This window comes from Pseudonocardia thermophila (genome assembly GCF_900142365.1).
Classification (GTDB): Bacteria; Actinomycetota; Actinomycetes; order Mycobacteriales; family Pseudonocardiaceae; genus Pseudonocardia; species Pseudonocardia thermophila.
In genome coordinates this window covers 1-56,066 of record NZ_FRAP01000012.1, presented here as the reverse complement: position 1 = coordinate 56,066, position 56,066 = coordinate 1, and the positions used below count along the sequence as shown (strand labels likewise).

Genomic DNA, 56,066 nt, shown 5'->3' with positions numbered 1-56,066 from the left:
TAGTAGTAGTCCGGCGGGGGCGGGGCGGCCGCGTGCCGGCCGGGGCCGATCCGCCGCGTCGGCCCGGTGGTGGGCGTGGCGGCCAGCATGGCCGTGCGCTCGTCCTCGCTCATCACCGCGGGCGCGAGCGGCGGCAGCCCGTTGCGCACCCGCACCAGGTCGGCGCGCATCTCCGCGGCCGTCTGGTAGCGGTTGGCCGGGTTCTTCGACAGCGCCTTGAGCACGATCGCGTCCAGCTCCGGCGGGACGCTCGGGTTGACCTCCGACGGGCGGCGCGGGTCCTCCCGCACGTGCTGGTAGGCGACCGCGACCGGGGTGTCGCCGGTGAACGGCGGCTCGCCGGTGAGCAGCTCGAACAGCACGCAGCCCGCCGCGTAGACGTCGCTGCGGGCGTCCACCGCCTCACCGCGGGCCTGCTCGGGCGACAGGTACTGCGCGGTGCCGATCACCGCCGCGGTCTGCGTGACGTTCTGGCCCTCGCCGAGCGCCCTGGCGATGCCGAAGTCCATCACCTTCACCGCACCCGCCCGGTTGATCATGATGTTCGCGGGCTTCACGTCGCGGTGGATGATCTGGTGGCGGTGTGAGAAGTCCAGCGCCGCGCACACGTCCGCCATGACCTCGATGACGCGCTGCTGGCTCATCGGGCCGGTGGTCTTGATGATCTCGCGGAGGGTCTGCCCGTCCACGTACTCCATGACGATGTAGGGCAGGGGCCCGAACTCGCTCTGGGTCTCCCCGGTGTCGTAGACCGACACGATCGCGGGGTGGTTGAGCGAGGCCGCGTTCTGCGCCTCCCGGCGGAACCGCGTCTGGAACTGCGGATCCCTGGCCAGGTCGGCGCGCAGCACCTTGACCGCGACGTCTCGGCCGAGCCTGGTGTCGACTCCGCGGTGCACCTCGGACATGCCGCCATAGCCGAGCGTCTCGCCCAGCTCGTAGCGCTCGGACAACAGTCGAGGCGTGGTCATCGGTGCCGGTTCCTCGGGAGTTGGTTCGGTTCGGACATCATGCCCGTTCGCAGCGCCGGATGCTCTGCCGCCACGGCGTCCTCCGCGCCGGACCGTCGATCGGAGTGGCTCACCGGCCACCGCCAGGGTGCTCGGGGCCGGGCAGCACGGCCAGCGCCGCCCGTCGGCTCGTGAGGTCGTCCTGGCGTGCCGGGTCAGCCGTCCCGCCGCCGGTCAGGCCGAGGAACGGAAGCTCACCGCCGCTCTGCATCCGCCGGACGACGAACGCCCCCACGATGAGGGCCGCCAGCGTCAGCAGGACGAACAGCACGACCACGAGCTTGCGGGCCAGGCCCCGCTTGGGGCGCAGCTCGAGCTCGGGCCGGGCCGGGCCGCCCGGCCGCCGATCGTGCTGGTACGGAGAGCTGAGCGGGCGCGGCGTGCGCCGATCGTCCACCGGCCGGTCGGGACGGCGCCGCGCGGCCGGCGGGACCGGGCTGCGCGGCGGCGTCTGCGGGCGCACCGGGCTCCGGCCGGGGCCCCGCGGCTTCGCCGGGGGCGGGGTCCGGGGCGCGGACCTCGCCATCGGGCCGTCGAGGCTGATCACCCCGGTCCCCCGGTTGGGGGTGAACACGGTGCCCGGCGGCGCCCCCGGGGCGGGCAGCTCCTCCCCGCGGCGCACCGCGGCCACCGCTGCGGCGAACTCCCCGCCGGTGGCGTAGCGCCGGGACGGGTCCTTCACCAGCGCCGCCTCGATCAGATCGCGAGCGGGCTTGGGCACGGTCGGTGGCAGCGGCGGCGGCTCGTTGCGCACCTGCATCATCGCGACCGCCACCGCGCTGTCGGCCCGGAACGGCCGGTGCCCGGCCAGGCACTCGTAGCCGACGATGCCCAGCGAGTAGACGTCGCCCGCCGGCCCGGCCTCCGAACCGCTCGCCTGCTCGGGCGCGATGTAGTGGGCGGTGCCCATCACCATGCCCGAGCGCGTGACCGGCACTGCGTCAGCGGCCTTCGCGATGCCGAAGTCGGTGAGCTTGATGGTGCCGTCCGTGCGCACCAGGATGTTGCCCGGCTTCACGTCGCGGTGGACGAACCCCCGCTCGTGGGCCGCGTTGAGCGCCCAGGCCGCCTCCTCGACGATGCGCAGCGTCTCGTCGGCGGGGATCGGGCCGCGCGCGATCAGGCTGGACAGCGGCTCACCGCGCACGAGCTCCATCACCAGGTAGGCGGTGGGCTTGCCGTTCGGGCCCTCGTCCTCGCCGTAGTCGTGCACGGCGGCGATGCCGGGATGGTCCAGCGACGCGACGGTGCGGGCCTCGATGCGGAAGCGGTGCAGGAACTCCGGGTCGTCGGACAGCTCCGGCCGCAGCACCTTCACCGCCACGCTCCGGCCCAGCCGGGAGTCGGAGGCCTCCCACACCTCGCCCATGCCACCGACCGCGATGCGGCGTTCGAGCAGGTAGCGCCCGGCGATCTTCTGGCCGGCGGCGAGCGGGGTCATCCGGCACCCGCCTTCTCCAAGGCCTTCTTGATGACCGCGCGGCCGATCGGGGCGGCGACCTTGCCACCGGTGGCGGCGAGGTCGTTCCCGTCGCCGCCGTTCTCCACCACGACCGCGACAGCGACCTGCGGGTTCTCCGCAGGCGCGAACGCCACGTACCAGACGTGCGGAGCCTGGGTCTTCGAACCCAGCTCGGCGGTGCCGGTCTTGGCCGCGATCTTCACGCCGGCGATCTTGCCCGACCCCGAGTACGAGTCCTCGTTGTTGACCATCATCTGGGTCAGCGTGGCGGCCACGGAGGGGCTGATCGCCTGGCCGAGCATGTCCGGTTCGGCCGTCTCGACCGGAGTCAGGTCCAGCGCCGTGATCTGCTTGATCAGGTACGGCTTCATGAGCCGCCCGCCGTTGGCGATCGCGGCGACGATCATCGCGTTCTGCAGCGGGGTCAGCGCGACGTTGAGCTGGCCGATCGAGGACTGCTGCAGCTGAGTGACGTCGGCGATCTGGCCCAGCGTCGAGTCGGCCACCGTCATCGGCAGCTGGATCTTCTGGGTGCCGATGCCGAACGCCTCGGCCTGCTTCTTGATGGCGTCGATCCCCAGCTCGGCGGCCAGCTGCGCGAACGCGGTGTTGCACGAGCGGGCCAGCGCGTCCCGCATCGTGGCCGTGGCACCGGTGCCGCACGGGTTGCCGTTGTAGTTCTCCATCGTCGTGCGGCCGTTGGCCAGTCGGATCGTCGACGCCGCGGTCAGCTGGCTGTCCGGGGTGTAGCGGCCGCTGGAGAGGGCGGCCGCGACGTCGATCAGCTTGAACGTCGAACCCGGCGGGTAGCGCTCGGAGATCGCGCGGTTGTTCAGCACCGGGGGCCGGGCCGAGGTCAGCTCGGCCCAGGCGGCGCTCTCCTTCGACGCGTCGTGCGTGGCCAGCTGACTGGGGTCGTACGAAGGCGTCGACACCATCGCCAGGATCGCCCCGGTCGACGGCTCCAGCGCCACCACGGCACCTCGGTAGCCCTTGCTCGCCAGCTGGTCGTAGGCGACCTGCTGGACATCCGGGTCGACGGTGAGCGCGATGCTCGCCCCCTGCGGATCCCGGCCGGTGACGAGATCGGACAGCCGGCGCGCGAACAGCCGGTCGTCGCTGCCGTTGAGGATCTCCTCCGCGGCCGCCTCCAGCCCGCTCGACCCGTGGTTGGGCGAGTAGTAGCCGGTGATCGCCGCGTACACCGGGCCCTTGGGGTACTGCCGCTGGTAGCGCAACCGGTCGTTGGTCTCGGTGCTGCTCGCGACGATCTGGTCGCCCGCGCTGATCTGGCCGCGCTGGCGCGAGTACTCCGCCAGCAGCACCCGCTTGTTGCGCGGATCGGTGCGGTACTCCCCGGCCTTCACGACCTGGACGTAGGTCAGGTTGCCGAGCAGGAGGACGATCATCGCCATCACGGCCATGGCGATGCGGCGGACCGGCGTGTTCACGTCGGCCGCTCCACCAGCTCGGTGCCCGCCTCCGCGATCGGGACGTGCGGGGTCGGCGGCTTGCGCGGCAGCGGCGCCCGCGCGGCGTTCGAGATCCGCAGCAGCAGAGCCACCAGCGCGTAGTTCGCCACCAGCGACGAACCGCCGTACGACAGGAACGGCAGGGTGAGACCGGTCAGCGGGATCAGCTTCGAGACCCCGCCGATGACGATGAACACCTGCAGCGCGATCGTGAACGACAAGCCGGTGGCCAGCAGCTTGCCGAAGCTGTCGCGCACGGCCAGCGCGCTGCGCAGCCCCCGGGTGATCAGCACCAGGTAGAGCACCAGGATCGCGGCCAACCCGATCAGGCCCAGCTCCTCACCCAGCGACGAGAGCATGAAGTCGCTCTCGGCGTAGGGGACCAGGTCCGGCCGGCCCGCGCCCAGCCCGGTACCGCCGAGCCCGCCGGTGCCCAGCCCGAACAGCGCCTGGCTGATCTGGTAGCCGCCGCGGTCGTAGCAGGCCACGAACGTCTTGTCGTCGAGCGGGCACGGCTGCAGCGGGTCGATCCAGGTCAGCACCCGCAGCCGCACGTGCGCGAACAGCTGGTAGGCGATCAGGCAGCCGCCGACGAAGAACGACAGACCGATCACCATCCACGACACGCGCTCGGTCGCCGTGTACAGCAGCACGAGCATGATGCCGAAGAACAGCAGCGACGTACCCAGGTCGCGCTCGAGCACCAGCACACCGACCGACAGGCCCCACGCGACCAGCAGCGGGGCCAGGTCACGGGCCCGCGGGAACTCCATCCCCAGGAACGAGCGCCCGGCCGTGGAGAACAGCTCGCGCTTCTGCACCAGGAACGCCGCGAAGAAGACGATCAGGAGGATCTTCGCGAACTCGCCCGGCTGCATGCCCACCGGGCCGATGCGGATCCACAGCTTCGCGCCGTTCACCTCGGAGATCGACGACGGCAGCAGGCCGGGCAGCGCGAGCAGCACCAGACCCGCGAACCCGGCCGTGTAGGCGTACCGCGACAGCACCCGGTGGTCGCGCACCCGCCACAGCACGACGATGAACAGCACCAGCCCGATCGCCGTCCACACCACCTGCCGGGTGGCCAGATCGGAGCCGCTGTCCGGGTCGGACGACAGCCGCGCCAGGTCGATCCGGTGGATCATCACCAGACCCAGGCCGTTCAGCAGCGCCACCGTCGGCAGGATCAACGGATCCGCGTACGGGGCGAACTTGCGCACCGCGAAGTGCGCGACCGCGAACAAGCCGAGATAGGCCAGGCCGAGGTACAGCAAGGAGCGCGTCAGCTCCTGTTCCTGGTTCGCCTCCACCAGCACCAGCGCGCCCGTCACCAGCGCCGCGGCGAAGGCGAGCAGGGCCAGCTCGATGCCTCGCCCCGTCGGCAGCGGGGCGGGGGCGGGGCCAGCCGCTGCGTCGGGCCGCCCCGCCATCAGCCGACTCGCCGGCAGGTCAACCCCGGAACGGCCTGCGGCGTCGAGAGCGGGGTGGGCATCTCCGGCGGCGGCTCGACGGCCACCCCCGGCTGGCCGGGCTGCGGCGGACCGGGCACGGCCGTCGGCTCGGGCTCGACCGCCGCCTCGCTCGGGGCCACCTCGACCGGGCACGGATCCAGCCGGTCCTCACGGAGCCGGTCGATCAGCGCGCGGGCGCTCTGCAGGCCTTCGGTGGCCGGGATGCCCTCACGGACCCGGCTGCGCAGGGTCTCGGGCAGGTCCTCCAGCGGGAAACCGGGGCGTTCCGCGACCTCGTGCAACGCGAAGCCCAGCACCGAGCCGCGGACACCCTGGTAGATCACGACTTCGTCGCCGTCCGCGCCCACGTAGTACTGGTTGCGGATCCACGCCCTGGCCAGCAAGGTGCCGCCGACCAGGACCGCCAGCACCACGAGCGCCACGACGGCGATGCGCAGCTTGCTCCGCTTCGGCCGGGCCGGCGCCTCGATCGCGGGCACGATCCGCTGGGGCGCCGTGCGGGTCAGTGTGGTGACCGAGGCGCGCGCCGCCGCGGAGTCCGGCGGCGGGCCGTCGTCCGAGCCGTCGCCGACCGAGCCGCCCACGATCGGAGCGTCCTCGCCGAAGTCGATGTCGACGACGTCCGCGACGATGCAGGTGATGTTGTCGGGGCCGCCGCCGCGCAGCGCCAGCTCGATCATGCGGTCGGCGCACTCGCGCGGATCGGGGTAGGCCAGCAGCGTCTCGCGCAGCGTCGCGTCGCTCACCACGCCGGACAGCCCGTCCGAGCACAGCAGGTACCGGTCGCCCGGGCGGGCCTCGCGCACCGTCAGCCACGGGTCGATGTCCTGCCCGGTGATGGCGCGCAGCAGCAGCGACCGCTGCGGATGGGTGTGCGCCTCCTCCTCGGTGATGCGGCCCTCGTCGATCAGCGACTGGACGAACGTGTCGTCCTTCGTGATCTGGGTCAGCACCCCGTCGCGCAGCTGGTAGGCGCGCGAGTCGCCGATGTGGACCATGCCGAGCTTCGAGCCCGCGAACAAGATGGCCGTGAGCGTGGTGCCCATGCCCTCCAGATCGGGCTGCTCGGCCACGTGCTGCGTGATGAGCGCGTTGCCCTCGATCGCGGCCTCGCGCAGCTCGGCGAGCAGGTCGTCGCCGGGATCGTCGTCGTCGAGGGGGGCGAGCGCGGAGATCACCAACCGGGACGCCACCTCGCCGGCCGCGTGCCCGCCCATGCCGTCAGCGAGTGCGAGCAGACGGGGCCCGGCGTACACGGCGTCCTGGTTGCTCTGGCGGACGAGCCCGCGGTCGCTGCGGGCCGAATAGCGCAGGACCAGGGTCATCGTGTGACTCCGCGCGTTCGGTCAGGGGCTGGCGGAGGGAGACTCACGATCGGAGCTCGATCACCGTCTTGCCGATGCGGATAGGGACTCCCAGGGGAACACGGGTGGGCCCGGTGACCTTAGCCCGGTCGAGGTACGTGCCGTTGGTCGACCCGAGATCCTCCACGTACCAGTCGTCGCCCTGCAGCGAGATGCGGGCATGCCGGGTCGACGCGTAGTCGTCGTCGAGGACGAGGGTCGAGTCGTCGGCGCGGCCGATCAGGATCGGCCGCGAGTCCAACGTGATGCGCGTCCCCGCCAGTGCACCCTGGGTCACCAGCAGCTGCCGGGGCCTGCGCCCCCGTCCGGCACGGGCCGGGCGACGTCCCCCGGGGACCATCGCCCGCAAGCCGGACGCCGCGTACAGGTCGGAGCGCACCACCCGCAGAGCAGCCAGCACGAACAGCCAGAGCAGGGCCAGGAAACCCGCCCTGGTCAGCTGCAGCACCAGCTCCGGCACGCGCGGCGCTCTCCTTCTCCTGTTCGGCGCCCCGCTTCCGCTCGTCGCCGACACGTCGCGCCCGGCGCCCCCGCGCGGGGAGCGCCGGAACGGCGGGCGGCGTCAGCGCGTGCGGAAGACGAGGCTCGAGTGTCCGACCCTGATCACATCACCGTCGCTGAGCTGCCACGTCTGCACCGGGTTGCCGTTGACCGTGGTGCCGTTCGTGGAGCCCAGGTCCGACAGCGTCGCGGAGTGGCCGTCCCAGGTGATCTCCAGGTGCCGGCGCGACACTCCGGTGTCGGGCAGGCGGAACGAGGAGTCCTGCCCGCGCCCGATGATGTGCGTGCCCTGGGTCAACTCGTAGGTGCGACCCGAGCCGTCGTCCAGCGACAGCGTCGCCGTCACGGTCTGCTGCTGGTAGCCACCGTAGCCGGGCTGCTGACCGTAGCCCTGGTCGTAGCCGGGCTGGCCGCCGTAGCCGGGCTGCTGGCCGTAGCCGCCCTGGTCGTAGCCCTGCGGGCCGTAACCCTGCTGGCCGTAGCCCTGGTCGTAGCCGGGCTGGCCGCCGTAGCCGGGCTGCTGCCCGTAGCCGCCCTGGTCGTAGCCGGGCTGGCCGCCGTAACCCTGCTGGCCGCCGTAGCCGGGCTGCTGCCCGTAGCCGCCCTGGTCGTAGCCGGGCTGGCCGCCGTAACCCTGCTGGCCGCCGTAGCCGGGCTGCTGGCCGTAGCCGCCCTGGTCGTAGCCGGGCTGGCCGCCGTAGCCGGGCTGCTGCCCGTAGCCGCTCTGGTCATAGGCCGGCTGGCCGTAGCCGCCCGGCTGTCCGTATCCGCCCTGCTGGCCGTAGCCCGGCTGGTCGTATCCACCGCCCTGGCGCTGGTCGTAGGCGGGCGGTGCGTAGGTCTGCTGGCCCTGTGCGCCGGGGGCTCCACGGTCGTACCCGTACTGCCCGTTCTCCTCGGGGTGGCCCGGTTGCTGACTCATCGGTGCTTCTCCTGCGTCGCGTGCTTGGACCAGACCCCGACGGGAGGCGTCGGGATCCACGACCGAGCGGGTGCGGAACTGTCCCGTGTGCAGCGCATCGGAGCGCTCCAGAAAGACTACGACCTCACCGTAGGTGTCCCATCCCTGGTCGGCGAGTTGTTCGGTGACGTACGACGAGAGCGAGTCGACGATCTGCGCCCGGTCACCAGCCATGCGATCGAAATCCGACGGGCTGAGCAGCACCGTGTAGCGGTTGGGGGCGAGTTGCCGCCCCCCTGCGAGCTCTTCGATGTTGTCCTCAGCCTCCCTGAGCAACGCTTGAGCGACTTCCTGAGGAACGACGCTCCCACCGAAGACCCGCGCGAAGGCATCGCCCACCATCCCCTGAAGACGGCGTTCGAACCTTCCGACACGGCCCAACCGATCTTCCTCCGATCTCAACGGCGTGTTGCTGACGACACCGATCGTATCTGTGCTAGCCCGACCCGTGGAGGCGCCATGGGGTGAGGGGGTAACCCGGTGGCGGACCCCCTGTGGGGGCGTGCTAGGTTTCTCTTCGTCGCCAGGGCGAGTGGCGGAATGGCAGACGCGCACGGTTCAGGTCCGTGTGTCCGTGAGGACGTGAGGGTTCAACTCCCTCCTCGCCCACACAGTGTTGCATCGTCTCCTGCGACGAAGGCGCAGGAGACGGCTCGCGGCCTCTTGAGTCGACGATCTCTCCTCTCCCCCCCGGTGCTCGCAGCCCCGCGTCGTTCTCCGAGGGCGGCTGCGCGCCTCCCCCCGCACCTCGCCGACGGCCGCGAGCTGGGTTGGATCGCCGCGCCTTCGGCGCGAGCCGGGTGGTCGGCTTCCGGTGGTCTCGTCAGGCGACTGCTGATCGCGGTGCAGGAGTGCGGAGGCCGGGCTCGGGCGTCTCGCGTTCCCCCGGCGAGTCCTGCGCCTGAGCCGGCGAGTCGCCTGCTTCGGCCGCTGAGGTCCGCGAGCGGGCTGCGGGCGTCGCGATCCGTGCGCCGGGCGGTCGTGACCGGTGCCTCGTCATCCACCTCTTCGTGCGGTGAGGGGTCGAGCTGCGTGACCGTCGGCGGCGTGCCGGCGGGAGCGATCCACCGGATCGGGTGGTCCTCGACGGCGCGCCTCTGCTCATCACTCCTCTTTACTTGTGTGTGCGGAGGCCGGCGGGCCACGTCGAGAACGAACCTGTGGTGATCAACAAGCCCTGCTGATCACCACAACTTCGTTCTCGACGCAGTGCACCTCAGGCGCGGAGGGCGGGGCGCGCGGGGTGGTCGGAGAGGGCGACGACGTCCGCCGTCTCGTCCGGGTGCCGTTCCGCCTCGTAGCGCGCGTGCGCAGCGAGGGTCCAGTGCTCGTCCGGCGGAAGCCGTCGTTCGAGCGCGGTTGCGCCCATGTGCAGGTGCACGCTGACGTCGGCGGGCAGGCCGCGGCCGAGCAGCAGCGCGCCGGCGAGCAGCACGACGCCCGAGGCGGGCAGCGCCTCGTAGTCCGCGCGGTAGGAGCGGTCGGTCGCCGGGTTCCACAGGCGGGGCAGCACCCGGCCCGAACCCTCCGGCGCGGCGGGCCTCAGCAGCTCGCGGCACAGCGCGCCCACGTCGAGCCAGCCGTCGAGGAACGAGTCCGGATCCGTGCGGCCGCGCTCCAGCCGCACCGACGCCGGACGCAGGAAGTCCTGCGCCGACACCACCAGCGCCGCCCGGCCGGCCACCCGCAGGCGCTCGGCCACCCGGGCGGCCAGCTCCTCGGGACCGGTCGGTGGCGGCCCGTCCAGCAGCACCCGGGTCCGGCCAGGGTGGGCCAGCACCCGCTCCACCACCGCGTCGGCCAGCCCGTCCGGCGTCGTCGGCTGGACCCTCGGCACTACTGGCGGTACCCCTCCACGACGTTCGCCGGCCGCACCTGCGCGTCGTCCGGGTCCAGGCCGGCCCGGCGGCGGGCGTCCCGCTGCCGCAGCAGGTCCCAGCACTGGTCCAGCTGCACGCTCAGGTCCCGCAGCCGCTGCTGCTCATCCTCCGACAGCTCCTGGCCGACGTGCGCCCGTTCCAGGCGGTGCTCCTCGGCCACCAGCTCGCCGATCCTGCGGTGGATCTCCTGCTCGTCCATGTCTGCTCCCTTGCCCGCCACTCCGATCTACCCAACACTGACGAAATGGCGACGTCGATGCGGAGGGCGCTGCGGGTGCTCGAGGTGGTCGGCACCGCAGGTGACGGCGTCACCGCCAAGGCCATCGCCCGCCGGCTGGGATGTCCCCTGCCTACGGTTTACCGCGCGTTGGCCGTCCTCGTCGAGGAGGGCTACCTGGTCCGGCTCGACGACGTCCGCGGGTACGGCATCGGCTACCGCATCGCCGAGCTGCAGCGCAGCCTCGTCGACGCGCTCCGCCCCCCGGCCGCTGTCGTCGCCGCGATGCACGACCTGCACGTCCAGGCGGCCGCCGCGGCCTACCTGGCCGTGTTCCGCGACCGCGACGTCGTCGTCGCCCACGCCGACGCCTGCGCCGAGCACCCCCTCCCACCCGACGTCCGCGTCGGCGAACCCGTCGCCCCGCACGCGGCCGCCGCCGGCAAGGTGCTGCTCGCGTCCGTCCGGCCGGCCCGGGTGGGGGAGCTGCTCGGTCCGGCCGGCATGGTCCGGCTCGCCCCGCACACCGCGCCCGACCGGCGCGCGCTCGATCGCGATCTCATGCGGGTCCGGCTCGAGGGCGTCGCCGTGGAGGTCGAGGAGCTCGCCCCCGGCGTCGCCGGGGTCGCCGCACCCCTGCACGGGCCCGACGGCGAGGTGACCGGCGCGCTCGGCGTCTCGGTCAGCCGCACCGAGTTCGGCGCCCGCCGCTGGGAACTGGAACGGCACGTGCGGGCCGCGGCCGACCGCGCCGGTGAACGCCCCGCCGCGCACACCGCCGACCGCCGTTAGCCGTTCGACAGCGCGGCCAGCTCGTCGAGGCGGCGCAGCACACCGTCCGCCGGTTCGTCGGGCAGCTCGAACAGCACCCGATCCACGCCCGCCGCCGCGTACGACTCCAGCGCCTCCGGTGTCGCCGCCGCCCCGTACACGGTGACCGTCACCGGTCCGCGTCCCGCCTCGGCGGCCTTGCCGCGCATCTCGCTGATCCGCTCGCGCAGCGCGTCCAGCTCGGTGCGCCGCACCCGCAGCGGGATCCAGCCGTCCCCGAACTCCACGACGCGATCGACCACGCCCGGCCCGCCGCCCCCGATCAGGATCGGCGGCCGGCGCAGCGGCTTCGGCCACGACCAGATCCGGTCGAACTTCACGAACTCGCCGTCGAAGCTCGCCTCCTCCTGGGCCCAGATGGCCTGCATCGCCAGCACGTGCTCCCGCATCCGGCGGGCCCGGGTCCGCGGATCGACGCCGTGGTTGGCCATCTCCTCCCGGTTCCAGCCCATCCCGACACCCAGCTCGAACCGGCCCCCGCTGATCCGGTCGAGGCTCGCCACCTGCTTGGCCAAGACGATCGGGTCGTGCTGGCACACCAGCGACACGGCCGTGCCCAGCGCGATCCGTTCGGTCACCGCCGCCATCGCCGCGAGCGCGACGAACGGGTCGAAGGTGTGCGCGTACCTCTTCGGCAGCTCGGCCCCGCCCGGCCACGGGGTCTCCCGCGCGGCCGGGATGTGGGTGTGCTCGGTGAGGAAGAGCGAACCGAACCCGCGTTCCTCGGTGGCCCTGGCCAACTCGACGGCGGAGATCCCGTAGTCGGTGAGGAAGGTGACGACGCCGTGTTCCACGGTCGCCACCCTGTCATGTCCGCGGACCGGGACGAAGGCGGCGTCCGCGCAGTACGGTGCCGGCATGGCGCAGCGCAGCGAACCTCCGTTCCGGGCGGACCACGTCGGCAGCCTCCTGCGTCCGCCCGCCCTCATCGAGGCACGGGCCCGTGCCGCGGCCGGTGAGCTGGACGCCGACGGGCTGCGGGCGGCCGAGGACGCCGCGATCGTCGAGGCCATCGCGATGCAGGAGTCGGTGGGTCTGCAGTCGGCCACCGACGGCGAGTTCCGCCGCACGTCGTGGCACATGGACTTCATCTACCGGCTCGGCGGCGTGGTGCGCACCGACGAGCAGATCACCGTCCCGATGCGCAACCGGCGCGGTTCCGGCGCGTTCACGGCGTCCGGGATCGCGGTCACCTCGCCCGTGCGGCTGGAGGAGCCGATCTTCACCGACCACTTCGACTTCCTCGCTGCCCACGTCACCACGGCGACGCCGAAGATGACGATCCCGTCGCCGAGCATGGTGCACTTCCGCGGCGGCACCTCGATGCTCGACCGGAGCGTCTACCCGGATCCCGAGCAGTTCTTCGCCGATCTCTCCGCCGCCTACGCCGCCGAGATCGCCGCCCTGTACGACCACGGCTGCCGCTACCTGCAGCTCGACGACACGTCGCTCGCCTACCTCAACGACCCCGCGCACCGGGCCCAGGTCGCCGCCCGCGGCGACGATCCGGACCACCTGCACGAGCGCTACGTCGCCGGCATCAACGCCGCGCTGGCGAACCGGCCGGAGGGTCTGCGGGTCACCACCCACATGTGCCGCGGCAACTTCCGCTCGTCGTGGGCGGCCGAAGGCAGCTACGACTTCGTGGCCGAGGCCGTCTTCGGCGGGCTCGACGTCGACGGCTTCTTCTGCGAGTTCGACGACGAACGCTCCGGCGGCTTCGCGCCGCTGCGGTTCGTGCCACCCGGCAAGCTGGTCGTGCTCGGTCTGGTCACGACGAAGTCCGGGCAGCTGGAGGACCCCGACGAGCTCAAGCGCCGCATCGACGAGGCCTCCCGGTACCTGCCGCTCGACCAGCTGTGCCTCTCCCCGCAGTGCGGGTTCTCCTCCACGGTGGAGGGCAACGAGCTCACCCTCGACGAGCAGCGCGCCAAGCTGGAGCTGATCGTGCAGGTGGCGCAGGACGTCTGGGGGTAGTTCCCCGAATCGACCCCGCGGGGACGGGGCGGCGGGCTAGCGTGCGCGACCGGGGACGACCGGCCGGAGGGCACGCATGGAGCGCTCGACGACGCGCCGCACGCACGACGCTGACCTGGCGCGCTACCTCGCGGTCCACGGGCCCCTCGACGTCGGCACCGCGGCGGAGATCCTCGGCCAGGCCGCAGCGACGCTCGACGCCGCCCACGCCGCGCGCGTCGTCCACGGCCGGCTGAGCCCGGGAGCCATCCTGCTGAACCTCGCGGAGGGCACGGTCGGGGTGCGCGAACCGGGTGGCTCGCCGGAGCCGGATCCGGTGTTCGTCGCGCCCGAGGTGCGCCGCGGGGCCGATCCCACGGCCGCTGCCGACGTCTACGCGATCGGTGCCCTGCTGCACGTCTGCCTCACCGGGCAGCCGCCCCGGGCGGACGAGGTGCCCGCGGTCGCGGACAAGGCGCTCCGGGCCGACCCCGCGCAGCGGCCGCCGTCCTGCGAAGCTGTACTGGCCCGGCTGCGGCGCCCGATCCCCGCTGCAGAGGAGGAACCACTGCGCCGGTTCCCGCGGGTCGCGGCCGGTGCACTGCTGGTCGTGGTGGTGCTGGTCGCGGGCATGGTGGCGCTGCCGGACCGGCGAGCGGACGAGGCCGAGGCCGCGGCGCAGGCCGATCTCGTCGCCACGATCGGACTGCCCGGCTGCCGCACCGCCCCCGGCGTCGAGCTGGGCGGGCCCGACGGGCTGGTGGCCGCCGTCGACTGCGCCCCGGACGGGCCCGGCGTGACCACGATCGGCTACCGCCGCTACGCCGACGCGGGTGCGCTGGGGGCGGCGTACCGGTCGCGGGTGGCGGTGCTCGCCCCGGTCGCGGACACCCCGTGCGGCGCGGACCCGCCGCCGCAGCGGGCGCAGACGCCGTGGGAGGTGCACGGCACGTACCTGGGCAGCGTGCTGTGCGACCGCCGGTCCGGGCCGCCCACCACGATCTGGACGATCGACGGGCTGCGCTTGCTCGGCACCGCCACCGGGCCGGACGCGGCCGAGCTGGAGCGGTGGCGGGTGGGGCACCTGATGGAGCGGCCGTGGATCTCCGCGATCGTGGGCGCCGCGAACGCCGCCGCCGATCCACCGTTCCCCGATCGAGCCGAGGCCGCGCTGCTCGCCGACGTCCCCGACGCCTCGCGGATCGACTGCAGCCGGCTCGACCGGCAGTTCGTCGTCGCCAACGTGGGGGATCCCGACGGGATCGCCGCGATCGCGTGCGGCCCCGCCCCGGGCGCCCGCGCGATCTTCTGGTTCCGCTTCGCCGATCCCCGCCGGTTCGCGGCTTACCGCGGTGCCGGCCCCGGTGACGCGGCGGACTGCCGGTCCGAACCCGCCGGGTTCTCCGGCTCGGCCCGCTACACCCGCCCGGACGGGACGGCGGGCGTGCTGGGCTGCGTGCAGGAGGACGACCGGGCCGCGCTCGTGTGGACAGAGGAGGGCCGGTGCACCGTCGGCCTGGCCTTCGGCGGCGCCCCCGCTGCCCTGCTCGACTGGTGGCGCAGCGCGGCGGGCCCGTGAACCGTAGGCTCGCCGGATGCCGACCGACGGGCCACGGGGCTGGGGCGCCCCGCTGCACGCCCGAGTACTCGACGACGCCCGCGTGGGGCCGGGCACGACGGTGCTCGACCTCGGCTGCGGGACCGGGGAGTTCGCCGCCGCGGCCGTCGCCAGGGGAGCGGTGCTGACCGGGATCGACCGGGACCCCGCCGCGGTCGCCACCGCCGCTGCCACCGTGCCGTCAGCGACGTTCGCCGTCGGGGACGTGCACGATCCCCCGCCCGGCCGGTTCGACGTCGTCGCCGCCGTGCAGGTGCTCATACACGCGGCGAACCCGCTGGTGGTGCTGCGGGCCGCGGCCGCGCGCGGAGTTCTCGTCAGTGTGACGACATGGGGGACGGAGGCCGAGTGCGACGTCCGCGCGTTCGGTGAGGCACTCGCCCCGTGGCTGCAGCCGAGACGACCCCCGGCCGGGCCGCCGCCGGTCACCGATCCCGACCGGTTGCTGCAGCTCGCGCGCCTCGCGGGGCTCGGCGAGCCGGTGCTGGCGGAGGTGGTGTGCCCGTTCCACTACCAGGATGCGGACGCCCTCGTCGCGCCGCTGTTCGAGACCGGCATCGGGCGGCACGCGATCAACCGGGCCGGGCCGGGGGCTGTGCGGGAAGCGGTGCTGCAGCGCTGCGCGGAGTTCGCGCAGCCGGACGGGAGCTACGTGCTGCACAACCGGTTCCGGGTGCTGACGGGCAGGGGATGTCGACCCGGGTAGCAGGGCAGCCGGACGCCAGGAGAGCCACAGCGTCGATGCGCCCGGCTCCTCGTCGCCGGATCGCGGCTCGCACGCCCCGGAGTCGACGACGGCCGCTCGCGCGGTGCTCGCGGCCCCAGTGCTGTAGGGCAGTTCGGGTATGGGGCCGGGCGCTGCAGAGGTGGATCGCTCCTACCGGAGCGTCGTTCCCGCCGCGAAACGGCGGGAACGCGGTCGTTCTGCAACGCCCGGCCCGGGTCCCTCCCGGCCGGACTAGCTGGTGCGCGTGGCCGGGTGCGAGTAGCGCGCCTTCAGCAGGTCCTTGCAGTACGCGCCGTTCGTCTCGATCCCGACCCGCTGCAGCCGCGCCCGCCGCAGGTGCAGCGGGACGGCCTCGGGCGGGATGGCGTTGCCCTCGGCGTCGATGAGCAGCGGCGCATCGTCGCCGTGGGGCAGCCCGAGCGCAGCCCGGCGCTTGCGCATCCGGTCCAGCTCGGGCGACGGGTCGAGCTGCCCGAGGGTGGTGGCGGCCAGGTCCTCCGGCCCGGCGCCGGCGTCGACCAGCGGCTGGGCGACGCGGTCCTGGCCGGCCAGCGCCGCCTTGCGGAAGAACTGCTTGCGCAGCTCGTCCAGCTCCGCGACGGCCTGGCCGGAGAACGCCTCGACGAACCCGGCCTGCGCCGCGACCCCGCCGTTGATCTCGGCGGCGGCGTGGTGGTCGGCCAGCTTCACGTCCGCCCGGGTCACCCCGGGGACCGCCGACACCGCGTCGTAGGCGTCGGCGACCATCAGCCACGAGAAGTTCGGTGCGCAGAAGAAGGTGGGCAGCCGCAGCACGACGCTCGCCACCCCGTCGGGCGAGACGGTGCACGTCTCGACGAAGTCGAGCTCGGTGATGGGCTCGTCCAGCTCCGGGTCGAGCACCGTCGCCAAGGCGGCCCACACGGCGGGCCGGAGGTTCATGCTCGCGGGCCCGCCGTGTTGTCCACCAGCTCCTGGCCGGGCGCTGCGGGCTCGTCCGCCGTGGTCGGCAGTTGCAGCTCCGGCGGCACGGGGATGTCGTAGAGCTTCGCGGCGTTGAGGCCGAGGATCTTCTTCTTGGTGGCCGTGGTGAGCTTCGAGTAGTCGGAGAACTGGTCCTCGTCGGGCATCTGCCAGTCGACGAAGCCCTCGATCTGCCACTTCGGCGTCCAGATGTTGTAGTCGCCGCCGAAGAGCATCTTGTCCTCGCCGACCCAGAACATCAGCTCGCCCATGACCTTCGCGAAGAACTTCGGCCGGGCGTGCATCAGGCCGCCGATGACGACTGACAGGCCGGCGTAGACGTTGGGCTCCTGCACCGCCATGAAGCAGAAGTCCTCGATGCGCGGCAGGCCGACGTGCTCGACGATGAAGTTCAGGTCCGGGAAGTCGGTGGCGGCGTGGTCGACGTCGGCGACGTCGAACGCGTCCTTGTCCAGCGGCCAGATCGTCGGGCCCTTGTGGACGTGGATGTTCTTGATACCGAGGTCCTGCGCGGCCTGGAGGAACCGGTATGCCTCGGGATCGGACAGCTTGTAGCCGCGGGAGTCGCCGTTCCACTCCGCCGTGTAGAGCTTCACGCCCTTGAGGTGGTACTTCGCGACGTCGGCCTCGAGCTGCTTGAGGCCCTCGTCGCCGTCGCGCGGATCGAACCGGCCGTTGACGATGAGCCGGTCACCGAACCGCTCCAGCAGCTGCGCGTTCTGGTCGACGGTGTTGAAGCCGTTCGTGTACCACTCCTTGAGGTACGTCGACTGGAAGATCGCGTAGTCGACGTGGCCCTCGATGAACATGTCGCGCTCGAAGTCCTCGGGCGTGACCTTGAGGTACTTCTCGTAGTCCCAGTGGGTCTCCGGCGGGCCGAGCTGGTGGTAGCCGTAGAAGCAGTCGATCCAGCCCTTCGCGTACTGCTCGGCGCCGGGCTTCCAGTTCTCCCGGCTGGCGTCCCAGAAATGGCTGTGGGAGTCGACGATGAAGTACTTCTCGCCGTCTTTCTCGTACATGTGGTGGGAACCTTTCGTCAGCAGGATTACCGGGACGGGATCGGATCAGGGGACGAGGATCGCCCGGCCGCGGACACGGCCGTTGTCCAGGTCGTTCAGGGCGTCGAGGGCGGCTTCCAGCGGGTACTGCTTGGTGTGCAGGGTGACCTTCCCGGCCTGCGCGAGCACCATCAGTTCGGTCAGGTCGGCGTAGGTGCCGACGATGTTTCCGATGACGTTCTTCTCGCCGCCGACGAAATCGAGCGTCGGTGCCCGGAACTCGCCACCGTAACCCAGGACGTAGTGCGATCCGGCGGGTGCGGTCATGGCCCAGGCGTCGAGCTCGGCACCCTGCTCGGCGACGAAGTCGAACACGACGTCGCCGCCGCGGCCGTTGGTGAGGTCCCTGACGGCGTCGATGTGCGTGCCGTCGGCGAGCACGGTCTCGTCGGCGCCGATCTGCTTGGCCAGCGCCAGCGCGTCGGGGTTCTTGTCGACCACGACGATGCGGGTGCCGGTGATCGCGGCGAGCGCCTGGATCGCGATGTGGCCGAGGCCGCCAGCGCCCTGCACGACCGCCGTCGTGCCGGGGAACAGGTCCGGCGCTGCCTTGCGCACGGCGTGGTAGGCCGTGATGCCGGCGTCGGCGAGCGCCGCCACATCGGCCGGGTTGGTGCTGGGATCGAGCTTGATGCAGGCCCGCGCGGTGGTGCGCAGGTACTCGGCCATGCCGCCGTCGTTGTTGGACAGGCCGGGGAAGAACGCGTCCTCGCACTGCATGTCCTTGCCGCGGCGGCAGGGCAGGCACAGGCCGCAGGACGGCTGCGGGTGCAGGATCACCGTGTCGCCGACCTGGACGTTGGTCACACCCGGGCCGACCTCGTGGACCCAGCCCGCGTTCTCGTGGCCGATGACGTAGGGCAGCTCCGGGTTCATCGCCGCTGCCCAGTCACCGTTGATGATGTGCAGATCGGTGCGGCACACCCCGGCGCCGCCGATCTTCACGATCACGTCCATCGGGCCCTGGATCGTGGGCTCCGGTATATCGTCGATCTTGGGATCCTCGTGGTAGGCGTGCACTCGGACGGCTTTCACCGGCTACCTCCAGGCAGTGTTCGGTCCGGTTCCGATTGCAGTGCGAGCTGCACCACGCGACAACCACGCCTTCTCCACCTGTTGAGAAAACGGGCAAATCGGAATCGGTTGTTACCGGCGAGTAGAGTCCGTGGTCATGACCGAGGACACGAGCTGGGTCGGCCCGGCCATGCAACAGCGGGTGCCGTGGGTGAAGGCCGTCGGTATCACGTTCGGTGACGTCACCGCCCGGCGCGTGGTCGCCCACCTGCCCGACGATCCGCAGCTGCACAACCACGTGGGCGGGCCGCACGCGGCGATGATCTTCGGCCTGGGGGAGACCGCGTCCGGGGCGGTCGGGCTCGCCGCGTTCGGCTCGGTCATGGACCGCGCCACCCCGCTCGTCGTCTCCTCGGAGATCGCGTACCACCGGCTGGCCCGCGGGCCGCTCACCGCCGTCGCCGAGCTGACGCGCCCGGCCGAGGAAGTGCTGGCCGAGCTGGCCGGCGGACAGCGTCCCGAGTTCACCGTCACGGTCGGCATCAGCGACACCGATGCCCGCGAAACCACCCGGATGGTCGTCCGGTGGACCCTCCGCCCGAACCGGTAACCGCTACGGTCCACCGGAACCGCGGGGCGACGCAGGGGAGGCCGGTGCATGAGCACCTACGACGTCATCGTGATCGGGGCGGGACCGGTCGGGGAGAACGCCGCCGACTACGCCCACCGCGGCGGGCTGTCCGTCGCGCTGGTGGAGGCCGAGCTGGTCGGCGGGGAGTGCTCGTACTGGGCGTGCGTGCCGTCCAAGGCGCTGCTGCGCACCGGGCACGCGGTCGCCGCGCTGCGCCGGCTGCCCGGCACGAAGGCCGAGTTCGATCCCGCCGCCGTGTTCGCCCGTCGCGACGCGTTCACCGGCCGCGGCGCCGCGGTGCAGGACGCCGGCCAGGTCGAGTGGGCCGAGGGCGCCGGCATCACCGTGATCCGCGGACACGCCCGGCTCGCCGGCGAGAAGACCGTCACCGTCGACGACGGGCCGACGCTCTCGGCCCGGCACGCGGTCGTCGTCGCCACCGGCAGTGTGCCCGTCCGCCCGCCGATCCCCGGGATCGACCAGGTCGAGGTGTGGGGCTCCCGGGACGCCACGTCCGCCCAGTCCGCGCCCGCCCGGCTCGGTGTGCTCGGCGGCGGTGTGGTCGGCTGTGAGATGGCGCAGGCGTTCCAGCGGCTCGGCTCCCAGGTGACCCTCCTCCACCGCGGGGAGCGGCTGCTGGCCAACGCCGAACCGTTCGCCGGGGAGCGGGTCGCCGCGGGCCTGCGCGCCGACGGCGTGGACGTGCGGCTCGGCCAGGGCGTCGACGCCGTCGCACCGCATCCCGAGGGGATCGCGCTGACCGTCGGGGACGAGGCGGTCGTCGTGGACCGGCTGCTGGTCGCCACCGGCCGCCGCCCCGCCAGCGACGACGTCGGCGTCGAGACCGTCGGCCTCGAACCCGGCACGGCACTGGCCACCGACGACTCCGGCCTCGTGCAGGGCGTGCCCGGTGAGTGGCTGTACGCGGCCGGCGACGTCACCGGCCGAGCTCCGCTCACCCACCAGGGCAAGTACGCCGCCCGCATCACCGGCGCGGCCATCGCGGCCCGCGCCGCCGGTCACCCGATCGACACCTCACCCTTCGGTGAGCACGCCGCCACCGCCGACCACCGCGCGGTGCCCCAGGTCGTGTTCACCGATCCCGAGGTCGCGGCCGTCGGGCTCACCGAGGAGAAGGCCCGCGCCGCCGGGATCGCCGTGCGGGTCGTCGACCTGCCCATCGCCGTCTCCGGCTCCGCCCTGCACGCCGACGGCTACGACGGCGCGGCCCGGATCGTCGTCGACACCGAGCGGGAGGTGATCGTCGGCGCCACGTTCGTCGGGCCGGACGTCGCCGAGCTGCTCCACTCGGCCACCGTCGCGGTGGTGGGGGAGGTGCCGCTGGGGCGGCTGTGGCACGCCGTCCCCGCGTTCCCGACGATCAGCGAGGTGTGGCTTCGTCTGCTGGAGGCCTACCGGAGTTGACGGGCGGGCGCGCGAGCGCGATCCGGCGACGACGGAGCCGGGCGCAGTCAACGCCGCGGCTTCCCGCGGCTCAGCCGCTCTGCGTCAGCGCCGCGGCCAGGCCGATCGCCACCGCCATCAGCCCCACCTCGTACCCCGCCCAGCGCAGCACCGGGGTGCGGCCGGCCCGCAGCCGCGCCCGGGCGAGCGCGCCGAACACCCCGATGGCGGCGAGCGCCGCCACCTTCGTCAGCAGCAGCCACCCGTAGCCGGTGGTGACCAGCGCCGCCCACGAGTCCACCCGCACCAGCGCGTTGACCACCCCCGACGCGGCCACCGCGGCCAGGCACACCCCGGCCAGCGTCGAGAACGGGGGCAGGGCTGCGGCCAGCAGCTCCCGGTGCGGGGCAACCAGCGCGAGCAGCCCGACGAGCCCGCCCGCCCACAACGCTGCACCGCCCGCGTGCAGCGCCACCGACACGACCGCGATCTCGTGACTGGGCGCGCTCCCCGCGTGCCCGGTGACGGCCGGGGTGAGCACGCCCAGCAGCGCTGCGACCAGCGGGATCCGCACCTGCACCAGCGCGGGGTCGCGCAGCCGGGCCAGCGCGCAGCCCAGCACGACCGCCGCGCAGCCCAGCGTCAGGACCATCCCGCGGCCGGCGCCGAGCCGGGTCGTCCAGGCCAGGAGCTCGGCGCCGGTGAGCTCGGCGGGGGAGCGGCCGAAGGCGTCGGCCGTGCGGAACGCCGTGCCCAGCACGACCGCCACCAGCCACGCAGCCGCCGCCACCACCAGCACCCGGTCGATCCGGTGGTGCACCGCGACCGCGGCCCGCTCCGCCGCGTACGAGCGACCCGGCGCACCGAGCGGCACCAGCGCCGCGACCAGCCCGGCCCCGACGCACGCGATCCCCGCGACGTCCATGGCCGCGCGGGTCGCGGTGGTGCCGGCCAGCACCGGCACGGTCGTCGCAGCCAGCGCCCCGGCGAGCACGCTCGCCGCGAACGCCACGACGACGGGGGTGCCGACCACGACCACCAGCCGGCCGGACCCGGCCCGGCGGGCGCCGTCGGCCGGGGACGCGGTCGGCACCGGTCAGCTCCGCCGGGAGCGCAGCGCGAACGCCGCCCCGATGGCCACAGCCACGACGGCCGCGACGATGAACGGCCACACGGGGGTGCCGCCGTCCTCGGTGGGCGGGGCGGCCGCGGGCGGGACCGCGGTGGTGGCGGAGGCACTGGTCGGGGCGGGGGCGCTCGTGGTGGTGCCCGGCCCGGGCTGGGTCAGCGTGAACGAGACGCTGCCGGTGATCGGGTGGCCGTCGTCGGAGATCACCCGGTAGCCGATCTGGTAGACGCCGGCGGGCCCGAGCGGCTTGACGGCGATGCGCACCGTGTTGCCGTCGACCTGCGTCTCGCCGTCGTGCCACGGCGCGCCGTCCGGCCCGATCACGGTCACGGTGGCGAAGCCGTCCTGCATCTGCTCGTTGAACGTGAGCGACACCGTGGACGGCGGCGTGGACAGGCTCGCCCCGTCCGGCGGGTCGCTGCTCTCCAGGCGCGCGTGCGCCGCGGCCGGACCGGCGACCAGGAGCATCAGCAGGCCGCACACGACGGCCAGCAGGCCGCCCCGCAGCAGCGCCTTCACGAGCCACCGCCCTGCTTGCGGGCCCGCACCAGCGCGCCCGCACCGACGCCGAGGCCGAGTGCGCCCACGACGAGCCCGACACCGCCCAGCCAGCGCGCGGTCGTGTCGGTCGGCTCGTTCGCGGCTGCCTGGGCATTCTCGCCGCCGTGGCCGTGGCCGGCCCCGGAGGAGGGCACCAGCTGCACGGTGGGGGCGGGGTGCGCCGGTTCGGAACCGTCGGCCGGGATCGGCTCGTCCCAGGCGACGACCTGGCCGTCGTCGTAGGTCTGCTTCGCCGGGAACGACACCGAGTCCCGGTCGGTCGGCATCGGGCCGAGCGAGATCGGGAAGTCGAGGAACTCGCCCGGCCCGATCCGGGTGCCGGGTGCAGCGGTGAACGTCACCAGCGTGACGGCCTCGGTGACGGTGCGCCCGTTGACCTGGACGGGCGGGTTGATCGGCGACGTGGTGAGGGTGGCGGTCCAGCCCGGGATGGGCGTGGTGCGCACGGACGTGAACGGGGTGTCGGCCGGCAGCGACACCTCGAGCTTCACCGTGCCCGCGGTGGCGGACTCGTTGGGCACGCGCATGGTCACCACCGCGTACCCGCCCTGCTCGGCGGTACCGGGCTGGGCGGTGACGTGCGCGAACGCGGGTGCGGCGGTGACGAGGACGGCCGTTGCGGCCGCGGTGAGGACGGCTCCTGCGCGCAGGGCAAGACGCCGGGGGAATCTGGACATGACGATCTCTCCGGTGGACGTCCCGTTGCCCGGGACGGGCGAAACGGTGTGACGGACGGTCAGCAGCGCACCGGAGGACCGCGCCGCAGCACCGACGCGGCGAGCACCGCCGCGTGCAGCCGGAACGACGGGGGAACGGGACGGCCGCACGCGCGCCGCACCTCGACGACGGGCGGCGGGGTGAGCCGGCGCGGGAACACCCGCTGCAGCGCCGCGAGCAGCGCCGAGACCGCCAGGTCGGCGTGCCGCAGCGCCAGCGCGGTGACGACCGTGACGGCGGCGTGCATCACGAGCATGTTCCGCCCGCTCACCGCGGCGCCGACGTGCGGCGGATGCAGCAGCACCATCGTCTGGTGCAGCACCACCTGGCCCGCGCCGAGCACGGCCGTGGTGCCGGCGAGGCTGCGGCACGTCCCGGCCGCGGACGTGAACCCGGCCGCCAGCAGCGGCAGCAGCACCACGAGCAGCGTCAGATCGCCGACGGTGCCCCCGCCCGCGACGTGCCCGGCGGCGGTGAGGACGGCGCAGAGCGCGGCGAGCGCGCAACCGCGCACCACGCTCCCGTTCCGCATGAGGACAGACCGTAGCTGGTCGTCACCGGCCGGTGGGCCCCGGTGTGGCGGACCGGACCCGCGTCGCGGTGCCCATCAGGTGGTGGAGACCCCCAGGTGGTCGAGCACCTGAGCCTCGATCGTGTCGAGCTCGTGGCCGATCGCCTTGAACGCCGCGCGCCGGCGCTGGGCCGGCATCTGCTCGGCGGCCCGGACCGCGACGGACAGATCGGCGATCCGGGCGCGGGAGCCGCCGACGAACTCCTTCGTGCCCTTGCCGTTCTCCTCGATCCGGGTGAGCGTGTCGGCGATCCGGGAGATGCGGGCGTGCAGCGCGCCACCGGGACCGGCGTAGGCGCCCAGCTGGTCGGGAGCGACACCGAGGCGGGCGGCCTTGCGGTTGTCCCACGCGGCCCGCGCCGCGTTCGCCGCGGTCAGCGCGTAGGGCGCCACCACCGGCAGGACGACCTTGCCGATGCCGAGCGCGCGCTTGACCTTCTTCGCGGTGAGCGGCTGCCGGGTGGGCACCGCTGCCTCGACCGCCGCGATGAGCGCGGCCGGCTCGGCCCCGTTCTTGGCCGCCTTCCGGGCCCGGCGCAGCGCCTTGTCGCGGCCCTTCTCCTCGGCGGCCAGCGCCTTGGCCTCCTTCTTCGCGGCCTTGCGCCCGGCCCGTCCGGACAACTCGCTCACCTCGGGCCCCACTCCGTTCGCCGAGCCGGGCTGTCCAGCCTTCTTCTCCACCTTCTTCGCGGCCTTCTTCGCGGCTCTCCTCGCCGCCTCGGCCTCCGCCGCCGCCTTCAGTTCCGCCTCGGCCTGCTTCTTCACCGCCCGGCGCTCGGCGCGCGACGTGCTCTTCCGCTCCGCCTTGCGGGCCGCCTTCGCCGCCGCCTCCTCCGCGGCGGCAGCGGCCTTCGCCTCGCGCTTCGCCCGCCGGGCGGCGGCGCGGCGGGCCCGGCGCGAGTTGGCCTTCCGGGCCGCCTTCGCCTCGGCCTCGGCCTGGGCCTGCTCCGCCTTCGCCCGCTCCTTCTCGGCCTTCTCCGCCGCCTTGGCCTCCGCCTTGGCGGCCGCGCGGGCCTCCTTCTCCGCACGGGCGGCCCGGGCGGCGTCCTCCTCGGCCCGGGCGCGCTCGGCCTCGCGGTCCCGCTTCGCCTGCCGGGCGTCGGCCTTGGCCTGCGCCTTCGCCGCCCGCTCCGCGGCCTTCTGTGCTGCCTTCTCGGCCCGGCGCGCCGTCCGGCGGCCGGCCTCCTGCGCGTCCTCCTCCACGGCGCCGATCTTCGCGGCGGCCTGCTGGAGCTGCTCGGCGGCCTTCGCCTCCTTCGCCGCGGCCCGGCGATCCGCTCGGGACGGTGCATCCGCAGAGCGCCTGAACAGGCCCATCGCCTCGACTCCTCCTCCACCGCGCGGTGCGCGCGTGCTGGGGGCAGAGCATAGGGAAGGTCGGCGCGGTGAGCAGGCGCGGAGCTGTCGGACCCCGTGATTACGCTCGGGCGCGTGACGACCACCGACGCGCAGCCCGCTGCTTCGGCGGGTTCGCGTGCCCGCGAGGTCGTGCTCGACGCGGCGGCGCTCACCCGGTGCAGGCGCCGCATCCACCTCGACCACGATCCGTCCGCCGCGGACAGCCCGCAGGCCCCGCCCGATCCGGCCGCTGAGCAGCGCAAGGCCGACGCCGCCGCCCACCGTGCCCGCATCGGCGCCGAGCTGGCCGGGTTGCCCGGCTGGGTCACGGTGCCGCCCGGGCCGCACGCCGAGCGGGTCGCGGCCACCGCGGCGGCCGTCGCTGCGGAGGCCGCCTACATCTGGAACGCCGCGCTGCCCACCGCGGGCGGCCGCAGCGGGGGCGCCGAGCTGCTCGTGCGTCTGCCCGAGGGCGGGTACGTGCCGGTGATCGTGGTGCGCCACCGGATCAGCGATCCCGGCGAGGGCGCGGTCACGTCCCCGCTGCTGCAGCCGAGCCCGCTGGCCGCCGCCCCCGATCCGCGCCGCCGGGTCCGGTCGCAGCCGCGCGACCTCATGCGCCTGGCGCATCTGCACGAGTTGCTGGCCGAGCAGGGCTGGGGCGCGCAGCCGCAGCCCGGTGCCTTGACCGGCGGTGTGATCGGCATGGACGCCGACGTCGTCGTCTGGCACGACCTGACCGCCGGCCTGTGGCCCGCCGACGGCGAGGGCGTGCGCTCCACGCTCGAGGAGTACCGGGTGCGCTTCGCCGATCGGATCGCGGTCGCCGAGGCCGCCCGCACCGGTGCTCCGCCGCTCGCGCTGCCGTCGCGGATCACCGAGTGCCGCCGCTGCCCGTGGTGGCCGCGGTGCGAGGCGGAGCTGGTCGCCGCCGACGACGTCAGCCTCATCGCCCGCGGCGAGGTGGCCACGATGCTGCGCGGCATCGACGTCACCACCGTCGCCGATCTCGCCGCGCTGGACCCCGCGCAGCCGGTGCCGATCCCGCTGCCCGAACCGGTGTTCGCCGATCTCGTCGGGCTCGCCCGCGCCCGGCGCAGCGGCCTGTCCGTGGTGCGTCGCGTGCCGCGGGTGGAGGTGCCGCGCGCTGACGTCGAGATCGACGTCGACATGGAGAGCTTCGGCGAATCCGGTGCCTACCTGTGGGGCACCCTGCTCACGCTGCCCGGCGGCGTCCGGCCGGGCGACGAGGCGCCCGGCTACCGCGCGTTCGTCACGTGGGACCCGCTGCCCACCCCGGACGAGGCCCGCTCGTTCGCCGAGTTCTGGCAGTGGTTCACCGGGGTGCGCGCGCACGCCGAGGCGACCGGTCGCACGTTCGCCGCGTACTGCTACAACGAGCAGGCCGAGAACCGCTGGCTGCTCGACTCGGCGCGCCGCTTCGCCGGCCGACCCGGCATCCCCTCGGTCGCCGAGGTGGAGGCGTTCATCGCCGATCCGTGCTGGGTCGACATGTACGCCGTGGTGGACGAGTGGTTCCTGTGCGCCCAGGGCAAGGGGCTCAAGCGGATCGCCCCGGTCGCCGGGTTCTCCTGGCACGATCCGGAGGCCGGCGGCGAGAACTCGATGCGCTGGTACCGCGCCGCCGTCGGGATGGACGGCGAGCCGCCCGATCTCGAGCAGCGCCGGCGCCTGCTCACGTACAACTCCGACGACGTCGCGGCCACCCACGCCCTGCGCACCTGGATGACCTCGCCCGCCGTCGAGGAGGTGCCGCTGGCCGCCGATCTCTGAGCGGGCGGCGATCCTGAGGGAGGATCACGGCATGGCTCCGACGGCGTTCGAACGACGGGGCGCGCACGGCGCCGCGTCCAGCACCCACCACCTCGCCACCGCCACCGCGATGGCGGTCCTCGCCCGCGGCGGCAACGCGTTCGACGCGGTCGTGGCGGCCGGTTTCGTGCTGCAGGTGGTGGAGCCGCACATGTGCGGGCCGGGCGGCGAGGTGCCGATCGTGTTCGTCACCGCCGACGACCCGACGCCGCGGGTGCTGTGCGGGCAGGGCGTGGTGCCGGCCGGCACGACGATCGCGCACCTGCGCGACGAGCTGGGGTTGGAGCAGGTCCCGGGTACCGGGCTGCTGCCCGCGACCGTGCCCGGCGCGTGGGACGCCTGGCTCGTGCTCCTGCGCGACCACGGCACGTGGCGGCTCGCCGACGTGCTGGAGCCCGCGATCGGCTACGCGGCAGGCGGGTTCCCCGTGCTGCCGCAGACCCGCGCGGCGATCGACGTCGTGGCGGCGCACTTCCGCGCGCACTGGCCAGGATCGGCGCAGACGTGGCTGTCCGCCGGGGAGACGCACCGCTTGCCGGTGCTGGCGCAGACCTGGCAGCGGCTGCTGAAGGAGGCCGCCGCGGTCGGGTCCGACCGGGTCGCGCAGATCGAGGCGGCCCGTGCCGCGTGGTACCGCGGGTTCGTCGCCGAGGAGATCGACAGGTTCTGCCGCACCCCGGTCGTCGACGAGACCGGCCGGGCCCACGCCGGCCGCCTCACCGCCGACGACCTGGCCGGTTGGTCGGCCACGTACGAGGAGCCGGTGGTCGCAGACGCGGGTGGCGGCTGGGCCGTCGTGAAGCCGGCCGCCTGGTCGCAGGGCCCGGTGCTGGGGCAGCTGGTGCAGCTGCTGCCCGAGGTCCGCTACGTGGACGGGCGCCCGACGGCCGAGACCGTGCACACCGTCGTGGAGGCGGCGAAGCTCGCGTTCGCCGACCGCGAGGCCTGGTACGGCGACGACGCTCCGCCCGGGGTGCTCGCCGATCTGCTCGCACCCGAGTACGCGGCCCGGCGGCGGGCACTGATCGGCGCGGAGGCGTCGTGGGAGCTGCGGCCGGGAAGCCCGGGCGGGCGCACCCCGGCACTGCCGACCAAGGCCGCTCCCGGCGGGGTCCGCGGCGACGGGGTGAGCGCCCTCGGCCTCGGTGAGCCGACCATCGCCGAAACGGGCCGCACCCGCGGCGACACCGTGCACGTCGACGTGGTCGACGCGGCTGGGAACATGGTCTCGGCGACCCCGTCCGGGGCGTGGCTGCAGTCGTCGCCGGCGATCCCGGCGCTCGGGTTCTGCCTGGGCACCCGAGCGCAGATGACCTGGCTGGAGGAGGGCCTGCCGTCGTCGCTGGTGCCGGGCAAGCGGCCGCGCACCACGCTGTCGCCGACGCTGGCGCTGCGCGACGGCGAACCCGTGCTGGCGTTCGGCACCCCCGGCGGCGACCAGCAGGACCAGTGGCAGCTGTGCTTCTGGCTCGCGCACACCGCGGGTGGGCTGGACCTGCAGGCGGCCATCGACAGCCCGGCGTGGCACTCGACCGCGTTCCCGTCGTCGTTCGCGCCGCGCAGCTGGGCGCCCGGCGGGATGGTGGCCGAGGACCGGCTGGGCGCCGAGGTGCTCGAGGAGCTGCGCCGCCGCGGCCACGCGGTGACGGTGGCGGGCGGCTGGACGCTGGGCCGCATGTGCGCGGTGGGCCGCGGCGGCGGGATGCTGCGGGCGGCCGCCGACCGGCGCAGCGGGTACGGGGGCGCCGCGGCGTTCTGAAGGCCGGATCCGCGTGGTCGACGGCAGGATCGCAAGCTCGTTCCGGCCTCTGATCGGCCGCTGGTCGGCGTAGCCTGGACCGCATGGGCCTGTTCGGACGCTCCACGAAGATGATCACCGCCGACCAGGCGTTGCCGGGTCGCTCCACGCCGATCCCGGTGCCGGCCGCGCACTACGTCAACGGCCATCCGCTGAAGCCGCCGTTCCCCGAGGGCATGCAGACCGCGGTGTTCGCGATGGGCTGCTTCTGGGGGGCCGAGGAGCTGTACTGGCAGATCCCCGGCGTCTACACCACGGCCGTCGGCTACACGGGCGGTTTCACCCAGAACCCCACCTACGAGGAGACCTGCACCGGCCGGACCGGGCACGCTGAGGCCGTGCTCGTGGTGTTCGACCCGGCGGAGGTGACCTACCAGCGCCTGCTGGCCACGTTCTGGGAGAGCCACGACCCGACCCAGGGCATGCGCCAGGGCAACGACATCGGCACCCAGTACCGGTCGGCCATCTACTGGACGTCCGAGGAGCAGCGCGAACAGGCCGAGGAGTCCAAGAAGGTCTACGGCGAGGTGCTGGCCGCACGCGGGTTCGACCCGATCACCACGGAGATCGCCCCGCTCGGCCCGTTCTACTACGCCGAGGAGTACCACCAGCAGTACCTGGCGAAGGTGCCCAACGGCTACCGCTGCCACGCCACCACGGGTATCCCGTACCCGGCCGAGGGGTGACGGCGCCGCTCCGGCGACCGTGCGGCCACGGCCGAGGTGCTCGGCCGGTGGGCGCCCACTGCGGTCCGGTTCGTTCAGCAGCCACGGGGGGCGGATCGAGAGCGGTAGTTGCGCGGTCAAAGATGCAGCGCGAGGGTGATCGGTGCGGTGCCGGCTTGTGATCTTCGCCGGGTTCGATGCCGGGCATGCGATTCGGTCGTTTCATCCGCTTCCTTGCGCTGGCCGCGGTGGCCGCAGTACCGACCGCGTGCGCGGCCGCGCCGGCTCCTCCGGCGACGAGCGAGGGCGCGGCGCCGACCCAGACCCCGGCCGTGCGCGCCGAGCTGGTGTCCGTGCCGCTCACGGTGCCCGACGAGATGCGAGAGGGCGAGCTGGAACAGGCACGCACCGTGCTCGTCCCGCGCGGTTGGTCGATGTCGGTGATCGCGCGCACCGGGAACGCCCGGCTCATGGCGTGGACCCCGGACGGGAGACTGCTCGTCTCGCGCCTGATGCACGGCGCGGTCGACATCCTCACCCCGAACGGTGCGGGGCCGGCCACCTCGGCGACCCTGCTCGAGGGGATGGAGGAGCCGCACGGCCTGGCGTTCGACGGTTCCACGCTCTACGTCGCCGAGAGCTCGCGGATCAACGCCTACGACTACGCCGACGGCCGGGTGACCAACCGGCGGGCAGTACGGGCACCCCCTCAAGACCGTCGTGGTGGGCCCTGACCGCGCGATCTACTTCTCGGTCGCGTCGAACGGCAACGCCTCGCCGGAGGACCGCGAGAAGAACCCCGAACGGGCCGCGATCTACCGCATCCCGCCGGGCGGCGGTGCTCCCGAGGTGTTCGCGATGGGCGTGCGCAACGGCACGGGGCTGGCGGTCGCGCCGGACGGGGCGGTGTGGACGGCGGTCAACCACCGGGACAACATCCAGTACCCGTACGACACCCCGTACGGGGACGACCAGAGCGCGCGGCGCGGGGCGGTCATCCAGGCCTACGTCAACGACCACCCGGCCGAGCCGCTCGCCAAGCTCACCCCGGGCCGCGAGCTGGGCTGGCCGTACTGCAACCCGGACCCGGACGTGGAGCCCGGGGTGGCCGGTACCGCGTTGGACTACTCGGACATGCGGTTCGTCGCCGACGTGGAGACGAACCCGGACGGCACCAAGATGGACTGCGCGGCGCTCGCCCCCGTCGAGCAGGGGATGCCAGCGCACGCGGCGCCGCTCGGGATGGCGTTCGTGACGCTGCCCGCCCCGTTCGGCGAGGGTGCGCTGATCGGCCTCAACGGCTCGTGGAACCGGGAACCGCCGCTCGCCCCGGAGGTGGCCTTCTTCCCGTACCTGGACGGGAAGATGGGTGACCAGGTGACGCTGGTCTCGGGCTTCCAGCTCCCGGACGGCAAGCGGTGGGGCAGGCCCGTCGCCGCGACGGTCGGTCCGGACGGCGCCGTCTACATCACCGACGCCTCGGCGCCCGCGGTGTACCGTCTCGCTCCGCCCGGTATCTGATCATGAGAGCGTGATTCTGGAACACCGTGCTGGAACGACGTTCCAGCACGGTGTTCCAGTGGGATGAGGGGAGCTGATGACCGGTCGCACCGCGCTGCGGACCGCCCGCGCCGAACGAGCAGCCGCGACCCGGGCGCGCATCGTCGAGGCCGCCTCGGAGTTGTTCGCCGAGCGCGGCTACCTCGACACCACGATGACCGCGCTCGCCGAGGCCGCCGGCGTCGCGGTGCAGACCCTCTACCTGTCCTTCGGCAGCAAGGGTGCCGTGCTGGAGGCCGTCTGGCGGGGGACCGGGCCGGACCAGCCGGACGGGTGGCGCGAGCAGGTCACCACCGCACCGGACGGGCCCACCGCGCTGGCGCGGCACGTCGCCGCCACCGCGGAGGTGCTGGAACGCCGCCGCCGGCTGGCGGCCGTGCTGGCCGCGGCCGCCGCCGATCCCGAGCCCGCCGCGCTGCTCGCCGCCGCGCGGGAGGCCGCCTGGGCGTGGCACGCGGCCGTGGTCGACGAGCTGGCCCTGCGTCCCGGCTTCACCCTCGAGCTGACTCTGGAACGGGCCACGCAGATCGTCGGGGCGCTGCTGTCGCAGGAGGCGTACGGGCTGCTCGTCGGTGAGAACGGCTGGACGGTCGCCGACTGGACGGCGTGGACCACCCGGCACCTGACGGCCGACCTGTTCCCCGGCTGATGCCGATCTGTCGGTGGCCCGTGGGACAGTGCACGGGTGGAGCTGTCCGCGGCTGTCCTCCCGGCGCCGGCGCCGCTCGGGGCGCTGACCGTCGGGGTCACCGCCGCGGGCCTGGCGCTGGTGGCCTTCGGTGCCCAACCCGGGCGGGCCCGGCGCGCCGCCGAGCGGCTGGACCTGCGGCTCCTGGTCGACGAGCCGGGCAGCGGGCGCAGCGCCGCGGCGGTCGCGCAGCTCGCCGAGTACCTGGCGGGCGAACGCCGCGAGTTCGATCTCCCGCTGGACTGGCGGCTCACCCACCCCGGGGCGCAGCGGCGGGTCCTGCAGGCGCTGCACGCCACCGTCCCCTACGGGGCGGTGGTCACCTACGGCGAGCTGGCGGCGCGCGGCGGCCTGGACAGCCCTCGCGGCGTCGGCACGATCATGGGCAGCAACCCGATCCCGGTCGTGGTGCCGTGCCACCGGGTGCTGGCCGCCGACGGACTCGGCGGCTTCGGCGGCGGCCTTGCCACCAAGGAGTGGCTGCTCGCGCTGGAGGGGGTGCTGCCGGCCGCGCTCGACCTCGGTCTGTGATCACCGGAGCCACCGGTTCGTGACGCGCGCCGCGCTCGCCGAGATCGTCGACAGCAGCGCGAGCTGTGGGAAACTGGACGACGACGGGTACCGGTTCCGTCGGGACGGCGGGAGAGATGCGCGCGAAGACGGTCATCGGCGTCGACTCACGCGAGTGGTCGGTGCGCCGGAACATCGAGTGGTCGCTGCCGGCCATCGGTGACGACTTCGAGCACGACGTCGACGGCGGGCGCGGGGCCGCGGTCATGGTGCTGTCCGGCCTGTTCGTCTTCTGGCTGCTCGTGCTGCTGTGGTTCCCCGAGCACGTCCACGTGCCGTGGTACCTGCTGGTGCTCGGCGGTGGCTTCCTGCTGTTCTTCCCCATCCGGTGGCTGCTGCGCAGGCCGTGGACGATCGTGGCCGAGACCGAGGGCAGCTACGACCTGCCGGCCGAGCGGTGGACCGGCATGGTGCGCGGCAACACCCGCGCCGCCGAGGAGATGCGGATCATCGTGCGCCGGCTGCGCACCCAGGGCACCCCCGGCCACATCGACAGCCCCCTGCAGCCGATCAGCTGATGCCAGAGCTGCCGGAGGTCGCCGCGCTCGCCGAGCACCTGCGTGAACACGCGGTCTACCGGCCGGTCGCACGGGTCGACGTCGCGTCGATGAGCGCGGTGAAGACCGTCGACCCGCCGATCCAGCAGCTCGTGGGCCGGGTGGTCACCGGGGCCGCGCGCTACGGCAAGTTCCTCGCCGTCGAGTTCGCCGATCGCCCGGACGAGCCGCTGCACCTCGTCACGCACCTGTCGCGAGCGGGTTGGCTGCGCTGGCACGACAGCGCCTCCACCGCGCCGCCGAAGCCCGGCAAGGGCCCGCTCGCGCTGCGCGTGCACCTGGACCAGGTCGGCGGGCCGGGGTTCGACCTCACCGAGGCCGGCACGCAGAAGCGGCTGGCCGTCTACCTGGTGCGCGATCCCCAGGAGGTCCCCGGCATCGCGAACCTCGGGCCCGACGCGCTGGCGATCACCCGTGACGAGTTCGCCGACCTGCTCGCCGGGCGCTCCGAGCGGCTGAAGACCCTGCTCGTCGAGCAGTCGGTGCTGGCCGGGATCGGCAACGCCTACAGCGACGAGATCCTGCACACCGCGAAGTTGTCCCCGTACGCGACCGCGGGCCGGCTCACCGAGGAGCAGATCGACGCGCTGTACGCGGCGCTGCGCTCGGTGCTGACCGACGCCGTCGAGCGCTCGGTCGGTATGAAGGCGGCCGAGCTGAAGGGCGAGAAGCGGGCCGGGCTGCGCGTGCACGCGCGCACCGGGCTGCCCTGCCCGGTCTGCGGTGAGGCGGTGCGGGAGGTGTCCTTCGCGACGAAGTCGTTCCAGTACTGTCCCGGCTGCCAGACCGGCGGCAGGCCGCTCGCCGACCGGCGGTTGTCGCGGCTGGTCAGGTAGGCGAGTGACGGTGATGGAGTCGACGGTGTTCGCGTCGCCGATGACGGCCGTGTCCGTGGCGCTGCTGGCGCTGTTCGTGCTGACGATCGCGGTGCTGGTGATCCGCAACCGGCGGAACAAGTTCGCCACCCCGCTGGAGAAGGCGACGTTCGGCACCCTGCACACGGTCGCGCTGGCCGCACCCGCGCTGCGCGACGGTCTGTCGCCCCGGTCCGCGGCGTTCGCTCTGCCGTACCTGCGCACGCTGCTCGACACGTGCGCGCTGACGATGACCGACAAGAACGCCAACACGCTGGCCTGGGACGGCGATGCCGACCAGCACGAGCCGGATGTGCGGGCGCTCGCCGAGCAGGTCATCTCGACCGGCCGCCAGCAGGTCCTCTCCCACGGCAACCTGCGCTGCGACCACCCCAACTGCGAGGTCCGCGGCATCTTCGTGGTGCCGCTGGAGTCCGACGGGAAGATCATCGGCACGCTCGGCGCGCTCACCACGTCGACGGCCGGGCCGGTGCTGATGCGCGCCACCGCCGAGGTGGGCCGCTACGTGTCGAGCCAGTTGGAGCTGGCCGAGCTGGACGAGTCCCGGGCGCGGCTGAACCGGGCCGAAGTGCGGGCGCTGCGGGCGCAGATCTCCCCGCACTTCGTCTACAACGCGCTCACCACGATCGCCTCGTTCATCCGCACCGACCCGAACCGGGCCCGCGAGCTGCTGATCGAGTTCGCCGACTTCACCCGCTACTCGTTCCGCACCGCGGGCGAGTTCACGACGCTGGCCGAGGAGCTCAACAACATCCACCGGTACATCCGGCTGGAGAAGGCCCGCTTCGGCGACCGCCTCAACATCAAGCTGCAGGTCGCGCCCGAGGTGCTCTCCGTCGTGCTGCCGTTCCTCGCGCTGCAGCCGCTGGTGGAGAACGCGGTGCGGCACGGCCTGGCCAACAAGCCCAACGGCGGCACGATCACGATCACCGCGGAGAACGCGGGCGCGGAGTGCGTGATCATCGTCGAGGACGACGGGATCGGGATGGACCCCGCGCGCCTGCACGAGGACCTCGAAGACGCCCACATGTCCGGCGCCCACGTCGGGCTGGGCAACGTCGACGACCGGATGCGCTCCACCTTCGGCGACGACTTCGGGCTCGTGGTGGACACCGCGCCCGGGGCCGGCATGAAGATCACGTTGCGGATCCCGAAGTACCGGGCGGGTGTGCGCGCCTAGCAGGGTGGAACCCGGAGCGGGGTCGATCGCAAGGTGCGCTCCGTGACCTCGACGTGATCTTGATCTGCCGCGTACGGTGAGGTCATGGACGCGTTGCGGATCCCCGAGTCCCTCACGCAGCGGCTACCCGGACGACTCGGCGAGCGCAGCAGCAAGCCGGTCGTCACGATGGTGCGCTTGCACGGGGTGATCACGGCGACCGCGGGGCCCCTGCCGCGCGCGGTGATCAACGCGCAGGTCGTGGAGAAGACGCTGGAGCGCGCGTTCGCGCCCGAGAAGCTCGCCGCGGTCGCGCTGCTGATCAACTCGCCGGGCGGGTCCGCCACGCAGTCCGCGCTGGTCGCCGACCGGATCCGGCAGCTCGCGGACGAGAAGAAGGTGCCGGTGCTGGCGTTCTGCGAGGACCTCGCTGCGTCCGGCGGGTACTGGTTGGCGTGCGCCGCCGACGAGATCTACGCCCACCCGACGTCGATCGTCGGGTCGATCGGGGTGATCAGCGCCGGCTTCGGGATGGACGGGCTGATCGAGCGCATCGGCGTGCAGCGGCGGCTCTACACCGCGGGGGAGTCGAAGTCGCGCCTGGACCCGTTCCTGCCCGAGAAGCCGGAGGACGTCGACTGGCTGCGCGGCATGCAGGACCAGCTGCACGGGATGTTCAAGGACTGGGTGACCACCCGCCGAGGCGACAAGCTCACCGATTCGGCCGATCTGTTCACCGGCGAGGTGTGGACCGGAGCACGTGCCGTGGAGCTCGGCCTCACCGATGGGGTGGGTACGGCGCGCGGGGTGCTCACCGAGCGCTACCCGGATGCCGAGCTGGTCACGGTGGATCAACGAAAACCGCTTCTGGCCAGGCTGGGCCTGGGTGCGGCGCCGGCCGCGCGGCACGACGCACGGGCCGATCTCCTGCTGGCGCTCGTCCAGGCGGTGGAGGTCCGCGCGGCGTGGGCGCGGTACGGTCTGTAGCAGACCGTGATCGGATGAATCCGAATGGTGTGTGAGTCTGGCACTCACAGGGATTGACCGTCACCATGGTCGCGGCGGCGGGATCAGGTGGTGATCGAAGGGGGAGATCCCCGGCGGTCATCGCGACGCAGGATGAGGAGATCGTGGACAGCAACGACAGTTCCGGCGGCCTGGTCGTCCTGGCGGTGGACGACGAGGAACCGGCTCTCGAAGAACTGGCCTACCTGCTCAGCGAGGATCCTCGCGTCGGGACCGTGCTGAAGGCGTCCAACGCCACCGACGCGCTCCGGGTGCTCAACGGGCGTCAGGGTGTCCGCGAGGCCGCCGCCGCCGGCCAGAGCCGTGCGATGGCGAACCCGATGACCGGCGTGCGGGTCGCGGACCGCTCGGACATCCAGGTGGTCTTCCTGGACATCCGCATGCCGGGCCTCGACGGGCTGGAGCTCGCGCGCGTCTTCTCGTCGATGGCGGTGCCGCCGGACGTCGTGTTCGTGACCGCGCACGATGACCGGGCCGTGGACGCCTACGAGGTCGGTGCGGCGGACTACCTGCTCAAGCCGCTGCGCGCCGAGCGGCTCCAGGCGGCCATCACCCGCATCATCGACCGGCGCAAGGCCGCCGCGGCGGAACCGGCCCGCGATGAGGGCAACGAGGACGAGGTCATCCCCGTCGAGCTGGCGGGCACCACGAAGCTGGTGCCGCGCTCGGCGGTGCGTTACGTCGAGGCGCAGGGCGACTACGCGCGCCTGCACACCCACGACGGCAGCCACCTGGTGCGCATCCCGCTCTCGGTGCTGGAGGACCGCTGGCGCGAGGCCGGGTTCGTGCGCATCCACCGCTCGTTCCTGGTGGCCCTGCCGCTGGTCACCGAGCTGCGGCTGTCCGGCTCCGGCTACGTGGTGCGGGTCGGCAGCGGCCCGGACTGCGCCGAGCTGCCGGTGAGTCGCCGGCACACCCGGGAGCTCAAGGACCGCCTGGTCAGGGCCACCAAGCAGGCCTGGAGCCAGCGATGAGCATCGGTAGCGAGGGCGTGCGGTGAGCACCTTCACCGACGGCGCCCCGCCGTCGGTGAGCCCGGAGCCCGAGGACCCTCCGGGATCCCCGGACGGCCGGGAGCGCGCTGCGGCCGCTGGGAACAGCGGCGAGCAGAGCGGTGACTGGCTGCAGGAGGAGATCCGCCGCCGGATGGCCGCGCGCGCCGCGGACGGCGGTGGAGCGCGGCACGCCCGCCGCGGCACGCCGTCGACCTTCCCGGGCCCCAGTCTGGTGCCGGGGCACGGCGCCCCGCGGCACGCCACCCCCGGGCCACCGCCCGGTTACCCGGTGCGGACGCCGCTGCCGCCCCGCACGCGTTCGAGGCAACGCTCGACACCCGGCTCGACACCGCCCGGGGCGGTGCCGCCCTCGCGCGCGCGGCGCTTCGACGTGCCCAGCCCGGACACGACCGCGCCGCAGCCCGCCGCCACGGAGACCCGCCCGACCCCGGCGGTGCCTCCCGGCGAGCCGCCGGCCACCAGCTACGGCGATCCGGCCGTGCTGCACCCGGCACTGGGCGGACAGGCGCCGCAGGGCTTCGGCGCCCCGGCCCGCCGCCCGGCGTTCGCTGATCCCGCGCTGCTCGGCGATCTCCCCGCCACCCGGCGGGACCCGGCCACGACCGCACCGGTGCCGGCCACCCCGGATGCCGACGACGCGGAGCAGGCCCAGCCCGCGGAGGGCGTCCAGGCGCCCCGCAGCACTGGGGCGGGTTCCCCGGTCGCGGCGTCGGCGGCGTTCCGCGACGGCGCCGCTGCGGGCCGCGCGTTCGCCGGCATCCCCGGCACGGCCGCTGCGACCGCCCCGGCCGAGGCCGAGCCGAGCGAGGAGAGCAGCGCCACCGGGTCGGACGAGGGGGCCGAGCTGCGCCGCGCCGAGCCGCCTGCCGCGAAGGCTGCTCCCGGCGGTCCCGGCTTGCCGGTGCTCGGCGGCCAGGTGCGCACCGGCCGTCCAGTGCCGCCCGCTGGACCGGCTGCGGCCCGTCTGCTCTCGCCGCCGCCCAGTCCGCCGTCGACCCCGACCGGCATCCCGCTCACGGGCACCGCGACCGGCGGGACCGCCGCTGCTCGCACCCCCACCCCGCCGACCGAGACCGACGACGGGCGGATCGTCGCGGTGCCCGCGCAGCGCGGTGGCTCCACCGACACCGGCACCGAGCCACCCGCCGCGCCCGCGGCCGGACCGCCCGAGGAGCCGGCCCCGCCGCGGCGCTACGTCGACTACGAGGACTACGACGACGAGGACGACGGGGACTACGACAAGCACTACGACGGGGACTACGACGAGGACACGGCCGACGGCGCCGACTTCCGCGATCCCGAGCTCGAGGCCGCGATCGCCGAGGTCGCGAAGCAGCGTGCAGCCGACGCGACGGCGGCTCCGGCCGTCGCGCTGAGCACGCCGACGTCGCAGACCACGCCCACCCCGCTCGCCGCGGTGGGTGCGCCGACGGTCTCGTCGTCATCGGAGCCGGGCGAGCCCCAGCCCGAACCGCCGAAGCGGGTCCGCGTGGTGCTCGCCGAGCGCCGGTCGGTGGCCCGGCCCGTCCGCACCGTCGATGACGTGCGCGAGGGCACCGGGGTCGGTGAGGTGCTGCGCCGCGGCCTCATCCGCTCCCAGCTGAACGTGGCGCTGGGGTTCGCGGCCGCCGCGCTGGTGGTGCTGATCGCGCTGCCGCTGGCGTTCGCGTTCCTGCCGGAGGTCGCCCGGGTCTCGGTGCTGGGGATCCGGCTGCCGTGGCTGCTGCTCGGCGGCCTGATCTACCCCTTCCTGTTCGGGCTCGGGTGGTGGCACGCCCGCACGGCCGAGAAGGTCGAGAAGGGCTTCGCGGACCACGTGCAGGGTTGATCGGATGCTCGTCGAAGGAACCGCGCGGTGACCACGACCGGTGTCGTCACCCTCGTCGCGATCGCCCTCATGGCGATCGCGTCCGCCATCATCGGCGTCCTCGGGGTGCGGGTCACCCGCAGCACCTCGGACTTCCTCGTCGCGTCCCGCACCGTCAACCCGCTGACCAACGCGGCCGCCATCTCCGGCGAGTACCTGTCGGCGGCGTCGTTCCTGGCGATCGCCGGCATGATCGTCGCGAGCGGTGCCGATGGACTGTGGTGGCCGGTGGCGGCCCTCATCGGGTTCCTCGCGCTGCAGCTGTTCGTCGCTGCACCGCTGCGCCGATCCGGTGCCTACACCGTGCCCGACTTCGCCGAGGCTCGGCTGTCCTCGGCCGCTCTGCGCCGCGTCTGCGCCGTGACGGTGCTGCTCATCGGCTGGCTGTACCTGCTCGCCCAGCTGCAGGGCGCCGGGTTCGCGCTGACCGCGCTGACCGCGCTGCCGTCGTGGAGCGGGGTCGCCGCCACCGGCATCATCGTGCTGCTCACGGTGCTCGGCGGTGGGATGCGCTCGATCACCTTCGTGCAGGCCTTCCAGTTCTGGATCAAGGTGGCGGCGATCGCGGTGCCGCTCGCCGCGCTGTTCGGCCTGCTGCTCTCACCCACCGGGACCGCTCGCCCGGCAGGCGAGGTCTTCGCCGAGCGGACCACGGTCACCGTGCGCACCGGCGTGACGATGGTGGTGGAGCAACCGGTCACCGTCACCGCCGAGGGCGTCGTCGACGGGGCGGAGGTGGCCGGCGAGCTGCAGTGGCAGCCCGGGGAGCACACCGTGGAGTCCGGGACGCAGCTGGTGTTCCCAGCCGGCGCGGAGGTGCCGGTGCCGACCGGTTCGGCGCCGGACTCGGAGTGGCTGGAGCCGACCCCGGGGGCCGGGCGGCTGCTGGAGATCTACTCGATCCTGATCGCGGGGTTCTTCGGCACGATGGGGCTGCCGCACATCCTCGTGCGCTTCTACACCAACGAGGACGGCCGCGCCGCCCGCCGCACCACCGTGGTCGTGCTGCTCATGCTCGGCGGCTTCTACCTGATGGTGATCCTGCTGAGCGCGCTCGCCCGGCGGCTGGTCCCGCAGGTGCTGCTGGAGAGTACGTCCGACGCGGTGGTGCTGCTCGTGCCCACGGCCGCGTTCGGGGACAACCCCGTCGGCTGGGGGCTCGTCGGGCTGATCGCGGCCGGGATGGCGGCGGCGTTCCTCGCCACCTCGTCCGGGCTGGTGGTGAGCCTCGCGGGCGTGCTGTTCACCGACATCCTGCAGGGGAAGCTGCGCAACTTCCGGCTGGCTGCGGTGCTCGCGACCGTCGTTCCGCTGGTCGTCGCGCTGACCACGCCCCGGGCCGACTTCACCCTGCTCGTGCCGCTGGTGTTCGCGGTCGCGGCGTCGACCTTCTGCCCACTGCTGATCCTGGGCATCTGGTGGCGCGGACTCACCTCCCCCGGCGCGATCACCGGCGTGATCGTCGGCGGCGTGCTGTCCGGGGCGGCCTCGTTGGCCAGCCTGTACGCGCCGCTGCCCGACGGCTGGATCGGCACGTTGGCCACCCGCCCCGCCGTGGTCGCCGTGCCGCTGGCGTTCCTGGTGACGATCGTGGTCAGCAAGCTGACCGGAAAGTCCGTCCCCGGCGACGTCGACGGCGTGCTGCTCCAGCTGCACGCGCCGGAGCGGCTGGGCCTGACCATCGACCGGCTCACTCAGCAGCGCAGCGAGGGGCCTGAGCTCAGGTGACGGCGGTGATCACTGTGCGTGATCGCCCCGTCGTGGTGCGACGATCGGTGCCTACCCCGAACGACCCGTCCATCGGAGGTCCGTCCGGTCTACGGCGACCCTGTGTGACTCCGGCACCCGGCCATGGGCGATACCACGATCGGGGTGCTCTCCGTGCCCACATCGCTGCGGAAACCGCTCCCTACGAGCGATGTCGGCACCCGGAGGGGACACGCATGATCACGACCGGGGAACGTTCGCGAGGCACTGTCCACCAGGAGATCCAGGACAGCCCGACTTCCGGGTGCTGTTTCGCCGACTGCGCCGGTTCGTCTTTCCGGCCAGCACCCCGTTCCTCCTCTGGTACCTGGCCTCCATCCGGCTCGCGTCGTACGCGCCGGACGTCATGGCGATCCGGGTGGCGGGCAACGTCGACATCGGCCTGCTCGTCGGGCTGATGCAGTTCGTGACGACGCTCGCGCTCACCGTCCGCTACGCCGAGCGCCGCATCGACCCGCTCGCCGAGCGCATCCGCACCGCGGTCGAGAGGAGCGTTCGTGAGCACCGCCTCGGCCCAGGCGGCCCCGAGCTGATGGGCAACCGCTGGCTCAACGTCGGCATCGTCGGGGTGGTCGTGGTGATCACCCCCGTGCTCGCCGACCGGGAGAGCCGCACCAACCGCACCGCGGGCGACACTACGCGGCGGGCCGCATGTTCACCGGCCCGCAGAACGGCGTCGCGATCGCGGGCGACCACCTCGCGGCGCGTCGTTCCGCGGCATCGCCGGCGCCATCGCGCTCGCCGGCCACGACGGGTTCCTGTACTCGATCGGCTTCCTCGTCGCGTGGCTCGTCGCGCTGCTGCTGGTCGCGGAGCTGCTGCGCAGCACCGGCCGGTTCACGATGGGCGACGTGCTGGCGTTCCGCATGCGCCAGCGCCCGGTCCGCGCCGCCGCGGCCATCTCCACCCTCGCCGTTCTCGGGTAGAGGCGCTTGCTCGTTCACCCGGGCATGACCTGGGCCATGGCAGGATCGAGGACATGACCGGTCCTGTCCCCGCTGTCGGGGTGAACGAGCTGCCCGACGACGCCGTCCTGCTCGACGTCCGGGAGGCCGACGAGTGGGCCGCCGGCCACGCGCCCACTGCGCAGCACATCCCCATGAGCGAGCTGACGGCGCGGCTCGGTGAGCTCCCCGACGCCGATCCGCTGTTCGTGATCTGCCGCTCGGGCGGCCGATCCGCGCGCGTCGTCGCGTACCTGACGCAGCAGGGCCACTCCGCGATCAACGTCGACGGCGGGATGCAGGCGTGGCAGCTGGCGGGCCGGCCGATGGTCGCCGAGGTCCCCGGCGCCGAACCGACCGTCGCGTAGGACCGTGAGCCAGGCCGGTGCGCAGGGCGTTCGCTGCCGGCACTGCGGGTACGCCGGACCGGCGGGCGGCCCCTACTGCCCCGGGTGCGGGCGGCACCTCGCGGCCGCACCGCTGGAGTGGGTGGCCGCACCGCCGTCCTCGGTGTACCCACCGGCCGCGCCGCGCCCACCTCGGCAGCCGTACCGGGGAGCGCCGTTCTACCGCTGGATCCCGCGCTGGGGTTTCCCGCCCGTGCCGTGGCGGGACCCGGAGGACGACGCGCCCGAGCCACCGTCTGCGCTCTACACGGCGCGGGCCCTCGCGGGCACCGTGGTGCCCCTGCTGTGGGCGACCGCGGTCGTCACGGCCATCGCCGCGGGCGCCGAGGTGTGGCGCTACGCGCTGCTGCTGATCAGCCGCGGAGAGGCGCTCTCCCCGCCCGCCGTCGCCGCCTCCGACGCGCTCGTGGCCGCCGCCGGATGGGTCGCCCCGGTACTCGCGCTCGTCGCCGGGGTCGCCACCGTGCTGTGGACGCTGCGCGTCTGCGAGGCGGCCGCCGACCACGCCGGGGTGCGGCCGGCGCGCACGGCGCGGGAGATCGTGCTCGGCTGGATCGTGCCCGGGTTGAACCTCGTCGTGCCCGGGGCGGTGCTGGCCGAGGTCGAGCACGCCGTGCTCGAACGGCCGCGCGACCAGCGGCCCCGCCCGTCCCGGCTCCTGCTGGCCTGGTGGCTCACCTGGGCCGCGAACGGTGTGCTCGCGGTGCTCGCCGTCGTGTGGCTGCTCCTGCCCGGCGTGCAGGCCCGCGCCGACGGCGTCGTGCTGCACGCGCTCGTCGATCTCGCCGCCACACTCTCCGCGGCTCTGCTCGCCGTGCACGTCACGCGGATCACGCAGCTGCTCGGGCCGTTCCGGGTGACCCGGCGGGAAGTGCTGGTCAGCGTCGGGTCACCCGCAGCTCCCGCAACCCCCGCATGACGAAGTCGGGGCGACGCACCGGCGGCGCGGCCAGCTCCAGGTCCGGCAGCCGCGACCGCAGCGCCGCCAACGCCGCTGCCACCTCCACTCGCGCCAACGGCGCCCCCAAGCAGTAGTGGACGCCCAGCCCGAACCCCAGGTGCGGGTTCGGGTGCCGGCCGACGTCCAGCTCGTCAGGCCGGTCCACGACCGCGGGATCCCGTGCTGCCGCGCCCAGCAGCACCGCGATCTTGGTGCCGGCCGGGACCGGGTACCCGGCCACCTCGGTGTCGGCGACGGCGGTGCGCTCGAACAGCTGCAGCGGAGCGTCGAAGCGGATCAGCTCCTCGACGGCCCGCTCGTCCAACTCCGGATCGGCCATCAGGCGGTTCCACTGGTCGCGGTGGGTGAGCAGCGCCAGCACCCCGTTGCCGATGACGTTCACCGTCGCCTCGTGGCCCGCCATCAGCAGCAGCGCGGCCGTCCCCACCAGCTCGTCCGGATCGAGATCGGCGGACAGCAGGTCGGACACCAGGTCGTCACCGGGATGCTGCGCGCGGTGCGCCGCGAACGCCCGCAGTTCGGTCACGAACTCTGCCGCCGCCCGCTCCGCGGCTGCGCGCCGCGCCTCGCCGGGATCCGGCTCGTACATCGCCACGATCGCGTTCGACCAGCCGCGCATCCGCGAGCGGGTCGGCTCCGGCACGCCGAGCAGCTCCGCGATCACCTCGACCGGCAGCGGCGCCGCGAGGATCGACATCAGGTCGGCCGAGCCGTGCTCGTCGATCGCCGCGGCCAGCTCACCGGCCAGCCGGTCGGCCAGCGCGCCCACCCACGGCGCCAGCCGGGCGGTGTGGCCGCGGTTGAAGGCCCCGGCGACGGCGCTGCGCAGCCGCGCGTGCGAGGGGCCCTCCCGTTCCAGGAGCGAGTTGCGGTGCAGCAGGTTGAACGCGCGGAAGGACTCCGCCGGCTCGGCGTCCCTCCAGATCCGGCCCAGCTCCCGCCCGCGCAGCACCTGTGAGCACGCCGCGTGCGACACCGCCACCGGCATCCCCAGCAGCGGATGGTCGTGCACCGGCGCCTCGGCGCGCAGCCGCGCGAAGGTCGGGTACGGGTCGGCGAGGAACGCCTCGTCACGCGGATCGAACGGGACCACGACACGACATCATCCGCCCCGCCGCTACCCTTCACGCCACCATGGCGAAGAAGACACGCGACCGCACCCGTTCCGCGGCACCCGGCGAGAACCCCCGCCGCCCCTGCCCGTGCGGCTCAGGGAAGCGCTACAAGGCCTGCCACGGCGCCGGTGACGACGTCATCGTCACCCGCCCCTTCGAGGGCCTCGCGATCGAGCCCGACCTGATCGCCATGCGCGAGTTCCTGCCGTCCGCCACCGCGCCGCTGCCGCTGCGCGAGCCCGCGGAACGGCCGGTCACCCTCGCCACGGTGCTGCCTGGCGCGGTCGCCGCGCTCGTGCGGGACACCGGCGAGGTGTTCCTCGGCATGCAGGTGCAGACCCGGTCCGGCGACCTGTCCGCCGACCTCGGTCGCGCCCTGCGCTGGGCGCTCGACGCCGAGCCGGGCACGTCGCTGCCGGTGGTCGGGCCCGGCACCGCGGTCGATCTCGTCCGCCTGCAGGACGTCGTCGACCCCACTGCCCACCTCGATCTCACGCTCCACCAGGACTTCGGCTGGTGGGTGCCGCCCGCCGAGGACGGCGGCGAGCCCTCCGCCGAGGTCATGGCCATGCTGGAGCGCGCCAACGCGGTGATCATGCCGACCGAGGCCGTCGGTGACGGCGTGCGCGGCGCGTACTGGGTCGACACCGGCAGCAAGGCCCACATCCGCTGGGTCCGCCCGGAGCCCGAGCCGGAGCTCACCGCGGCGCTCGCCCGCCTGCAGGCCCGCGGCCGGCTGACCCTCGGCGAGGGCACGAAGTACGCCGGCTCGTTCCGCGCGCACGGCCTGCTCGTCCCCGTGTGGGACGTGGACCGGGAGCTGCACGCGAAGGAGTACACCGACGCCGTCACAGCGTTCGCGGAGCGGCTGGAGGCCGCGCTGGCCGACGACACCCCGCTCACGGACGCCGAGCGTCGGGCCCGTGACGTGATCGCGGGCAAGCAGGTCACCTTGCGGTGATCCCGGGCTCGGCCGGACGCACAACCGACCGGCCGAACCGCGAGGCTCGCTGGTCTGGACGCAGGACTCGCCGGCCCGAACGCACGGCTCGCGGGTCCGGGCCCGGCGAGTCCCCGTTCCGTCCGGCGAGTCCTGCGATTCGTGCGGCGAGTCCCGCACCTCGCCTGGCGAGTCCCGCAGTTCGGCGGGCGAGTCCTACGTCCCGTCCGCTACGGCCAGCCCACCTTCCCGGCCAGGACCGCGTAGCCGACGAACGCCACGACGTCGATGAGGGTGTGGCCCAGCACCAGGACCCACAGCCGGTTGGTGCGCTGCCAGAAGCGGCCGTACACCAGTCCCATCACGAGGTTCCCGACGAAGCCTCCCAGCCCTTGGTAGAGGTGGTAGGCACCACGGACCACCGCCTGCAGCACCAGTGCGCGGTTCTCCGACCAGCCGAGCTGCCGCAGTCGCGTGAGCAGGTAGCCGAGCAGCACCACCTCCTCGGCCCACGCGTTCGCGGCGGACGAGGCGACGAGTACAGGGATGCGCCACCACGTGTCCGTCAGCAGCGAGGGGGCGATCGTCAGCGACACGCCGAGCGCCCGCGCGACCAGGTACAGCCCGAGTCCGGGGATCCCGATCAGCGCCGCCATCCCCGCCGCCCACACCGCGTCCTTGCCCGGCCGCTTCGCGTCCAGCCCCACGGCCCGCAGCGCGAACCCCGCCCTGACCAGCAGGTACGCCCCCAGCACTCCCCAGCCGACCAGCTGCAGCACCCGCACCAGCTGGAACGCCAGGTCGACGAGCTCGTTCCGGGAGGCGGGCGCGTTGAGCGCCACCTGCTGCTCGTTGAGCGGCACGGGCTGCAGCGCCGCCTCGATCAGCGACAGCCCGCTGGAGAGCGCCCGCAGCCCGAGCGTCACGGTCAGCACGACGAGGATCTCGGTCGCCGCCAGCCGCCGCTCCCGCGGATCGGTGAGCACGGCCACCCGGCCCGGCCGCTGGGGGGCGAGCCAGCCGCGCATCACACCGGAACCGGTCCCGCTCACGGGAACGAACGCTACCGGCCGCGTATCGTGGGACTGTGCGACGGCTGATCTTCACCCCGCGGTGGATCCTGTGGCACCTGCTGACCCTCGGTGCCATGGTCACGTGCGGGTTCCTGGCGGCCTGGCAGTGGGGCCGGGCCGGGTCGGCCATGGGTAGCGCGCTCAACGTCGGCTACGGCCTGCAGTGGCCGCTCTTCGCCGTCTTCTTCGGGGTCATGTGGTGGCGCTTCCTGCGTATGGAGGCCGCGCGCCTGGCCGAGGGGGAAGCCGGCACGGAATCCAGCACCGACGGATCCAGCACCGACGGATCCAGCACCGACGCCGAGAAACCCACCGAGGGCGAGCCCGCCACTGTCGCACCGGCTGCTCAGACCACCGCCCAGAACACCACACGGCCCACCGTGCCGGCGGCGCCGCGGCCGCTGCCGGACGGACCGTCGCCGTTCGGCCCCCGGCCCGCCACCGCGGTCGTCCCGGAGCTGGACGAGGACGATCCCGACGACCGGCGGCTCGCCGCGTACAACCAGGGGCTGGCCGAGATCGCCGCGCGCCTCGCCGCCCGAGAGGGAGAGTGAGAACGGCGTGTCGCCATCGCTGAACACGGACACCGCGCTGCTGGCCTACCGCGTCATGGCGTACGTGACCGGTGTGGTGCTGCTCGTGCTCGTGCTGATCGCGATGCCGCTGAAGTACTTCTTCGGCCAGCCCGGCATGGTCGCCGTGGTCGGCGTCGGCCACGGCTTCCTGTACATGGTCTACATCGTGGTGACGCTGCTGCTCGCCGAGCGCGCCCGCTGGAAGCCGCTCGACGCCCTCGTCGTGCTGGTGGCCGGCACGATCCCGTTCGCGTCGTTCTTCGCCGAGCGCCGGGTCACGGCCCGTGTCCACGCGGGCCGCAGCCCGCTCGAGGCCGACTGACCCCGAGCCTCAGCTCGCGTGCCGGTGGGCCCGCCCGAACGGGCACCCCACCAGCTTGCTCATCTGTTCGCGCAGCTCGTCGAGGGTGCGGATCTCCCGCTCGAACGCCAGCCGGACGTCGTGGTCCTGGTCGTGGGTCTCGACGCGCAGCCGCAGCCCGAACCGGTCGAGCCCGAGCGGGCGGATGCGGGCGCTGCGGTCGTCGCGCAGGTACGCCGGCAGGTGCCGGTGCAGGGCGGTGAACACGGTCGGGTGCGCGGACTCCAGGTGCGCCAGCCAGTTCGTCTCGTAGCGGCAGAACGGGTCGGGGACGGCGGCCGCGAGGTCGAGCGGGGAGAGCGCGGCGGTGCCCTCGCCGTCCGAGAGCACGGCCGATCCGGGATCGAGCCGCACGAGCGTGGCGCCGTGGCCGAGGTCGAGCAGCCGCGGGTCCGGCATCGCCTCGGCCATGCCGACCGCGATCCGGCGCGCGCAGAAGGGCGTGGGCATCCGCAGCATGCCGGTGATCCACAGCAGGCCGCGGACGGGCTCGCGCAGGTCGACCGGGGCCCGGTCGGTCAGTTCCAGCATCACGGCGTGGCCGTCGCTGCCGGCGGCGCGCACGCGCTGCAGGAGGGGGTCGTCGTCGGGCAGCAGCATCGCGGTGGATCCGTCGGCGCGCACGTGGTGCACCAGGGGCACGGTCGGGGCCGTACCCGTTCCGACGATGCTGGCCTGCCCACCCCGGGCGGCGATGCTGCGCGCTCGTTCGGCGCCGGTCGGGGCCGGCGGGCGGCGCGTTCGGGTCGCAGCCAAGCGTTCCTCACCTCCAGTTAGGTGAGGCTAAGTTATATTGCTCGCCAATCGGCTGTCCAGGGGTGTTGCGTGGCCGCTCGGGCCGACCGGTTAGCGTCTGGTCCGTGACGGCGGACGGCACGGGCGAGGTCGGCATTCCGCCGCTGTTCGCCCATCTGGTCGACGACACTGCTCTGCTGCGGCCGCGGGCCACCGCCGAGCCGGTCGAGGACGTGGTGGAGCGGTACCTGGCAGCACGCGACGACAGCCGCTACGGCGGCCTGGTCGGGCACCTGGTGTGCCCCGTCTCCCGGCTGCCCCAGCTCGTGGCCGACCTGGCCCGCCGCGGGCTCGACCGCCCCGTGGACCTCTCCCTCGTCGTCGACACCGGGCTCGGTGCGGTGCCGAAGGCTCTGTCCACCGTGCTGTCCCGGCCGAACCTGCTCACCCCGCGCAGCGTCGAGACCGCTGCCCCACCGGACGTCGACGCCGTGTGGCTGGAGCGGGTGTCGGAGTTCGTGCCCGAGGACGTCGTGCCGGTCGTGGAGCCGCGCCGCCCGCACGTGGGCGACGAGGCCGGCACCGCGGCCTGGCTCGACGCGGTCCGCCGGGTCGCCGACCACGGCTGCACCCCGCGGCTGCGGGTCGGCGGACCGCGCGTGTCCGACGTGCCGGACGACGCGGAGGTCGAGCAGTTCGTCCAGGTGGCGGTCGAGTCCGGCAGTGGCTTCACCGCGTTCGGCGTCGCCGACGTCGTCCGCCCGGCGGGCAACGGTGCGGCGCACGGGCTGCTGAACCTCGTCGTGGCCGTCGCCAGGGCGATCACCTCCGGCGACGTGCGCGGCGCGCTCGCCTCCACCGACGCCACGGCCCTGGCCGCCGAGCTGGCGGCGCTGTCCGAGCGCGCGGTGACCGGCGTGCGGCAGCTGATCGCCCACTGCGGGGTCGAGCTCGGTTCCGACTCCGGGCCCGGTGCCCGGCTGGCACGTCTGGGGTTGCTGGCCCGATGACTCTGCGCATCGCGTTCCTGGGCCCGCGGGCCACGTTCACCGAGCAGGCCCTGCGCTCGCTCCCCGAGGCCGACGGCGCCGAGCTCGTGCCGTGCGTCGGCAGCCTCGCGGTGCTGGACGCGGTGCGCGACGGCAGCGTCGACGCCGGCTGCGTGCCGATCGAGAACACCGTCGAGGGCGCGGTGCCGGCCGTGCTGGACGGGCTGGTCGTGGACCCGCCGCTGGTGATCGTGCGGGAGGCGTTGGTCGCGCCGCGGTTCGCGGTGCTGGTCCGGCCCGGCACGAAGGTCGACGACGTGCGGACGATCGGCTCCCACCCGCACGCGATCGCCCAGACCCGTGGGTGGATCGCCGACCACCTCCCGCACGCCGAGGTGGTCAGTTCGCCGTCGACCGCGGAGGCCGCCGCCCAGGTGGCCCGCGGCGAGATCGACGCCGCGATCTCGGCACCGCTGGCGGCCGAGCTGCACGGGCTGGACACGCTCGCCGACGACGTCGCCGACACCGCGGGCGCGGTCACCCGCTGCGCGCTGGTGCGCCGACCCGGCTCGCCGCCCCCGCCGCCGACCGGGCACGACCGCACCTCGATCGCGGCCACCACCGAGAACCGGCCGGGCGCGCTGCTCGGTGTGCTCACCGAGCTGGCGGTGCGCGGGATCGACCTGACCCGCATCGAGTCCCGCCCGATCAAGGACCGGCACGCCGAGTACTGGTTCCACCTCGACTTCGCCGGGCACGTCGCCGAACCGGCCGTGGGGGAGGCGCTCGCGGCGTTGCACCGCCGCTGCGACCGCGTGCGGTTCCTCGGCTCCTACCCCCGCGCCGGCAACGGGACCAGCGGGCAGACGCCGCCGCGGACGGTCGTCCCGCTCGGGGACGCCGACGACCGCGCGTACGAGGCGTCGTGGGCGTGGGTGGAGTCGCTGCGAGCGGGGACCGGCGCGTGAAGTTCGTCCTCGCCCGGCACGGCCAGACCCCGGCGAACGTCGAGAAGCGGCTGTCCAGCCTGCCTCCCGGTGAACCGCTGACCGAGCTGGGGCGGGCCCAGGCGCGGGCGCTGGGCGCCCGGCTCGCCGGGGCCGACGTCACCGCCGTGTACTCCTCCGTCGCGATCCGCGCGCAGCAGACCGCGGCTCCGGTCGCCGCCGCGCACTCGCTCGACGTCACCGTCGTCGAGGGCGTGCACGAGCTGTACGTGGGCGATCTGGAGGAGCGCGCCGACGACGCCGCCCGCGAGATCTTCCACGCCACCGACACGGCCTGGCACCGCGGTGAGTCCCACGTGCGGTTGCCGGGCGGCGAGTCGGCCGCCGACGTGTGGGCCCGGTTCCGGCCGGTCGTCGAGGAGATCACCGCTGAGGCGTCCGGCACCGTCGTGCTGGTCAGCCACGGCGGTGCGATCCGCATCGTCGCCGGCGCGATGGTCGGGCGCCCCACCCTGCCCGGCTACCTGCCCAACACCGGCCTCGTGGTGCTGCGGGCGCGGGCGAACGGCCGGTGGGAGCTGGAGTCGGTGGACGAGACCGTGCCCCAGCCGGGCGACGTCACCGCGGGCGGACCCGCTGAATAGCGGTCAGCCCCAGCCCAGTTCGTGCAGCTGCTCGTCGGAGATGCCGAAGTGGTGGGCCACCTCGTGCACGACCGTGACCGCCACCTCGTGCACCACCTCCTCCACGTCGGCGCAGATGTCGCAGATCGCGTCCTGGTAGATCGTGATCCGGTCGGGCAGCACCCCGCCGTACGACGAGGTCCGCTCGGTGAGCGCCACGCCCTCGTACAGCCCCAGCAGCTCCGGGTCGTCGGGATGCCGGGACTCCACGAGCACGACGACGTTGTCCATGGCCGCCGTCAGCTCCGGCGGGATCATGTCGAGCGCGTCGGCGACCAGCTCCTCGAACTGCCGGCGGGGCAGGTGAAGGCTCACAACCCGAACGGTAGAGCCGCCGCCGACGGGGTGGCGGTGGGCGACTCGGTCGTCGCCGGGGTCTGCTCCGGCGCCGGCGTCTGACCAGCGTCGGGGCTGGGCTCGGTGGTGTTGTCCGGGCCCTCACCCGGCAGCGGCGCGTGCGCGGGCGGGCCGTCGATCGCCGGCGGCAGGACCGGCGTGCCGGCCTTGTTCTCCGCGGGCGGAGCCGGCTGGTCGCCGACCTGCACCGTGCTCTTCACCGAGCCCGTGACCGGGGCGAACCCGCTGCGGTCGGGTAGCAGCGCCGCCAGGTTGCAGTTCACCTTGCGGGAGCCGGCGTTCCAGGACTCCTCGGTCAGGTTGTCCCAGTAGACGGTGAGCTTCTTCTGCGAGATCGCCTCTTCGCTGCCGGCGTACTGGGCGGCCCGCTTGGCGCACTCCGGCTGCAGGAACGCGTCCTGGTCGTCCACGGACGGGTACTTGCCGGTGAACTTCGTGCTCAGGTCGACGATCGCGACCGTCTCCACGGCGTGCGGACCGGCGCAGTCAGCCGGGTCACCGACGGTCTTGCCGTCGATGCCCAGGCAGGTGCCCGGCTGGAACACGTTGGACTGGTCGACCTCGGCGGCGCGGCCGACCAACGGGTACAGCGCACCCGAGCGGGAGGCGCTCTGCAGCCCGCAGCGCAGCTCCCGGTCGCCGTCCTCCCACTTCGCCGCCGAGGGCTTCAGCGCGCCGATGCGGAACTTCCCGTTCGGGTCGAGCTCCTTGCCCAGGTACTGCTTGACGAGCGGCGTGCACCGCTCGGAGACCAGTTGGCGCCACTTGCGGTCGTCCGGCAGCACGGCCTGGTCGGCCAGGATGACCGCGCCCGCCTGCTCGAACAGGTGCGGCTGCGCGCACTCGACGACGGTCGCGTCGGCCGCGTCGACCCGGGTCCAGGTCAGGCAGGTGCCCGGGGTCGGCGGCGGGACCTCGGCGTCGACCGCGCGGCCGCGCTCGCCCTCCGGGACCGGCAGCGAGGCCAGCGTGCCCAGCACCGGCACCTGGGCGCCGGTGAGCGTGTCCAGCGTGGCGACGCCGAACATCGTCAAGGCACCGACCAGCACACCGGCGACGATCCGACGCACGATCCGCGACTCGGGCAGCTTCGGGGGCTGCGCGGATCGCGCGGGGCGCACGGCGGCGGGGGGAGCGCCGTGCCGGCCGGTCGTCTGTGGGGGAGCGTCCGCCCGGCCGGGAGCGGTCAGGGAGCGTGTCATGACGGCACAATCATGCCCCGGGGTGATGTTCCGAGGGCGCCGCGCCGCGCCGCCCGAGCGACCATCGGTCGTCGCCGTGCTGCGAACGTCACGATCGGGCTTCGGTTCTCCTGCGATTCGGTCGACGGGACCGGTCCTGCCGATCAGCGGGTACGGTGCCGTCCGGCAGCGTTGATCGGCGGCAGCGTTGATCGAAGGAGGGCGTCCGTGACCGAGGGACCTGTTCCCGAGGAGCCGCGGCCGGGCAGCATGCGCTTCCAGGACGGGACCACCCCGCCGCGCGAGCCCACCCTCGCCGAGCAGAAGGCCCGCGAGCAGGCCGAGCGGCGCCGGGCCGAGGAGGCGCGCCGCGAGGCCGAGGAGGCCGCGCGCAAGCAGCGCATCCGCAGGCGGATCATGAACGGGGCAGGGGTCACCGTCGGGCTGGCCGCCGTGATCGGGATCGGCTACCTCATCACGTCGGGCGACGAGGAGACCGCCTACTGCACCGACGAGGACGGCGTGATCGTCGACGACTCGAACTGCGTCACCCCGGTCGCGAGCAGCAGCGGTCCCTCCGGGGCGTACCCGTACCCGATCTTCATCGGCGCAGGCGGGCGCCAGTACCACTACACGTACGGCGGTTCGGGCACGCTCGGCGAGCGGGTCAAGGGCGGGACGACCACGCTCCCCAGCGACAAGACCAAGATCAAGACCTACACCTCCGGGCGCACGATCTCGGGCGGCAGGTCGTCGTCCGGCGACGGGCCGTCGCTGGGCTCCAGCTCGGGCTCGACCTCGGTGCGCGGCGGGCTCGGCGCCAAGAGCAGCAGCGGCAGCAGCAAGTCCGGCGGCTCGTCGAGCAAGTCCAGCGGCAGCTGAGCGGGGCGGGACATGGAACGACGCACCGGGACCCCGCGTCCTGGCTGGGAGCAGACGATCCGCGAGCAGGGGATGTGCTTCAACACCCCCGGCCGCGGCATCGGCGGCGTCGCGCGCCCGTACTGGGACGAGTCGGTGCACTACACGTTCTCGATGGACGAGGTCCTCGCGCTCGAGGCCGACGTCGAGGTGCTGCACTCGATGTGCTTGGAGGCCGTCGACCACGTCGTCACGGCCGGGCGGTTCCGCGACTTCGCCATCCCGGAGTTCGCGTGGGAAGCCGTCGCGGCGTCGTGGAAGCGCTCCGATCCGCACGTCTACGGGCGGTTCGACCTGCGCTACGACGGCAACGGGCCGGCGAAGCTCCTGGAGTACAACGCCGACACCCCGACCACGCTGCTCGAGGCGTCGATCCTGCAGTGGTACTGGCTGCAGGACACCCACCCCGGCGACGACCAGTGGAACTCGCTGCACGAGCAGCTCGTCGAGCGCTGGCGGGCGCTGAAGAACCGGCTGCCGTCGGGCGAGGTGTACTTCACCTGGTCCGCGGGCGACACCACCGGCGAGGACCACGTCACGGTCAGCTACCTGCAGGAGACCGCCGCGGAGGCCGGGTTCGACACGATCGGGCTGGCCATCGAGGACATCGGCTGGGACGTCACGCTCGACCGGTTCACCGATCTCGAGGAGGCCACGATCTCCACGGTCTTCAAGCTCTACCCGTGGGAGTGGATCTTCAACGACGACTTCGGCAAGCACGTGCTGCGCAACCTGCCGGAGACGCTGTGGATCGAGCCGCTGTGGAAGTGCATCCTCTCCAACAAGGCGCTGCTGGCCGTGCTGTGGGAGATGCACCCCGGCCACCCCAACCTGCTGCCCGCCTTCCTCGATCAGCCCGGCCTGCTGACCGAGTACGTCCGCAAGCCCCGGTTGGGCCGCGAGGGCGCCAACATCTCGATCGTCGCGCCCGGCATGGAGCACCGGACGGGTGGTGTCTACGGCGAGGAGGGGTACGTCTACCAGCTCTTCGCCCCGCTGCCCGAGTTCGACGGCTACCGTCCGGTTCTCGGCGCCTGGATCGTCGGTGACTCCGCGGCGGGGCTGGGCATCCGCGAGTCGGCCGGTCTCGTGACGGACGACGGCGCGGCGTTCGTGCCCCACCGCATCCCGCAGTCGTGAGCGGTCCCCCGCCGCTCGGCACGTGAGCTCCCCTGGAGGTAGGTGTGGACCAGACCGTGATCGGTCCGGACTTCTTCGGCCTGATCGGCATCGGGATCGGCGCGATCCTGCTCTACGCGCTGCTCGGCCTCCTGCTGCTGTTGATCGGGTTCTGGGCGGTCGACGTGACCACGCCCGGCCCGCTCATCCGCATGGTCCGCGGCGGCAACCCGGGATCGGTGCTGGTCACCGCCTCGGGGCTGCTCGCGATGGCGCTGGTGATCGTCACCGCGATCTCGGTGTCGTCGGGCACCCTCCTGGAGGGGCTGCTGCAGACGCTGATCTTCGGCCTGGTCGGGATCATCGCCCAGGTCGCCGCGGTGCGGATCCTCGAGTGGGTCACCGGCATCGACGTGGGCGAGGTGTTGAAGGCGGAGGAGCTGCTGCCGCAGGCGTGGGTGATCGCGGCCGCGCAGATCGCGATCGGCACCGTCGTCGCGGTCGCGATCATCTGAGTGCGGGGTACTGCGTCGAGAACGAACCTGTGGTGATCGAAAAGCGCTGTTGATCACCATGAGTTCGTTCTCGACGCGGCGTCGCGGCCGTACGATGGTTGAGAGTTCACATAATTGGAGGCTCGACCATGTCCCGCATGCCGGCGCTGTACCTCAGCCACGGCGCCCCGCCGCTGGCCGACGACCCGATCTGGCCCGGCCAGCTCGCCGCGTGGGCGGGCGAGCTGCCGCGACCGTCGGCGATCCTCGTCGTCTCGGCCCACTGGGAGGACGCACCGCTCACCATCGGCGCGACCACCACCGTGCCGCTCGTCTACGACTTCTGGGGCTTCCCCGAGCACTACTACCGGGTCACCTACCCGGCGCCCGGCGCGCCGGAGCTGGCCGACCAGGTGCGCAAGCTCGTCGGCACCCCCGTGCGCGACGAGCCCACCCGCGGCCTCGACCACGGTGTCTACGTGCCGCTCAAGGAGATGTTCCCGGCCGCGGACATCCCGGTGCTGCAGATCTCGATGCCCACGCTCGATCCGCAGCACCTCTACGCGCTCGGCCGCCGGCTCGCCCCGCTGCGCGACGAGGGGGTGCTGGTCGTCGGCAGCGGCTTCTTCACCCACAACCTGCACGCGCTGCGCGAGGTCGGCGGCCGCACCGACGCACCCGCGCCGGCGTGGTCGCGGGAGTTCGACGAGTGGGGCGCCGAGGCGCTGGCCCGCAACGACGTCGACGCCGTGCTGGACTTCGCCCACACCGCCCCGGCCGCCCGCATCGCACACCCGCGCACGGAGCACTTCGCCCCGCTCTTCGTCACGCTCGGGGCGAGCGCCGACGACGGCCCGGCCCGGACGAAGGTCGACGGTTACTGGTACGGGCTCGCGAAGCGGTCGCTGCAGTTCGGCTGAACCGTACGCTGGTCGACGTGCAAGCTCCCGGCCTGGTGGCCACCGACGTCGACGGCACGCTGCTCGATCCCGACGAACACGTGACCCCGCGCACCGCCGCGGCGGTCGCGCAGGTCGTCGCGGCCGGCGTGCCGTTCGTGCTGGTCACCGGCCGCCCGCCGCGCTGGATCCCGCCCGTGTTCGCCGAGCTGGCGCACGTCCGGCTGGCCGTGTGCGCCAACGGCGGGCTGCTCTACGACGCCGTCGAGGACCGCGTGGTGTGGGACCGCGCCCTGCCCGCGGCGACGCTCGCCGAGCTGGCCGGCGCGGTGCTGGAGACGCTGCCGGGCAGCGGGCTCGCCGTCGAGCGGGTCGGCAGGAGCGCGCACGGACCCTCGCCGTTCCTGGCCGAACCCGGCTACCGGAACGCCTGGGACGAGGCCGCCGGAGCGGTCGTCGACCGGTCCGAGCTGCTCGGTGAGCCCGCGGTGAAGCTGCTGGTCCGCAACCCCTCCCTGTCGAGCGACGCCATGGTCGCCGCGCTCGCCCCGGTGATCGGCGACGCCGCGGACCTCACCTTCTCCCACCCGCGCGGTCTGGTCGAGATCAGCGCCCCGGGCGTGACGAAGGCGAGCGGGCTGGCCGCCGTCGCCGAGGACCTGGGCGTCCCGGCCGGGGACGTGATCGCGTTCGGCGACATGCCCAACGACCTGGAGATGCTGCAGTGGGCGGGGCACGGGGTGGCGATGGCCAACGCGCACCCCGCCCTGCGCGCGGTCGCCGACGAGATCACCGCTAGCAACGCCGAGGACGGGGTCGCGCTGGTGCTCGAGCGCTGGTTCTGACCCCCACCCATGAGCCCTGATGGCAACGCCCGCCTGACGGCAACGAACGGCACTCTCGTCCACCAGGAGTGGACGAGAGTGCCGTTCGTTGCGTCCGGGTGAGGCTGTGCCTCGGCCTGTGCCCTACCCCCACCGGCCCTACTCCTGGCCCTGCGCCCGGAGCCCTCGGCACCGGCCCGATCCGGCCCTAGCTGTAGTGACTCAGGACGTTGTTGTCAGTGCTCGACGGCGTGTCGGCTTGAACGAGGGGAGGGCCTCCGGGCGAGGTGGGTGTGTCTGAGG

Annotated in this window: 56 protein-coding genes, 1 tRNA gene and 2 pseudogenes (1 of these 59 running past the window's edge); 36 read left to right on the top strand and 23 right to left on the bottom strand. The window is 73.5% G+C overall.

Going from position 1 to position 56,066, the window contains the following annotated elements; all coding sequences use genetic code 11:
* The 7 genes from pknB to BUE41_RS16200 form a co-directional block, all read right to left on the bottom strand.
* Positions 1-908: the beginning of a Stk1 family PASTA domain-containing Ser/Thr kinase gene (gene pknB, locus BUE41_RS16230; RefSeq protein WP_456107113.1), read on the bottom strand. The gene continues 1,036 nt to the left of window position 1, outside the view; the window shows 908 of its 1,944 coding nt (coding positions 1-908); the start codon lies at positions 906-908; its stop codon lies off the left edge, out of view.
* A 172-nt stretch (positions 909-1,080) separates the two neighbouring features.
* Positions 1,081-2,451 (bottom strand): serine/threonine-protein kinase, encoded by a 1,371-nt coding sequence (locus BUE41_RS29735; protein ID WP_084755188.1) that lies wholly within the window; start codon positions 2,449-2,451, stop codon positions 1,081-1,083.
* Positions 2,448-3,923, bottom strand: a complete 1,476-nt coding sequence (locus tag BUE41_RS16220) for a peptidoglycan D,D-transpeptidase FtsI family protein (RefSeq protein WP_073457960.1) — start codon at positions 3,921-3,923, stop codon at positions 2,448-2,450. Before BUE41_RS16220 ends, BUE41_RS29735 begins: the two co-directional genes overlap by 4 nt.
* On the bottom strand, positions 3,920-5,374 hold the full coding sequence (locus tag BUE41_RS16215; RefSeq protein ID WP_073457959.1) for an FtsW/RodA/SpoVE family cell cycle protein: 1,455 nt from the start codon (positions 5,372-5,374) through the stop codon (positions 3,920-3,922). The genes BUE41_RS16220 and BUE41_RS16215 overlap by 4 nt, the downstream gene beginning before the upstream one ends.
* Positions 5,374-6,741: a PP2C family protein-serine/threonine phosphatase gene (locus BUE41_RS16210; RefSeq protein ID WP_073457958.1), complete on the bottom strand. Its 1,368-nt coding sequence runs from the start codon at positions 6,739-6,741 to the stop codon at positions 5,374-5,376. The genes BUE41_RS16215 and BUE41_RS16210 overlap by 1 nt, the downstream gene beginning before the upstream one ends.
* A gap of 43 nt (positions 6,742-6,784) precedes the next feature.
* Positions 6,785-7,240 (bottom strand): FHA domain-containing protein FhaB/FipA, encoded by a 456-nt coding sequence (locus BUE41_RS16205; protein WP_073457957.1) that lies wholly within the window; start codon positions 7,238-7,240, stop codon positions 6,785-6,787.
* A gap of 102 nt (positions 7,241-7,342) precedes the next feature.
* The gene (locus tag BUE41_RS16200; protein ID WP_073457956.1) at positions 7,343-8,623 is read right to left on the bottom strand and encodes a DUF3662 and FHA domain-containing protein; all 1,281 of its coding nucleotides are present in this window, start codon (positions 8,621-8,623) and stop codon (positions 7,343-7,345) included.
* A gap of 145 nt (positions 8,624-8,768) precedes the next feature.
* Here BUE41_RS16200 and BUE41_RS16195 point away from each other — a divergent pair.
* Positions 8,769-8,851, top strand: a tRNA-Leu gene (locus BUE41_RS16195).
* Between the two features lie 607 nt (positions 8,852-9,458).
* On the opposite strand, the gene BUE41_RS16190 is transcribed toward BUE41_RS16195, so the two are convergent.
* Together BUE41_RS16190 and BUE41_RS16185 are read right to left on the bottom strand one after the other, a co-directional pair.
* A complete protein-coding gene (locus BUE41_RS16190; protein ID WP_073457955.1) occupies positions 9,459-10,079 on the bottom strand; it encodes a nucleoside/nucleotide kinase family protein in 621 nt (206 codons plus the stop codon).
* A complete protein-coding gene (locus tag BUE41_RS16185; protein WP_073457954.1) occupies positions 10,079-10,321 on the bottom strand; it encodes a DUF2630 family protein in 243 nt (80 codons plus the stop codon). The genes BUE41_RS16190 and BUE41_RS16185 overlap by 1 nt, the downstream gene beginning before the upstream one ends.
* Positions 10,322-10,366: 45 nt before the next feature.
* On the opposite strand from BUE41_RS16185, the gene BUE41_RS16180 reads away from it, so the two are divergent.
* Positions 10,367-11,131, top strand: coding sequence for an IclR family transcriptional regulator (locus BUE41_RS16180; RefSeq protein WP_073457953.1), 765 nt, complete (start codon positions 10,367-10,369; stop codon positions 11,129-11,131).
* On the opposite strand, the gene BUE41_RS16175 is transcribed toward BUE41_RS16180, so the two are convergent.
* Complete coding sequence (locus tag BUE41_RS16175; protein WP_327194770.1) at positions 11,128-11,973, bottom strand: LLM class F420-dependent oxidoreductase; 846 nt, start codon at positions 11,971-11,973, stop codon at positions 11,128-11,130. The genes BUE41_RS16180 and BUE41_RS16175 overlap by 4 nt on opposite strands.
* A 55-nt stretch (positions 11,974-12,028) precedes the next feature.
* On the opposite strand from BUE41_RS16175, the gene BUE41_RS16170 reads away from it, so the two are divergent.
* From BUE41_RS16170 to BUE41_RS16160, 3 genes are all read left to right on the top strand, one after another.
* Positions 12,029-13,147: a 5-methyltetrahydropteroyltriglutamate--homocysteine S-methyltransferase gene (locus BUE41_RS16170; protein ID WP_073457952.1), complete on the top strand. Its 1,119-nt coding sequence runs from the start codon at positions 12,029-12,031 to the stop codon at positions 13,145-13,147.
* A gap of 76 nt (positions 13,148-13,223) precedes the next feature.
* Positions 13,224-14,705, top strand: a complete 1,482-nt coding sequence (locus tag BUE41_RS16165; RefSeq protein WP_073457951.1) for a protein kinase family protein — start codon at positions 13,224-13,226, stop codon at positions 14,703-14,705.
* Between the two features lie 16 nt (positions 14,706-14,721).
* The gene (locus tag BUE41_RS16160) at positions 14,722-15,450 is read left to right on the top strand and encodes a class I SAM-dependent methyltransferase (RefSeq protein WP_084755186.1); all 729 of its coding nucleotides are present in this window, start codon (positions 14,722-14,724) and stop codon (positions 15,448-15,450) included.
* A gap of 252 nt (positions 15,451-15,702) precedes the next feature.
* On the opposite strand, the gene BUE41_RS16155 is transcribed toward BUE41_RS16160, so the two are convergent.
* Genes BUE41_RS16155 through BUE41_RS16145 form a run of 3 tightly spaced genes read right to left on the bottom strand, consistent with a single transcriptional unit; the run spans position 15,703 to position 18,527 of the window.
* Complete coding sequence (locus BUE41_RS16155; RefSeq protein WP_073457949.1) at positions 15,703-16,392, bottom strand: iron-sulfur cluster assembly protein; 690 nt, start codon at positions 16,390-16,392, stop codon at positions 15,703-15,705.
* Positions 16,389-17,453, bottom strand: coding sequence for an amidohydrolase family protein (locus BUE41_RS16150; RefSeq protein ID WP_073457948.1), 1,065 nt, complete (start codon positions 17,451-17,453; stop codon positions 16,389-16,391). The genes BUE41_RS16155 and BUE41_RS16150 overlap by 4 nt, the downstream gene beginning before the upstream one ends.
* A 45-nt stretch (positions 17,454-17,498) precedes the next feature.
* Entirely contained in the window at positions 17,499-18,527 is a 1,029-nt protein-coding gene (locus BUE41_RS16145; RefSeq protein ID WP_073457947.1) for an NAD(P)-dependent alcohol dehydrogenase, read from the bottom strand.
* Positions 18,528-18,663: 136 nt separating this feature from the next.
* Here BUE41_RS16145 and BUE41_RS16140 point away from each other — a divergent pair, with 136 nt between their 5' ends.
* Together BUE41_RS16140 and BUE41_RS16135 are read left to right on the top strand one after the other, a co-directional pair.
* The gene (locus BUE41_RS16140) at positions 18,664-19,116 is read left to right on the top strand and encodes a DUF4442 domain-containing protein (RefSeq protein ID WP_073458076.1); all 453 of its coding nucleotides are present in this window, start codon (positions 18,664-18,666) and stop codon (positions 19,114-19,116) included.
* Between the two features lie 48 nt (positions 19,117-19,164).
* A complete protein-coding gene (locus tag BUE41_RS16135) occupies positions 19,165-20,562 on the top strand; it encodes a dihydrolipoyl dehydrogenase family protein (RefSeq protein WP_073457946.1) in 1,398 nt (465 codons plus the stop codon).
* A gap of 70 nt (positions 20,563-20,632) precedes the next feature.
* Here BUE41_RS16135 and BUE41_RS16130 read toward each other — a convergent pair whose 3' ends face one another.
* From BUE41_RS16130 to BUE41_RS31935, 5 genes are all read right to left on the bottom strand, one after another.
* The gene (locus BUE41_RS16130) at positions 20,633-21,634 is read right to left on the bottom strand and encodes a copper resistance D family protein (RefSeq protein WP_073457945.1); all 1,002 of its coding nucleotides are present in this window, start codon (positions 21,632-21,634) and stop codon (positions 20,633-20,635) included.
* A 3-nt stretch (positions 21,635-21,637) separates the two neighbouring features.
* Positions 21,638-22,189, bottom strand: a complete 552-nt coding sequence (locus tag BUE41_RS16125; RefSeq protein WP_073457944.1) for a copper resistance CopC family protein — start codon at positions 22,187-22,189, stop codon at positions 21,638-21,640.
* Positions 22,186-22,908, bottom strand: a complete 723-nt coding sequence (locus BUE41_RS16120; RefSeq protein ID WP_073457943.1) for a YcnI family copper-binding membrane protein — start codon at positions 22,906-22,908, stop codon at positions 22,186-22,188. The genes BUE41_RS16125 and BUE41_RS16120 overlap by 4 nt, the downstream gene beginning before the upstream one ends.
* Before the next feature lie 59 nt (positions 22,909-22,967).
* Positions 22,968-23,480 carry a hypothetical protein gene (locus BUE41_RS16115; protein WP_073457942.1) on the bottom strand — a complete coding sequence of 171 codons (513 nt, stop codon included), beginning with the start codon at positions 23,478-23,480 and terminating at the stop codon, positions 22,968-22,970.
* Positions 23,481-23,555: 75 nt separating this feature from the next.
* Entirely contained in the window at positions 23,556-24,836 is a 1,281-nt protein-coding gene (locus BUE41_RS31935) for a DUF6474 family protein (RefSeq protein ID WP_073457941.1), read from the bottom strand.
* 114 nt (positions 24,837-24,950) lie between these two features.
* Between BUE41_RS31935 and BUE41_RS16105 the strand changes: the two genes are divergently transcribed.
* The 18 genes and pseudogenes from BUE41_RS16105 to BUE41_RS16020 all read left to right on the top strand — a co-directional run bounded on the left by BUE41_RS16105 (position 24,951) and on the right by BUE41_RS16020 (position 42,508).
* Entirely contained in the window at positions 24,951-26,651 is a 1,701-nt protein-coding gene (locus tag BUE41_RS16105; protein ID WP_073457940.1) for a TM0106 family RecB-like putative nuclease, read from the top strand.
* Between the two features lie 31 nt (positions 26,652-26,682).
* The gene (locus BUE41_RS16100; RefSeq protein WP_073457939.1) at positions 26,683-28,449 is read left to right on the top strand and encodes a gamma-glutamyltransferase family protein; all 1,767 of its coding nucleotides are present in this window, start codon (positions 26,683-26,685) and stop codon (positions 28,447-28,449) included.
* Between the two features lie 83 nt (positions 28,450-28,532).
* Positions 28,533-29,174 carry a peptide-methionine (S)-S-oxide reductase MsrA gene (gene msrA, locus BUE41_RS16095; protein ID WP_073457938.1) on the top strand — a complete coding sequence of 214 codons (642 nt, stop codon included), beginning with the start codon at positions 28,533-28,535 and terminating at the stop codon, positions 29,172-29,174.
* Positions 29,175-29,359: 185 nt separating this feature from the next.
* On the top strand, positions 29,360-29,887 hold the full coding sequence (locus BUE41_RS31345) for an SMP-30/gluconolactonase/LRE family protein (RefSeq protein ID WP_200803941.1): 528 nt from the start codon (positions 29,360-29,362) through the stop codon (positions 29,885-29,887).
* The gene (locus tag BUE41_RS31340; RefSeq protein ID WP_200803940.1) at positions 29,877-30,674 is read left to right on the top strand and encodes a PQQ-dependent sugar dehydrogenase; all 798 of its coding nucleotides are present in this window, start codon (positions 29,877-29,879) and stop codon (positions 30,672-30,674) included. Before BUE41_RS31345 ends, BUE41_RS31340 begins: the two co-directional genes overlap by 11 nt.
* A gap of 76 nt (positions 30,675-30,750) precedes the next feature.
* Positions 30,751-31,362, top strand: coding sequence for a TetR/AcrR family transcriptional regulator (locus BUE41_RS16085; protein WP_073457937.1), 612 nt, complete (start codon positions 30,751-30,753; stop codon positions 31,360-31,362).
* A gap of 36 nt (positions 31,363-31,398) precedes the next feature.
* Positions 31,399-31,932, top strand: a complete 534-nt coding sequence (locus BUE41_RS16080; RefSeq protein WP_073457936.1) for a methylated-DNA--[protein]-cysteine S-methyltransferase — start codon at positions 31,399-31,401, stop codon at positions 31,930-31,932.
* A gap of 116 nt (positions 31,933-32,048) precedes the next feature.
* On the top strand, positions 32,049-32,489 hold the full coding sequence (locus BUE41_RS16075; RefSeq protein ID WP_073457935.1) for a hypothetical protein: 441 nt from the start codon (positions 32,049-32,051) through the stop codon (positions 32,487-32,489).
* Positions 32,489-33,364, top strand: coding sequence for an Fpg/Nei family DNA glycosylase (locus BUE41_RS16070; RefSeq protein ID WP_073457934.1), 876 nt, complete (start codon positions 32,489-32,491; stop codon positions 33,362-33,364). Before BUE41_RS16075 ends, BUE41_RS16070 begins: the two co-directional genes overlap by 1 nt.
* Positions 33,365-33,404: 40 nt before the next feature.
* Entirely contained in the window at positions 33,405-34,583 is a 1,179-nt protein-coding gene (locus tag BUE41_RS16065; RefSeq protein ID WP_073458075.1) for a sensor histidine kinase, read from the top strand.
* A gap of 93 nt (positions 34,584-34,676) precedes the next feature.
* Positions 34,677-35,549, top strand: coding sequence for a S49 family peptidase (locus BUE41_RS16060; protein WP_200803956.1), 873 nt, complete (start codon positions 34,677-34,679; stop codon positions 35,547-35,549).
* Between the two features lie 143 nt (positions 35,550-35,692).
* Positions 35,693-36,562 carry a LytR/AlgR family response regulator transcription factor gene (locus BUE41_RS16055; protein WP_073457932.1) on the top strand — a complete coding sequence of 290 codons (870 nt, stop codon included), beginning with the start codon at positions 35,693-35,695 and terminating at the stop codon, positions 36,560-36,562.
* 22 nt (positions 36,563-36,584) lie between these two features.
* Positions 36,585-38,432 (top strand): hypothetical protein, encoded by a 1,848-nt coding sequence (locus tag BUE41_RS31335; protein ID WP_200803938.1) that lies wholly within the window; start codon positions 36,585-36,587, stop codon positions 38,430-38,432.
* Positions 38,433-38,459: 27 nt separating this feature from the next.
* Complete coding sequence (locus BUE41_RS16040; protein WP_200803935.1) at positions 38,460-40,199, top strand: sodium/solute symporter; 1,740 nt, start codon at positions 38,460-38,462, stop codon at positions 40,197-40,199.
* A gap of 190 nt (positions 40,200-40,389) precedes the next feature.
* Positions 40,390-40,701 (top strand): annotated as a pseudogene (locus BUE41_RS16035) (DUF485 domain-containing protein); the annotation flags it as partial.
* Positions 40,702-40,770: 69 nt separating this feature from the next.
* A pseudogene (locus BUE41_RS16030) lies at positions 40,771-41,155 on the top strand (sodium:solute symporter family transporter); the annotation flags it as partial.
* A 62-nt stretch (positions 41,156-41,217) separates the two neighbouring features.
* The gene (locus BUE41_RS16025; RefSeq protein ID WP_073457929.1) at positions 41,218-41,550 is read left to right on the top strand and encodes a rhodanese-like domain-containing protein; all 333 of its coding nucleotides are present in this window, start codon (positions 41,218-41,220) and stop codon (positions 41,548-41,550) included.
* 4 nt (positions 41,551-41,554) lie between these two features.
* Positions 41,555-42,508: a DUF4328 domain-containing protein gene (locus BUE41_RS16020; RefSeq protein ID WP_084755182.1), complete on the top strand. Its 954-nt coding sequence runs from the start codon at positions 41,555-41,557 to the stop codon at positions 42,506-42,508.
* On the opposite strand, the gene BUE41_RS16015 is transcribed toward BUE41_RS16020, so the two are convergent.
* A complete protein-coding gene (locus BUE41_RS16015) occupies positions 42,468-43,643 on the bottom strand; it encodes a cytochrome P450 (RefSeq protein WP_073457928.1) in 1,176 nt (391 codons plus the stop codon). The two genes, BUE41_RS16020 and BUE41_RS16015, sit on opposite strands and share 41 nt — an antisense overlap.
* 41 nt (positions 43,644-43,684) lie before the next feature.
* Between BUE41_RS16015 and BUE41_RS16010 the strand changes: the two genes are divergently transcribed.
* Positions 43,685-44,626 (top strand): DUF5926 family protein, encoded by a 942-nt coding sequence (locus tag BUE41_RS16010; protein WP_073457927.1) that lies wholly within the window; start codon positions 43,685-43,687, stop codon positions 44,624-44,626.
* A gap of 209 nt (positions 44,627-44,835) precedes the next feature.
* Here the strand turns inward: BUE41_RS16010 and BUE41_RS16005 are convergent, their stop codons facing one another.
* Positions 44,836-45,633 (bottom strand): CPBP family intramembrane glutamic endopeptidase, encoded by a 798-nt coding sequence (locus tag BUE41_RS16005; protein WP_073458072.1) that lies wholly within the window; start codon positions 45,631-45,633, stop codon positions 44,836-44,838.
* A 59-nt stretch (positions 45,634-45,692) separates the two neighbouring features.
* On the opposite strand from BUE41_RS16005, the gene BUE41_RS16000 reads away from it, so the two are divergent.
* The gene (locus tag BUE41_RS16000; RefSeq protein ID WP_073457926.1) at positions 45,693-46,232 is read left to right on the top strand and encodes a hypothetical protein; all 540 of its coding nucleotides are present in this window, start codon (positions 45,693-45,695) and stop codon (positions 46,230-46,232) included.
* Positions 46,233-46,239: 7 nt separating this feature from the next.
* Entirely contained in the window at positions 46,240-46,575 is a 336-nt protein-coding gene (locus tag BUE41_RS15995; RefSeq protein ID WP_073457925.1) for a DUF3817 domain-containing protein, read from the top strand.
* Positions 46,576-46,584: 9 nt separating this feature from the next.
* Here BUE41_RS15995 and BUE41_RS15990 read toward each other — a convergent pair whose 3' ends face one another.
* Positions 46,585-47,256 (bottom strand): DUF2470 domain-containing protein, encoded by a 672-nt coding sequence (locus tag BUE41_RS15990; protein WP_234997292.1) that lies wholly within the window; start codon positions 47,254-47,256, stop codon positions 46,585-46,587.
* A 218-nt stretch (positions 47,257-47,474) separates the two neighbouring features.
* On the opposite strand from BUE41_RS15990, the gene BUE41_RS15985 reads away from it, so the two are divergent.
* Genes BUE41_RS15985 through BUE41_RS15975 form a run of 3 tightly spaced genes read left to right on the top strand, consistent with a single transcriptional unit; the run spans position 47,475 to position 49,929 of the window.
* The gene (locus tag BUE41_RS15985; protein ID WP_143172190.1) at positions 47,475-48,359 is read left to right on the top strand and encodes a hypothetical protein; all 885 of its coding nucleotides are present in this window, start codon (positions 47,475-47,477) and stop codon (positions 48,357-48,359) included.
* Positions 48,356-49,306, top strand: a complete 951-nt coding sequence (gene pheA, locus BUE41_RS15980) for a prephenate dehydratase (RefSeq protein WP_073457923.1) — start codon at positions 48,356-48,358, stop codon at positions 49,304-49,306. The genes BUE41_RS15985 and pheA overlap by 4 nt, the downstream gene beginning before the upstream one ends.
* Entirely contained in the window at positions 49,303-49,929 is a 627-nt protein-coding gene (locus tag BUE41_RS15975) for a histidine phosphatase family protein (RefSeq protein ID WP_073458070.1), read from the top strand. Before pheA ends, BUE41_RS15975 begins: the two co-directional genes overlap by 4 nt.
* 3 nt (positions 49,930-49,932) lie before the next feature.
* Here the strand turns inward: BUE41_RS15975 and BUE41_RS15970 are convergent, their stop codons facing one another.
* Entirely contained in the window at positions 49,933-50,283 is a 351-nt protein-coding gene (locus tag BUE41_RS15970; protein ID WP_073457922.1) for a metallopeptidase family protein, read from the bottom strand.
* Complete coding sequence (locus BUE41_RS15965; protein ID WP_084755180.1) at positions 50,280-51,527, bottom strand: septum formation family protein; 1,248 nt, start codon at positions 51,525-51,527, stop codon at positions 50,280-50,282. Before BUE41_RS15965 ends, BUE41_RS15970 begins: the two co-directional genes overlap by 4 nt.
* Before the next feature lie 207 nt (positions 51,528-51,734).
* Here BUE41_RS15965 and BUE41_RS15960 point away from each other — a divergent pair, with 207 nt between their 5' ends.
* The 5 genes from BUE41_RS15960 (at position 51,735) to BUE41_RS31325 (ending at position 55,784) form a co-directional block, all read left to right on the top strand.
* The gene (locus BUE41_RS15960; protein WP_073457920.1) at positions 51,735-52,388 is read left to right on the top strand and encodes a hypothetical protein; all 654 of its coding nucleotides are present in this window, start codon (positions 51,735-51,737) and stop codon (positions 52,386-52,388) included.
* A gap of 12 nt (positions 52,389-52,400) precedes the next feature.
* Positions 52,401-53,567 carry a glutathionylspermidine synthase family protein gene (locus BUE41_RS15955; protein ID WP_073457919.1) on the top strand — a complete coding sequence of 389 codons (1,167 nt, stop codon included), beginning with the start codon at positions 52,401-52,403 and terminating at the stop codon, positions 53,565-53,567.
* Positions 53,568-53,611: 44 nt separating this feature from the next.
* Positions 53,612-54,061, top strand: a complete 450-nt coding sequence (locus BUE41_RS15950; protein WP_234997290.1) for a DUF350 domain-containing protein — start codon at positions 53,612-53,614, stop codon at positions 54,059-54,061.
* Between the two features lie 128 nt (positions 54,062-54,189).
* Positions 54,190-54,960, top strand: coding sequence for a dioxygenase family protein (locus tag BUE41_RS31330; RefSeq protein WP_073457918.1), 771 nt, complete (start codon positions 54,190-54,192; stop codon positions 54,958-54,960).
* A gap of 17 nt (positions 54,961-54,977) precedes the next feature.
* Positions 54,978-55,784, top strand: coding sequence for an HAD family hydrolase (locus BUE41_RS31325; protein ID WP_073457917.1), 807 nt, complete (start codon positions 54,978-54,980; stop codon positions 55,782-55,784).
* Positions 55,785-56,066: the final 282 nt, after the last annotated feature.

Excerpts from the sequence above, each read along its gene's own strand:
- BUE41_RS16065 (WP_073458075.1), top strand. The coding sequence starts at position 33,405 with ATGACGGCCGTGTCCGTGGCGCTGCTGGCGCTGTTCGTGCTGACGATC.
- BUE41_RS16010 (WP_073457927.1), top strand. The coding sequence starts at position 43,685 with ATGGCGAAGAAGACACGCGACCGCACCCGTTCCGCGGCACCCGGCGAG.
- BUE41_RS16025 (WP_073457929.1), top strand. The coding sequence starts at position 41,218 with ATGACCGGTCCTGTCCCCGCTGTCGGGGTGAACGAGCTGCCCGACGAC.
- BUE41_RS16120 (WP_073457943.1), bottom strand. The coding sequence starts at position 22,908 with ATGTCCAGATTCCCCCGGCGTCTTGCCCTGCGCGCAGGAGCCGTCCTC.
- BUE41_RS16185 (WP_073457954.1), bottom strand. The coding sequence starts at position 10,321 with ATGGACGAGCAGGAGATCCACCGCAGGATCGGCGAGCTGGTGGCCGAG.
- BUE41_RS16155 (WP_073457949.1), bottom strand. The coding sequence starts at position 16,392 with ATGAACCTCCGGCCCGCCGTGTGGGCCGCCTTGGCGACGGTGCTCGAC.
- BUE41_RS31345 (WP_200803941.1), top strand. The coding sequence starts at position 29,360 with ATGCGATTCGGTCGTTTCATCCGCTTCCTTGCGCTGGCCGCGGTGGCC.
- BUE41_RS16165 (WP_073457951.1), top strand. The coding sequence starts at position 13,224 with ATGGAGCGCTCGACGACGCGCCGCACGCACGACGCTGACCTGGCGCGC.
- BUE41_RS16115 (WP_073457942.1), bottom strand. The coding sequence starts at position 23,480 with ATGCGGAACGGGAGCGTGGTGCGCGGTTGCGCGCTCGCCGCGCTCTGC.
- BUE41_RS16070 (WP_073457934.1), top strand. The coding sequence starts at position 32,489 with ATGCCAGAGCTGCCGGAGGTCGCCGCGCTCGCCGAGCACCTGCGTGAA.
- BUE41_RS16100 (WP_073457939.1), top strand. The coding sequence starts at position 26,683 with ATGGCTCCGACGGCGTTCGAACGACGGGGCGCGCACGGCGCCGCGTCC.
- BUE41_RS16170 (WP_073457952.1), top strand. The coding sequence starts at position 12,029 with ATGGCGCAGCGCAGCGAACCTCCGTTCCGGGCGGACCACGTCGGCAGC.
- BUE41_RS16075 (WP_073457935.1), top strand. The coding sequence starts at position 32,049 with ATGCGCGCGAAGACGGTCATCGGCGTCGACTCACGCGAGTGGTCGGTG.
- BUE41_RS16160 (WP_084755186.1), top strand. The coding sequence starts at position 14,722 with ATGCCGACCGACGGGCCACGGGGCTGGGGCGCCCCGCTGCACGCCCGA.
- BUE41_RS16150 (WP_073457948.1), bottom strand. The coding sequence starts at position 17,453 with ATGTACGAGAAAGACGGCGAGAAGTACTTCATCGTCGACTCCCACAGC.
- BUE41_RS16005 (WP_073458072.1), bottom strand. The coding sequence starts at position 45,633 with ATGCGCGGCTGGCTCGCCCCCCAGCGGCCGGGCCGGGTGGCCGTGCTC.
- BUE41_RS16135 (WP_073457946.1), top strand. The coding sequence starts at position 19,165 with ATGAGCACCTACGACGTCATCGTGATCGGGGCGGGACCGGTCGGGGAG.
- BUE41_RS15965 (WP_084755180.1), bottom strand. The coding sequence starts at position 51,527 with ATGACACGCTCCCTGACCGCTCCCGGCCGGGCGGACGCTCCCCCACAG.
- BUE41_RS16215 (WP_073457959.1), bottom strand. The coding sequence starts at position 5,374 with ATGGCGGGGCGGCCCGACGCAGCGGCTGGCCCCGCCCCCGCCCCGCTG.
- BUE41_RS16140 (WP_073458076.1), top strand. The coding sequence starts at position 18,664 with ATGACCGAGGACACGAGCTGGGTCGGCCCGGCCATGCAACAGCGGGTG.
- pheA (WP_073457923.1), top strand. The coding sequence starts at position 48,356 with ATGACTCTGCGCATCGCGTTCCTGGGCCCGCGGGCCACGTTCACCGAG.
- BUE41_RS16210 (WP_073457958.1), bottom strand. The coding sequence starts at position 6,741 with ATGACCCTGGTCCTGCGCTATTCGGCCCGCAGCGACCGCGGGCTCGTC.
- BUE41_RS16180 (WP_073457953.1), top strand. The coding sequence starts at position 10,367 with ATGGCGACGTCGATGCGGAGGGCGCTGCGGGTGCTCGAGGTGGTCGGC.
- BUE41_RS15955 (WP_073457919.1), top strand. The coding sequence starts at position 52,401 with ATGGAACGACGCACCGGGACCCCGCGTCCTGGCTGGGAGCAGACGATC.
- BUE41_RS16085 (WP_073457937.1), top strand. The coding sequence starts at position 30,751 with ATGACCGGTCGCACCGCGCTGCGGACCGCCCGCGCCGAACGAGCAGCC.
- msrA (WP_073457938.1), top strand. The coding sequence starts at position 28,533 with ATGGGCCTGTTCGGACGCTCCACGAAGATGATCACCGCCGACCAGGCG.
- BUE41_RS31330 (WP_073457918.1), top strand. The coding sequence starts at position 54,190 with ATGTCCCGCATGCCGGCGCTGTACCTCAGCCACGGCGCCCCGCCGCTG.
- BUE41_RS29735 (WP_084755188.1), bottom strand. The coding sequence starts at position 2,451 with ATGACCCCGCTCGCCGCCGGCCAGAAGATCGCCGGGCGCTACCTGCTC.
- BUE41_RS31935 (WP_073457941.1), bottom strand. The coding sequence starts at position 24,836 with ATGGGCCTGTTCAGGCGCTCTGCGGATGCACCGTCCCGAGCGGATCGC.